Source organism: Clostridium cuniculi (assembly GCF_004353185.1).
In the GTDB taxonomy this organism is placed as follows: domain Bacteria; phylum Bacillota; class Clostridia; order Clostridiales; family Clostridiaceae; genus Clostridium; species Clostridium cuniculi.
The window spans coordinates 1-50,037 of the sequence record NZ_SMUS01000032.1; the positions used below are offsets into that span (position 1 = coordinate 1).

Genomic DNA, 50,037 nt, shown 5'->3' on the forward strand with positions numbered 1-50,037 from the left:
TTTTTACAATAGTAAAAGACTGCATTCAGCTCTTGATTATAATACTCCTAATGAGGTAGAATTTAAGGCTTTGAATGCAGCTTAAGTAAGTTCGAATTTTTGTGTCCAAGATATTGACACAAATCCATTATCCCTCTTTCCGCACCATATAGGGAACGACAGGTGTGATTTGCTAAGTTGAAACCGAAAAAAGTTGAAAAAAATTTTTAACAAAACAAAAACAGCCCGATAATGTGTAATTACACAAACAGACTGTTTTATAAATTCTATTGATATGAATTTTTAATTCTTGTAAAGGGTGTAATGATTGTAATAGTGGACTGAAATATTTATTCAGTTGAGAACGGCAGAACGTTCTTCCGTATGCAATCATGGTATAGCCCCCTTTAACCAGAGCTATGCCTTATTTACTCCTAAGAAAAAAGGACAGTTCTGGTTATATCCAAAACCGTCCCGTTATTTTTCAAGACGCACAAAAGTGTATTATCTAGGAACGGTTTTTTTTATTTACCGCACACGATAACAGCTTTTGAATTATTACTGCATACTATATGCAAGCATTTCAAAAAATACGTTCTCATACATAGATAAAACTTTTTTGTCATAGCCTTTGTGTTCTGTAATGCCGTTTTTAGACCAGGTACTTACTTTATTACTTCGCTTGATAATATTTTGGAAAACCAAGTTATCTTCTTTATGTTGCTTGTACAGTTCTTCCAGGTTTGATTTTATCGTTGTGCTGTCCGTATCAACTAAATAAGGAACAAAACCGATCATATCTAGTCCAGGGTTAAACTGTTCTTGTAAATCAATCAAATAGGAAATATAGTTTTGAATGTTGTTTGTACTTTCTTCTTCTGCTTGTAAAGGGATCATGACGTAATCACTTGCCACGATTGCATTATTTGTATAAACGCTTGGCGTTGGTACAGTATCAATAATAATGAGATCATAGTCACTTTTTAAAGGTGCTAAAAGAGTAGCAAGCAATCTACTTTCATTTTCAAAAGTCCATGAGCGAGTTAATTTTGGCAGTAACATCAAATCAAACGTGCCAGGGATCAAGTCTAAATTATCAGTCAAATGAACAATAGAAGAAGCCAAGTTTCCATTTTTCAGTCCTTCATAAAAATTAACACGTGGCAATTCTACCTTAAATGTTTTTGCTAAGTCTTTTGTCAATGTTGCTTGTAAGTCCTTATCGATCATTAAAACTTTTAAATTAAATTTGTCTGTCAAGTAAGCAAACATAGTCGATAATTTTGACTTTCCAACACCACCTTTAAAATAATTGTTTAAGATAACAATCGCTTCATTTTTACTGTTTAAAATACGTCTTAATTCTTCAAGTATTTTGAGTTCTTCCTTCTCCATAACTACGCCCCATTCTTTTTTTGTATAGTAATATTGTATCATTAGGAATCACAAATCACAAGTGATTTGTGATTAATCACTTGTGATTTGTGATAAGTGATTTGTGATTAATATATAAAAGCCCTCTTTAAAGGGCTTTTATGCTTATTTTGAAAAAGAGATAAAATCAATATATCCCTTTTCTCCGATTTTTACAACGGCATTGTAGGACTTTCTATCTTTCGTTTTGATTCCTTTTACCAGGGTTTCTTTTCCCTCTAGTAATTCTTTTACATTTGTTTTGGTGAGTTTTTTCTTTCTAAAATGTTCAGCTAAAGTGAAGGTACATTCAGGATAATTTGAACAACCATAAAACGATTTTTTTAATACAATATTGTTGCCACACTTAGGACATTTTCCTACAAGGGGTCCCGAGCGCTTAGTGGGAATTTGTACCCCTTATCGATACAAATTCCCCGTAGGCGCTAGGGACCTCTTTAGCTCCTTGGAAGCTGTCAGTAGTATACCTAATAATTTATCTACATTCCCTTTAGTAACGTGTAACTTTCCAAATTTACAAAAGCGACTCATAGAATTATTTCCTCCCGTTAAATAATAGATAACTATTAAAAATAGACAATACTTGCTCATAAGTAACGGTACTTAAATTGTTTACTTTGGCGTGTTTCATTGCTTGATGAAACTGATTTTTAGTAAACAGTTGACGATATTCTCGATTGACCCATTTTGAAACAAAGTACGTATATAGCTTCCAATATTTATCTGGAACATCTGTGGTATGGCGGGTAAGTTTTATTAAGACACTGTTTACTTTTGGTTTAGGATGAAAGCATTCCGCTGGCAGCTTAAGCAATTGCTGAATCGAGACTTGAGTGTGCAAGAGCAACCCTAGTGTTCGGTGAATATCCAAGGTACGCTTGTAGAATCCTTCTTCAACAATCAGATAGATGTCAGACGCATGGCTTTCAAAAACCACTTTTTTAATAATTTGTGTGCTTAAATGGTAAGGAATACTCCCAACAATTTTATACCTCTGTTTGTTAGGGAATTGAAACTGTAGAATATCTTGGTGAATTAAAGTGACACGAGTATTCAGTTTTAATTTTTCTGACGATAAGTTGAATAGATGACTGTCTAATTCAATAGACGTTACCTGTTTACTTATTTTAGCCAGTTTCGTCGTTAAATGCCCTTTACCTGTTCCAATTTCGTAAACGGTATCGGTTTCTTTTAAATTCAATTGTTTTATTATTTGGTTGAGTACTTTTTCACTCGTTAAAAAGTTTTGAGAATATTTTATATTTTTGTTCATGTAATCACTCCTTCTTAATTACAAATTTTTAGCATCTAATTTAACTTCAATTCCTATTATACAAAATTTTAAGATACTGCACTATCAACACACTCTTAAGTTTGCTTCTAAGTCTTATTTCCATACTCGCTCTTAATACAATATAGTGTACCTCGTAATCTTCTTGGGCAAGAGCTTTCCATGGCTCCAAAAACCATGGCCCGACAATCCCATCTACAATTACATCATATCCGCCACGAGCATATCGCTTTGCAGCCTCTAAAAAGGCTTCAATGACAACCAGATTTTGCTTGTTGGATTCTGGCAAATGTGGTGGTATTGCGCCTTTGCTTAAGTAATGAAAAAAGTCATCGGTGTGCATATGCACTGATTTATCCATATCTGATTCCTTTGCGACAATTGACGCAGTTGTTGTTTTTCCTGTCCCCGGTGAGCCTGTAATCACAATAATTCTTCCTTGATTCATCTATATTTTCCCTCACAATTTGAATTTATCACTTTGTTCCTGCCTGCTCAATCATCTTCTTCGCAAACTCGTTTTCCCTGACCCTGGTTGCCCACCAAGTAAAAAAGCGGTTGGCGATTCAACCGCTTTTTTTCCTTGAACCAATTCTTCTAAATTATCATTTAAGCGATTTTCAAATTGTTTGTCAGTAAAATTGACTATATTTGCCATATTAAGCCACTTTCTCTTTATTCAAAACTTGTTTTGAATAGCGATTCATTGACCGCCAATACTCATGAACGGCTTGTAATTCTTCTAAAGAATAATCAAAAAGATTTACACGTTTTGCAAGCTTTAATTGGTTTAATAAATTGACTTCCAATAATTGAGAGTCATTTTTATTTAATTCATGATTCAAAACATAGTTTAATACTCGATTATAAACGCTTGCCGATAATTCGTTAATGATCTCTATTTCAAATGTTTTTTCATAAGTAACTGCCATTTCATTTTCACTCCTTTTAAAGTTTGTCAGGTAAATATTTCCGAATATATTCTTCTAAGGCTTTATCCATAACTTCTTTTACGTTTCCGCCATTCTTTGCTGTTTCGATTTTTATAATATGGTGCAAGTCAGCACGAACACGAACCGTCTTATCCCCCATAATATCTTTTTTTGCACTGATTGGTGTATCATTTCGTTTTGCTTTTTGTGCGCCTAAATTTCCCACAACCACTCACTTCTTTCTATTTCTTCTTACTCTTATTTTATCATCAACAATCACAAATCACAAGTGATTTGTGATTCTATTCTTTTTCGTTTTCTAATTGAATGATTCGCTCAATTTTAACACATTCTAAATATACAGCATGAAGTATAAACTCATGCTAGGTGATTTAAAATGAGAAAAGCAAAAGAAACACAAACTTTTGATTTCAGACCTTTAGGACTGGCAATCAGAGAAGCCCGTGAGAGAGCAGGGCTTTCTCGTAATGATTTAGGCGATAAAGTGTTCTATGGAGAACGCCATATCGCAGATATTGAAAATGTTGGTTCACACCCTAGTTTTCAATTATTCCATGATTTAGTTACCATGTTCAATATATCGGTCGATGAATATTTCTATCCAGCAGAGAACGTCGTAAAAAGTACAGCTCGCCGTCAGATAGAAACCTCTCTTGATTTATTGAGTGATAACGAATTAAAAATCATTCAAGGTACGATTGACGGTATCTTGAACAGCAGGGAGAGCAAGAAGTAATCAGCTTCTTGTTTTCCCTTTTTGCTATTCTGCATTATCTATTTGCTGATCTGCTCCGCAGGTAACAAATAAGAGCCAACAATCTATAAGTCATAATAACCTACAAATTATCGGCTCTGCGTCTTTGCGTCTGGCTCTTTGATAATAGTTACTTTTCCATGCTTTATATTGATTAAAGTTTCCGTTTTGCACTTCGGACAGAACAAAGGAAAATTTATCAGTTCTGTATCTTCTCGCACTTTAGTTCGTGTCTTATTATTGCAAATAGGACATAATACCCATAATTGCTTATCCATAGCCCCCCCTTATTCTTTTAAGAAATTTAATTTTTGCTTTTTCGTAGTGATATAAACATATTTTTTCGGCGTAAAATGTCTATTTCCAAAATACCTTTTGAAATTTGCTTGCATCTCTGGGTATGTACTATTCATAAATTCTTCAATATCCGCTCGGACGTTAGCAAACAATAAACCCTCAGTCTATATGCAGATTTTAATCATTTATTTTATTGATTTAAAATTTTCAATATATAAGGAAACTTCGCCACATTTTGGACAAACTGCAACTTTAGGTTTTTCTACCGTAGTTCCAAAAACGCCTTTAGTAGTTATTCTAATACCATATCCCTGCATATCAACTTTAACATCTAAATTTTCGACCATTTCTTCATGACATCTAAGACATTTTCTCATAACAATACCTCACTAATTGTATTTTCTAGTAAAAAATGCTTTTGATAGAAGATAAGAACTGAAAGCAAGAGCTATAACTATTATAAAAGCTATGCCGATACTCAATTCAAAATTATCGACTACAAACCATAAAATAGAATTGTTAGTCACATTTGTCCAAACTGCCAATACAACAAGAATAATCACTAGAGTAAACATAACCGCAAAACCTGCATTAACTCCAAGTGAATAATTTGAAGGCAATACAAATGACAAAAATACTAAGGTTACGGCAAAAGAAGCACAAGCAATAAACATATAATAACCAAATGCAAATTGAGGGAATATAAAATATGTTATGGTATTAACAAGCAAAGCTACCCCAAAGCCAATACAAGTCATAATCAAAGCAACTATATATCTGCTTTTTACAATCGTAGTTTTTGAAACGGGTAGTGCAACAACATATTTCCCCCATTTCCATTGTTCGTCGCAAGTCGTTAAGGAAATTATCATTGTCATTATTTCAACTGGAATTAACAATAAACTAATGTAAATAGCTCCTGTCCCTTTTAAAAATAACATCAAAGCTACTATAATGAATATATCCATAATAATTCTAGTAATTCCATATTTTTTCTGAATTACTAATAAATCTTTCATCAATAAGCCTTTCATTGTAATTCCCCCTTTACGTAAAACAACATAATATTTTCAATAGTAGCAGGTTCTACAAGTGCTTTTGGAAAATCTTTTGCAATCTTGTTTCTATCACGAACAAGAACCTTATATTGATAATCTTCTTTTTGATAGGAAATAATTTCTGTCTTATCTAGCGTATCAAAGACACTTGCTCCACAACTTACAACACCATAGTTATCAATTAAGTCGTCTTTTAATGAGCAGAAAACTAACCGTCCTTTATGAATAAAAGTAATATAATCTGCTATTTTTTCTAAATCACTTGTAATATGTGATGAAAACAAAATAGAGTAATTTTCATCTTGCACAAAATCAATCAGTATATCAAGAATATCATCTCGAATAATAGGGTCCAATCCACTTGTTGCTTCATCTAATATAAGTAATTCTGCTTTATGTGAAAGAGCAACAGCGAATGCAAGTTTTACTTTCATTCCTTTAGAAAAATCTTTAATTTTCTTCTTTGCTGGTAATTCGAACTGTTTCAAATAATTACGAAATGCTATACTGTCCCAATTGGTATATATTCCCGACATATATTTTTCAATTTCTTTTGGTGTAAAAATATCTGGAAAGTGGTTTTCGTCAAATACAATTCCGATTTTATCTTTTATTTCACATTCATCAATTATGTGGTCTTTTCCAAAAATCAAAATGTTTCCACTGTTTTTCTTAATTTCGTTCAAAATACAATTTACTGTGGTCGATTTTCCAGCTCCATTTTCGCCAATAAGCCCCATAATTACACCTCTAGGAATGGAAAAACTTAAGTCATTTAATACAAAATCGCCATAATCTTTTGTAAGGTTTTTAACTTCTAAAATATTTTCAGCCATTTACTCGTCCTCCTCATATAATAATTTTAATAATCCAATCAATTTATCAAGGTTTATGCCACTTGCACGGGCTATTTCAATAGCTTCTACAAATCTATCTTCGATTTTTTTCTGTTGTTCTTCTATATAAAAATCTTGATTTTGAGCAGATACAAAACACCCTTTGCCTGCTGTTGTTTCGATAAAACCGTCTTTTTGAAGCACATCATAAGATTTTTGAACAGTCAATACACTTATATGCAATGATTTTGCAAGTCCTCTTATTGATGGTAGAGCTTCGCCAGCCTTTAATTCCCCATTTATAATCAATGCTTTTATTTGCGAAGAAATTTGTTCATAAATAGGTATGCTTGCATGATTATTGATAAAGATTTCCATTTAAACACCGCCTTGTTCTATACTGTATAGCTTATACAAGTACAGCATAATACTTAAAAATACAGTTGTCAATATTAAAAGGCTTGCAGAGCATAAAAATATGATACAAGCCTTTTACAATTATCCTACAATCTTCCAGTTACTATCCTTATGTAGCACAAGCTCATACTGCGATACTTGCGTTGCCTTTGTCTGATTATCAAGGAATTTTACAGCAACCTTAACTTTTACATTCTCCCCGTCTTTTGTAAAGATAGGGTTTACCAGTTCAGAATAAAGGTAGTCCCTGCCGATAGGTTCAAGCACATTCCCCGACACATAATAAGCAAGTTCGTTTTCTGTGGCTGTTGGGTACAACTTAAAGAATGTTTCCAGAAATGCGGTAGCGTCATTTGCAGTATCAGCGTCTACACTTGCGTCTGTTTCTGGTGTCTTTGGATCATAGTCTGATTTTTCGATTGCTGGTGCAAGAGTAGGGTTCTGAACGATTACCATATCCCCGTCAGCGTCTACATGAACTTTTACAGTATAGGTTGCTTTCACATTGCTTGTCTGTTCGCCCTCTTTTATCTGCTGATCTACTTCGTAGGTAGCAGAAAAAGTATCCGTTCCCGATTGCTCGATATGCCATACAATCACATCTGTAACTGTGGAGCTGGTCGGTATGTCGGTTCTAATGGTATCTATATTCAAGTCCTGCAATTCCTTTGTCAGATAACCGCTGATTGCCTGCGTCCTTGCTTCAATCGCTTCTTTGCTGTTATTCCATGTGTAATATGACTTCGCAAAGTTCTTCACGAAATTTTCTATCCCGTTGGTGTCCTGCAAGCGAAGCTCAATGATTTCTTTTTCATGGGTGGTGTGCTGGTCGATAGCGGTAAAATTCTTATACACCCCGAAGCTCACGCTTGCGATAAGCACCACCCACAAGGCAATCACAGTTTTCTTATGTGTGCCTACCTTGACAGTACGCACCTTTTTTTCTTTTGGTTCTTTGATAGTTTCTGTCTGTTTCTTATTTTTCTTAAACATATCTTCAAGTCCTTTCTATTGTTTTACTCGTCCTGCACCGATTAAGTGCTGTTGCCAGTAACTACTGCTTAGGTCTGCAAATCCTATCGGGTCGCCTGCATGGTACATCTGGTTATTTCCTACATAAATGCCGACGTGGGTTACATACGAACCAGCGTTATAGGTAGAATGGAAAAATACCAAGTCCCCAGCCTTTGCCTGCGAGAGTGGGAGATGTTGGGTAGCATCATACTGTGCTTGTGCCGTTCTCGGTAAGGAGATACCAGCTTTTCCATAACACCATTGTGTCAGTCCCGAACAGTCAAAGGAAGTGTTGGGATTACTACCACCATAGACGTACTTCCAGCCTTGATACTTCAACGCTTCATTCATTACCTTTTGTGCCAGCTCTCCCGACACCTGCGGAACAGTTAAATACTGATTGACTAATTCCACATAGAACATATTTCCATAGCTATACCGCCAGCCTCCATTCTTCGCAACAGCTATTGGATTGGTGTATGTTACTTTCTTTCCACCCGATTTTTCACGGGCAAAGCTCTCTGCAAGGTTGAAAGTGTGTTTATTTCCTTTTCCTGCCACATATCCCACATAACCACCGCCATAGTTATAAGACTGTATCGCTACATTCAAATCGTCCATACCTTGATTTTTGCAGGACGAAAGCAGGGACGCAAAATATTTACACCCCTGCTTGATTGAACTTTCTGTATCTAATGAATTGGGCGGTAGTCCCAGACTTTCAGAGCTTTGCATAACGTCCTCGGCTGTACCGCCACTTTCCACTTGTATGATTGCCAGCAACACATTGACATACTCGGAAATGCCGTATTCTCTGGCGTACTTTTCCACCATAGGCTGATGTTTCAAGACTTCTGCGGATAAGTTCATACCCGTAATGCCAGAAGAAAAGTTGCTGTTCTCGTCGTCGCTGTCCGCACTAATCAACACCCCAAAGAAAAGCACCAGTGAAAAGAGGATAGGAAACAGACTGCCGATAATAGCAATATGTTTCAGTTTCATTTTTTCTTCTGTCCTTTCTTCATTACAAGGTTACGGGTTTTCTCTGTGGTCTGCTGGTTTTTCTGGACGCTTTGCGTCTGCTGAACTTTTGTCCTGCGGTCTTTGGTGTCATTCTGGCGTGTTTCCTGCGATACCACTTTTTCTACATTCTGCCTATGTACTGGCTGTGTAGGCTGGCTCGTTTTCCTATCAGAAGTACCCGAAGATAAGGGACGCTCTTTGATAACCGTTGTCTTGACTGGCTCATTTGTTTTTGAAGTCGTCGCTGTGGCAGGGCGTTTGACTTCCTGCGTTTTTTCAGCACTCGGCTTTGGAATGGTTGAAGCTGTGGCTGGTCGCTCATGGGGACGGGTAGCTCCCGTTGTCGCTGATCCGTCAGCCTTTCGCTGTGCCTGCCTTGCTTCTTGTGCCTTTTGAAGCTCCATACGCTTATCGGCGATATTCTGCCTATGCTGTTCCCGTTTTTCCATACGTCCCGACTGTCTGGACTGCTGTTCCTGCACCATGCCACGCTTGAAGTCGGACACGCTGGACTTTGCCTTTTCCTTTGCGGAGTGGACGGCATAAGCGGTCTGTGTCGGCATATCCTTGATATTCTCTTTGACAGCACTTGCCTTATCTTTCACTTTATTTTTTGTATCTAAGACAGCACCCACCTTTGAACCTACACGCTGTCCCATGCTGGAAGATGTATTACCCCGACTATCTTTTGTAGCTGTGTTCCTTGTCGCTTTTCTGTTTGAAATCGTGCTACCAGCCACCGCACCAGCAACACCACCAGCAGTAACCGCACCAGCAAGCCGTCTTTCCATACGTCTAGCCCTATGTGCCAAGTATAGATATGGTCTGCGGAAAATTCTTCGTCCCATGCTTTGACTATCATTAGCGTTCAAAGAGAACATACTCATTAAGTCACCCAGCTTCATGTAGATACCAGCGAAACACACTATCTGTAAGAACGCCACCATGAAAAACGGATAGTCCGTGGATATGTTATAAAACATACTGGAAATGCTGAACGCCACCGTTACAATGAGCGTTATTCCTGCTCGTGTCATTATGGTATTAAACACCCTCACGATTGCCTGCTTTGCCATGCTTTCATAGCTCGGTATCATGGAAAGTAAAAAGCTGATAGGCAGAAACATAGCAAAGATAATAAAAAGTATCTGGCTGAATAACATCATGCCCGTAAGCAAGAATACAAATATCGTTATCCCTAAGTTGAAGAACAGTAGGAAGAACACCATACCTAAACGGTTCACGACCTGCGGTATCGTCAGATTGTTGTTGTCGTTGTCCTCGATTTCTGTTTTCACGACTTCCTCTCTGGTCTTTCCGTCCTCGTCCTCTGGGCTTGCCGATACCAGAGCTTCTACACGGTCTGCCCCGATTTCTTCTGCGTTGCTGTTCCCGAATTGTAAGAGTAACCACGGCTGTTCCACTTGAATAGAAAATAGGCTGTCCCTTATCAAGTCCACGCTGTCCTTGCCCTTGCTGTCAGAGTTTGGGAGCATGATTTTTGTTCCCAAGTCCAACGAAGCGGTACTAATATCACTTGAAAATTCATTTATCTTTTTGATGTAGTCGGGAGCGTAGGCAATAAACGAAGCGGACAGCACGAACACCACCACAAAGTTAATAACGGCATGAAGTGCCTTGCTGGTTTCCCGTTTTATCAGTCCCGTATAGGCAACATAAAGTCCCACCACTAAGATAATGAGAAGCAGGAAACCAACATAGAAGCCCGTAGAAGAAAAACCGTTCTGTGTTACGCCTGCAATGGTCTGTATGCTTTTTCCGATACTGTCTGCCATATCGTTAATGAAGTCCAGTTTATAGGCTTCCTGCACCACATAGCCCGTGGCATTGCTTAAATAAAGGCTTATCGTCCAGACAAAGTTGGTAATGCAGTAAAGCCCATACTGCACCGATTTTCCGATACCGTCCAGCCAGTTCCACGGAAGCCACGACCAGCTATTATCCACATAAAAATCAAGCTGGTAATTCGACAGCGGATATTTTGAGTAAAGATTTTCTGCATTTATGGTATCGTCCACAAGCCCCGTCGCATGAGCCACCGTCCCCAGAAGTGAAAGCAGGATAAGGGAGAGTGCCACCACGAACAGAACCATTTTGAGAAAGTGGAAAATCTTCTTTTTTGTGAACGCACCTTTTATCCTTTCTTTCATCACTCCACCTCATTTCTCTGTACGGGCGGTCTGGTATCAAAGGCGTGTAGCAGTTCTTCAAAGACGGGGTGTATCTGCACCACACCGACACGTCCGTATAAGTCCTGCAATAAGCATTGTCCGTTCTCTAAATCACGCAAGCGTTTCTGGTTGTTCTCGTCGTCCTTGTCGATACCAAAAAACTCTAAGGTCTGTTTTATCTCGTTAATGTCAGTAGAACGAAAGGCAAACTTCAAGCCGATATTGTTTTTCAGACTTTCCTTTGAAACATCATAGGCAGACTGGGTAACAAAATAAACGCCTGCCTGCATAGCTCGTCCAGCACGAACCAGCTTGTTAGAGAGCGTTTCTCCTTGTGCCACATTTAAGAACGCCCACGCTTCGTCAAGGTCTACAATCTTAAAAATACTTCTGTCCGAATGGATAAAATCAAGGGCAAAGGTACTAATCACAATCAGCATAGAAACCGATAATAATTCAATGGTCGTGTATTCCTCAAAAGTGGTATCTTTATCTGGCAGTACAAGGTCAGCTACTTGAATGATGTTGAGCTGGTTATCCAGACTGATAGCATTTTCTACCGTCCCGTCTGAAAACAGCAGATGTGCAAAGTCGTAGTCCGTGAAGCTGTCGATATGGTCTGCGATATTTCTTGATATGGGCGTATCTTCACGGCGTAGCTCGTCTATCACATGGAGCAAGCCCCGACTGTTGCTCTGGGTAACGGAGCGTACCGCTTTACGAAGTACGGGGAATTTTTCGCCGTCCCTAGAGGAAATACCCGTAAGGAATGTTAAGATGTCGATTGCCAGACTTTCAGCGTCTTTTACATTCTTCATAATCACGAATGGGTCAAGAAGTCCTGCATTTCCTTTATCGCTGGTTAAGTTTACGATATTGATTTCATGTGCGATTTCTGGAAGTGTTTCCTTCCAGTTGCCACGCTCTGATTTTGGGTCTAAGATAACCGCCTGTCCCCCAAAGAGAACCGAATAATACACCAGAAGATTGTTACAGAACGACTTTCCACCGCCAAGCGAACCGACAAAAGCAGACGCAAGGGCGTTGGTAACTGTACCTTTTATACCTTGACTGGCAAGGGACGGTTGCAGGTACACATTTCTTCCCGTATCAACGGAATAGCCCATATAGATACCCGTAGTTTCTCCTAACTGCTGTGTCGCACCAAAGCCAAGCCCAGCTAAAAAATCTGATTTTACATACTGCACATAATCATTGATATATCGCTTGCTGGCAGGTAAAAATTCAGAATGAAGCCCCAGCATATCCCCAGCAGGACGCACCAGCTTTACATTGAGGTCGTCGTAAAAGTCCTTGACTTCATCACAACGGCGTTTTAATTCGTCCAAATCATCAGCCGATACACGCACTACATAAGAGAGCTTATACATACTTTCTTTTGTCTGGTCTAAGTCCGTTTCCAGCTCATCCACGCTGTCTAATGCGTCCACCACATTTGAACTGGTTTCACTTCCTGCTTGATAGGCGTGATTATCCAAATCTTTCAATTCCTTTTTCTTATTTCTTACTGTGGTAAGAGCCTTTCGATTCTCCACGATTTCTACATTCATAGAAGTATCAACGGGGAATGTGAATTGCTGTTGTTGGAAATAGAAGATTTCACTTGACGGAAAATCAAGCTCCCCGACAATCGCATTGACGGTAAAGTAGGACACATAGCTTTCCTTGTCCTCATGTTCCAATCGTAAATACCGCTGGCTTTCCTCAATCACACACCTTGTCGGACGGATAAGGTCGTAGTATTTTATCAGCGTTTCTTTGTTCAATTTCTTCTTTGGTAACTGATACTCATAATCTTCATAGGCGATACCGTTCCTGCCGTAAAGATGTTCCATGAGATACCCAAAATCATTGATTTCCAAGCGACGCACCTTGAAGCGACGGGAGATTTTATTTTCCAGTAACTTTTCCATTTTCATGTAACGGTTGATTTCATCATTCGGCATGGAAACAAAATCATTCATCAGCGTGTGGTTCACTTCATGGAGAAATTCCGTGAACGTCAGCCACGCCGATTTTTTTATGTTCTTCAGATTGAGCTGTTCTTCCGTAACCATGAGCTTAAAGCCAAGAAAAAAGCGGTAGTCCACTTGATTGTCACCAATCATAGATACTAACGCTTCGGTCTGTTCGTCTATTTTCTGGCAGGCAACTTCCTTTAATTTTCCAGTTACCAGCTTCTTTGACTGCTCCTGCATACTATGGATTGAGCTTTCCGTAGCAATCTGCAACGCATGAATTTTACCCTCACGGGACTGTGCGATAAGCTGTCGGAAACTGTCATGCACGATAAATTTCTGCTCTGCGGATAGAAAAGAATAGTTGTACGGTATCAGCTCATAGTAAGCGAACACCTCATTGTCCTTGTTCCAGACAAGGTTATTGTCAATATATTTTATCGGGAACATAGTTCACACTCCTTACTGCCGTGATTGTTTCATTCAAGGTCTGCTTATGCAGTTTTACGGCTTTTCCCGCATAAGTGATTTTAGGTCGCAGGGCATAGGTTATCTGTGATTTCAAAAAGCTGTACGGCTTCTTTCCGTCAAAGGTTTTCTGCGACATAAACCAAGTGAGAGCAACGGGAATACCGAAGTATTTGAGAAATGCTCCCTCAATCATGGAAAGTGGGGGAATATCCCCAAACAGAATGATGATAAATTCCGTAATCACAAACCATGTAATCTGTGTAAAGGTAACGGGAAAAGGCAGGTTAAAGTCATTGATTGCATACAAGACTTTTTCCACGTTCCAGATACCCGTATAAGATTTAATCTTTTTCAAGTTCTTTCAGCTCCTTTCGTAAGTTCTTCAAAGAGAAAAGGACAGCCATTTTCAGACTGTCCCTTAAAAGAGAAATACGCTGTCAGTAGCAACCATGCCGTTGCTGATCTTCCAGCGTTAATATGGTATCTCGCATATCCCTCGGCTTGTTTCAATAAAGCAACCGCCCATATCCAAATCTCGCCCGTAGGCTTCATAATCAATGTAGTTCTGTAAGCTGGGTGGAATGTCCCCAAGTGCCTGCAATTCGTCTATGTAGTAATAGGCAACATCTGTCATGGTTTCACAGTCGGGATAATAATAAATATCGTCCTTGTGTTCCACGACTTCTTCCAGCGTCCCGTAGTGACTGATAAATTCGTCCAGACACTCTACGATATAGTCGGGAAGTTCCTCTATCATTTCATACATCTCATTGAGTTCTTCAATGGAAACATACTCGCCAATCGCAATGGGGAAGTTGTCGGTATCATGGATAGCGTATTCCTCATACTGTTCATTCAAGCCGATTTTTTCTTTTACATCTTCCTCGTCAATGGGGAACGTGAACCAAGCACCGACTAAATAACCCTCATTGTATTTACCGAGATTAGCAATGTAAACCGCCATATCATCTATCATAAGCACCACCTCATTTCCTACTCTGGTAGTTCAAAGATACCGTGTTCCGTTACTAAGAATTTCCCGTGTTCCTGCAAGTGAGAAGCGTAGGCTTCAAAGTCAAAGTAGTATTCTTGACAGTCCTCGGATAAATGTTTGAACGTCGAGTCATTCATCAGCTTTTGCCTTGCAACATCTATCATGCTTTTGCAGTCGGGATAAACCGTAATCACGTTCCTGCAAATATAAAGTGCTTCTAAATTCTCAAACACCGTAAGTAGTGATACATATTCTTCCTGCATATCGCTTGAAAGCTGGCGGTACATAAACTCTAATTCGTTAAGCTGGTACACGCTTGTATGTTCGTGGACTTCATCAGCATAAGGCAACACCTTTTCGATAATGCGGTACGCCGTGCTTTCTGCACCGACACCTAACTTTTCTTCAAACTCGGCAACATCTATCGGCAGGTCGAACCAGTATGATGTTGTTTCTTCGCCAGTTGTTTCTCTCGTTTCCACCAGCACCCTTGTTTCCTGCATTGTTCTTCACGTCCTTTCTGTTGTTTCATCACATCTTTTAAGGTCTGGTACGGCATACCAAACACAAACTTTGAAAAATCTTCTAATTGTCTTTCTTCATAATCGGCAGGGCTCAGCCGTTTCATTTCACGCCACACCTTACGCTTGTAAGAGGGCAGGTCAGAAATGTATTCACAGCCGACTTTTGCCTGCATATCCTTAAAAATATCGTTCATGTAATCACTCCAATCTGAAATTTTGGTATGAAAAAAGCAGTCAATCATAAGACTAACTGCTTTGTGTGAATATTAAATTATAGCTTATCCTAATCTCTTTTTAATCTTTCTTTTTAGTTTGAAAAAGAAACTCGTTGAATATTGCTCGTTTTTCACTAATAGTTCATAGGTTTCCATAACATTGATTGTATATACAAAACCCAACATTCCAACAGCAAGACCGAAAAATGCAAAGGAATGATATTCTGTCCATGAAATATAGCCTTTCACAGTAAATAGAAAGAAAATTAGTCCTGCTATAAAGAGAACAGTACAAGGAACAGCAACTATTACATATTTTTTCTTTTTTGAAGTGTATTCGCTTTTCAATTCTTTTAGATATTCATAATCAAGTAGTAAAGGTTCTTGCCTTAAAATGTTGTATTCTTGTTTTTCATAAAAAATTGCTACGACAAAAAATATAATTCCTGCCACAAAGCAAAATGCCATACCTAAATAACGCCAAGTCATATTATCTAAAAACAAGGTATATGGTATTCCAGCAAAAATGCAAAGCATAACCCCTAAAGCAAGATAAAGTCCTAATTTTTTCTGATTAGCGATAAACCCTACCGACATTTCCTTGCTTACATAATATCCTCGTTCTTCACTATTCTTTACATTCTTTTCGTCTTTCAAAAGATAATCCGTAGATACTTCAAAAATGTTTGATAATTGTAAAAGCTTTTCTGTTTCTGGAAACCCTTGATTGTTTTCCCATTTACTAATTGCCTGCCTAGTAGTGCCTATTTGTTCAGCTAGTGCTTCTTGCGATATTCCTTTTTCTTTTCTTAACTTGAAGATTTTTTCTCCTAAACTCATTGTGTGATACCTCCTATGATTTGATGAATAAATTTTATCAAGCCATAATGTTATATTCTATATTTTTTGAAATGCACATTAGCAACTTCAAGTTGCAACCTTGTATAATATACAAAATTCATAGATTTTTCTGGTAAGTACAGCGTTTTATGTAATACAACATTCAAATTATAACATTCGCATATCAGTACCACAATAAAATTTTATGCACCGATAATCTTATTGAACAGCTCTAACAATACATCTTTCACACCGCCAGCATTGAATACCAAACCGACAGCAATCAAGGCAACTACCAAGAAGCCGATAAGTTTGGAAAACTCACGCTTGAACCCTAAGTAGATACCGATAACCACAATCGCCATAAGCACTAAGCTCTGTGCGTTACTTAAAAACCATTGATACAAATTTTGTCCGAAATTCATTTAATTGTCCTCGCTTTCTTCTAATTGTTTCATTTTATAGTCAGCTTCTTTGCCGACATTCAAAATACACATCAAGACTATGCCGATACCCATTCCCATAGATACCAGCAGGAAGTCTTTTAATAATACCCACATTTTTCATCACTCCTAAATTTCTACTAAATCTTTTGCAGGGGTCGTCTGCTGTTTGATTATCATTTCATGCTTTTCTGTGAGCTTTGCCTGCTGTTCGATTGTCTCCATGTAATCTGTACCGTTTCCCTTATCAATCTTTTTCAGCATTTTCAAGGTCGGTGCTACCTGCCTTTGTACCCAACGCAATGTACGATCTAAGGTATAAGGTTCTGGCTTTGTCGTCAGTTTCAGACTTTGCCGATTATCGCCGATAAACCAAGCCCAGCGGTCATTGAGTTTCCAGTCATTTTTCCGCTTGTCTGGTTCTTCATCAACAAACCGTACATACTGATTGATGATAGAAAAGGCGGTCTGCTCTGCGTCGTAATACGTCAGCAAATCCCGTACTGCATAATAGGCACGTTCATTTCTAAGCCGTATCTCAAAACGGTTGATAATATCGGCTTCTTCCAGAGGTGTCCCTAACTTGACATACTGCTCATAGTCCTTTTCATAGATACAGAAATATACATCAGATTTCAGCGAACCAAGATAAAGGGTACGTCCCATATATTCTCTGTCGTCCTCGCTGTGCTTGATAAGCTCGCCCGACTGGTAAAACTTATAACTTCTGGACTTTCCGATATATTCCCGTTTTCTGCATTTTTCCGCAAGCTCTGGAATATCCAAAATGCCCGTATGGTCGTTGATAGCAAGGTCGATACGCTTCATCACGCCACCGTCTATGAGTGCGTCCATGAGAAAGTCATACCAGCTTCTTTGCTGTGCCAGCAGGTAACTCTCAAACTGTCGGCAACCACGCCCCTTTAACTCTAAAAGGACACCTTTTTCTTCGTCAGCCGACGTATAGATAAAGATGTCCCCTAAAGAATAATGCTCCGTATAACTGTAATGTCCGTAATCTTCATGGAGCATATAGTTGATATTCAGTTTTAATATATCTTTGATGATGTGCTGTATATCCAGCGTGGGAAAACGAATTTTCACATAATCAAACAGCATGGTAAGCGGTGCTTCTGGATTGAACCTTGCCAGTTCTTTATGCAGAGTTTCCAGAAGTTCCTTTGACGGCTTCATTTTTCCGCTTTCTATCTTGTTGAGATATTCCCTTGTGATACCAGAAGCCACCGCCAGCCTGCCTTGTGAGATACCGTAAGCAATCCGTTTCTCCCGTAATTCTTTTATCCATTGTTCTTCATTCAGAACCATACCCCCAATCTGTCAAGTGTGAAGTTTTTTAAGGCGACTTCACAGCCGATTTTTACTGGGAAATCATGCCAGAAGCCTTATGTTTCCTATGTTTTTCGTCTATTGTCTATTTGCAAACGTACCCCTCTGTTAGATACCGAGGGGTTTTACCTGCTGGCGTGGCTTACGCCACACCAGCAACGGCTAGTCCGTGCCGTCGCCTTTCGCTTCGCACGTCGCCGTCCCGTCCTGCCTTGCTTGTGCAAGAGAGCCGATAGTCTGCAAAAAGTCATGTCCTTTCGGGACTAAAGGCGTGTAAAATTCGCTGATAACGCTTGTTCCCACATCACAATAGCCACGCCCCTTGATACGCTTCTGGAAAAACTGCTTTTTCACATCTGAACCAAACAGCATACCGTAACCTAATTCGCTGATACGCCCAAGTCCCACGCGGAAATTGAAGTTATCTCTGATACCGTCCGAGAAATACTTTGCGTCTGGACGCTGGCAGGCAACGATAAGGAAATATCCTGCTTGCCGTCCTAACATAACGATTTTCTTTAACTGGCTAAGTAAGCCCACGCTTTCTTTTGTCCCCAGCATTTCAAAAAACGCCACATATTCATCAAAGATAAGAAAGCAGGGTGGCAGTCCCAGATAAGCGTAGTTTTCGCCCGTCTTATAGTTCGGGTGTCGCTTCATTTCCTCACTTCGCTGTACCATACCCTCATAAAAGGCATTGACGCAATCAATCATTTTTTCTTTGGTGTGATACACATTTTCCATAACTGTCCCTAAGTCTGCTAAGTCCGCATTTTTCGGGTCTAAGATGTAAAGGACAGCGTTGGTATGCAGTAAGGCTTCAATGAGCGTCAGCAGAAAATAGGTTTTACCGCCACCAGTCCCACCAGCAATCAGAGCGTGAGGGAGTGCGTCATATTCCCAGACAAGATTTTTCATCAATTTAAGACAGCCATTTTCTGCCCGTACTTCATCAATAGTAATGCGGTTCGCTATCATATCATAAAGCAGGGTATATTCGATATAACCGTCATGTAAGGTCTTGTCGGTCAGCTCACAATATAATCCACTTTCCAATTTATCCTCTAACCGTAAAAGCTGGTCTTGATATTTTCCCAGCGTAATTTCACAGCGGATATGAAGCAGTCCCTTTTCCATTTGATAATAAATCTTTGGAAACCAGACGATTTTTTCCCTTGATCTGCTTTGCAGGTCAGTAAAAAAACCGCTGTCTTGTACGGTATCGGCTTCATACCACTTATTTTCCAGTATCATTCTCGCCAGCTTTTGACGGTGCAGGAGCTTCTTGAAACTGTCGTAACAGAAGCGGTAATACAGAAAAGCGACCAATGCACAAACACCAGTCGCTATCAGTATGGTTATGAAGTTGTAAGGGGAAAGCGTCAAGCCGTTCTCTAACAAGCTGAAATGCTCCCAGTCGGTACGCATGAGCTGTTTGATATTCAGTAGCAGGAGAACCGCCACGAATAAAAACAGAAGCGTCCCTATGGAAAAATGGTAGACAAGGTGCTTGTCGCTGGCTCTGATACGGTGTCCTCTATTCCAAATCTTACGCATAAATCATTCACTCCTTTCTGGGTACGAAAAAAGCAGTCAATCATATAGACTAACTGCTTTGTAAATGTTGCAAGATATAATCATAAATCTGCATTTTTAGTTATATTAAGGTCGCACATATAATGCCAATTACACCAATAGCCAAAAATAACAGTCCAATACCTGCTGATTTTTTACGTTTTTCTAATTCTTTTGAGTTGCTTTCACTCATATTTACAATAGGGTATTTTCTTCTTCCGATTAGATACATAAGCAAACCACTTGAATTATTCCCACTCATTGTAAATACTCCCCAAAATTTAGGGTGCTTTAATCCTCTGGCTGTTGCGTCTATAACAGTCATATGATAAATCTGAAACACAACACAAAACGCTCCTACAAGTGCAACTGCTCCACAAATTACCGCTAAAACTATGTTCAAATTCATAACAAAATATCCTCCTTAAAATTTTTTGATTATCTGGTAAAGTAATGCTGATGAAGTGATAACCATAAGACAAAATATTCCAACTAAGAAATAACGGTTATCTGGTATAAACATATTTAATGCTATCAGCAATGCTACGACAATGATATTTACAATAATTGCCCATATCATTTTTTGGTTGCTTTTTACAACATTTGTACTTTCTTCTAAATGTTCAATCATTTTTTCATCACCCTTTAGCAATTCGTCAAGACTTATAGAATATAGGTTGCTCAACTCTATTACATTGATAATGTCTGGGTAAGATTTTTCATTTTCCCAGTTTGAAATTGTCTGCCTTGATACATTGATTTTTTCTGCAACATTTTCTTGTGTCATTCCAGACTGTACTCGTGCATTTTTAAGTTTCTTACCTATTTCCATATTCCGATTGCTCCTTTCGGTGTCATTGTCATATATTAACCCTCAAATGTCTATCCAATATCTTCGACAAATCCTTTTTTTCCTTGTCAAAATTATTTTACATAGCTTAAATACGGCTCTTTTGGCTCATTATACTGTAATTTCAGAGTATAATCTATGACCTAGATTTATTTTTTCGTCTGTCCCTGCGGTACATGGTTCTGTGGATTGCCTGCGTTCTGATTGCCTTTATTCTTCAACACAATATCCTCTGCCTTTACATACCAGTCCACATCTGCACCACCAAACGTCTTTCTTGATACCGTATCGGCTACGGGATTGACAAGCTCTACAACTGCATTGTACGGAAATTCCCTTAACGGCACTTCTGGCGGTACGGACACGGGGATAATTCCACCATGCAGACTACATTTCAAGTCATAGATACGCTTTTTAAGCTGGGTACTCGGTGTCCCGTCCTCATTCTGCATAAACACATCACGCACCGCTGTAAATTTTAATTCGCCAAATGTTTTCTCTTTGTCAATAACAAACCCGTTTGATAATCTCATAAATTCTTCACTCCTTTACTTTTCTTCAACTGCTACAATATCATCAGCAACTAATACATAATCGGTATGTCCCATATCCCCGATTGCGTAACCTCTGCCGTACAACTTCGGATTGACAAGTTTTACTTTCTGTTCATACTTGAACTTCTTTTCGCCAGCCTGCACGGGAATTTCCACTACAACATTTTCGCCTTTCTGTACGTCAGAATAAAGGTTATAGCTTCGTCTGGCTAAGACCCTGCGGTTATTTTTATCTCTTTCAAAGATAGGCTCGCTTTCTCCTGCAAATTCAAGAGTTCCAAAAGACTGTGCCATATCTGGCACGACATATTTCATTTCCATAATGTTTTACCTCGTTTCTTTCTATTTTGATAAATTGATTGTAATTTCTTATTCTGGCGGTTTGGGAAGTACCAGCAATCCCCCAGATAGTAAAGGGTAAAATCAATGCTTCGCACCCTTGACTATCCGTGTTCTTGCAGGTTGGTGGCAGACAAGCCAGAATAAGCAAAAGTCTGCCGTTTGACAGCTTCGGCGGAGAGCGTGATTTTTCTTTCATCATACCGTTACCGCCTTATGATTTCTTCATTTTACGGCGTTTGTAAAGATATGTTCCAGCCAGTCCACCAGCAGACGCAAGCAACATCACAAGAAATGCCATTACATTTGTACTGTCGCCCGTTTTGGGACTGTCGCTCGGTCTGCTCGGCTTTTCTGGTATCTGTGGTGTTTCGGGTTTCTCTGGTTCTTCTGGCTTTTCCTTAAAGGTAATCGTCTGTCCCTTATCCTCAATATCCTTATGCTCGGTAACTTTCTTCGGCTCGTCTGGATTGCTTAAATCGTACAATTCTTCAAAAGTTACAAGCTGTTTACCGTCAAGAGAAGTAGCGTCAAACGTAAAAGCAACTTCCACTTTCATAGTTTCGCTGTCAGCAGTAAACGTATAATCATTTTCCACACATTTTCCATTGATAAGAAGTTCTGCATTTTCTTCTTTCAACATCTGCCAGCCCACAAGTTTGTACTGTGTACCAACTTCTAAGCCCTCTAAGGTTACGGTATCAATGATTGTAACGTTTTTTCCAGCTTCAAGCTCTTTGTTGCCGTCCTTATTCGTAGCAGTCGTATGAATTTTGATGATACGCTCTGTGATTAAAACGGTCTGCCCGTCGTCCTCAATGTCTTTGTGTTCCGCAACTTTCACGGGTTCGTCTGGATTGCTCAAATCATACAATTCTTCAAAGGTAACAAGGTTCTTGCCACCTAAAGCAGACGCATTGAATGTATAGGCAATTTCCACTTTCATTTCTTCCTCATCAGCGACAAAGGTATAATCATTTTCTGCACGTTTCCCGTCAATGATAAGCTCGGCGTTTTCCTCTTTTAACATCTGCCAGCCTTTGAGCTGATATTTTGTGCCTTTTGTAAGTCCGTCTAATTTGACAGTATCAACAATCGTAATCTCTTTTCCTGCAAGGATAGTCTTTTCGCCGTCCTTGCTGGTCGCTGTGGTATGGATAGAGATTTCTTTTTCGTATTCATCAGTCAGCGTTCCTAAATCAATCAAAAGATTATTTCTTGATACCACGATTTCAAAAGGTGGGATAAGTTCAAAGCCTTTGTTGCTTTCAGAGCGTAATTCCTCAATGACGTAAGTATCGTAAGGTAACGCACCTTTGCTGTCGTCTGGTTCAGAAGTTCCAAACCACACACCGTCCTCGCTGGTCTTGCCTGCGTTGGTATTGTGCTTATGAGAAGCCCAGTCAGCAGAAGTGGAGAACTGCCCGTTATTGTCAGTTACCACGATATGACTTTCTCCTGTCGTCTTGCTTGTGATCCTAAAGGGAACATCAGCAAGACGCTTGTGTGTGCCTGCACCGATTTTTACACCCTCAATATCTCCACGCTTAATCTGATTATAGATAGAATGGGCTTTGTCGGTTAAGTCCACGATTTTTCCATTTTCTGTGATTGTAAAATCAATCGGCTTTGCACCGTCAGTTAAGTAACCGTCGGGAGCTTCACTCTCAACAATACGGAATTTTCCATAAGGTAAGAGGTCAGCAGAAGTAGAAGCGACACCCTCAATATCGGTACGAATTGTCTTTACCACTTCATTTTTCTTGTATAGCTTGCCCTCAACCAAAACAGAATTATCATTTAAGGAAATGATGTCAAAAGCAGTATCTTTCAAGGTTGCACTTCCTTGTGGCTTCATATCGCCCGTTTCTAAATCTCGCTTCTGAATTTTCACACCGCCACGGATAACCTTGTCTGATACGGAAAACTGGTTACTTCCAGATAATACGGCAAGGTCGTCGTCCTCGGTAATCTGTGTTACATATAAGCCCTTTATCTGTTCGGACTTATCGCCAGCCTGCATATATGCACCCTCTAACAAGTAGCCGTTTGGAGCTTTTGTTTCTTCTATGGTTAGTGTCCCAAGTGGAAGAACGGCTTTTCCGTCTTGCATATAGAAGCTGTCGCCAGACACCTTGTATGCGTCCGCTAATTTTGTGATGTAATGAGTTGTCCCGTAGCTGTCTGTTTCAGCGATTGTCTTTGTAACCCATGTTCGAGTAGCTTCGGCAGGGAGATTGTCTTTGTTATAGAAGCCAGCATAATACTTCCATGTAAATTCCGCACCTGCTAAAGAAGCGTTCCCTTGCGGATTGTCTTTCTTTGTTTCCATATCTATCTTGAAAAGCTCAATCAAAGTGTCCGTTACTTTTGGCGTATCAGATACGTTCAAAGTCGCCGTCTTTCCAGCTTCAATCTTTAAGGAATATACAGTTTTATCTACTTTATATCCTGCTGGTGCGGATAATTCCTTGATATAGACTGTGCCTGCTTTTACCTCTGCAACATCTGTATTTCCGTTTTCATCAGTCGTAAGGGTGGCAAGCTGTTTCGTGCAGTCCTTATCAGTAAAGACACCATAGGTCGCACCAGCGATTGAGTAATTCCCGTTACCGTCTGTAATGCTGGCATTACTGGAAGTCTTTTTAAGTTTCGCATTTCCAACATTCAGCTTCGCCCAGAATTGCCCCAATTCCTGCCCCTCGCCAGAGTAGATATAACCGCCACATTCATAGCGTCCTTTATTTTCTTTGACAAAGGTTCTTGCACCAGAGAAAACTTCGTCCTGCGTTGCCTTTGGAATTTCATCATAAGAAGCTCGCACGTTATCGCATTGCCAGCCAAGATGTACGCTCAATCTCTGCCAGACTACACATTGTTCCAACAGATAGACTTGCTTGTAGTTCAGTTCCTTGTGAGCTTCGCCATACTGTTTGACATACTCTAAGGATAACGCCACATCTGAAATCTGGTTGGCATTCATGCGTGAGCTTGCGTCAGCTCTGGTCTTGTAGCCATTCCTAAAATCTGTGTTAATGTCGATACAATAGGCTGTTTTGCCCTCAACTTTCATCATGCCCTCATTGAATGTCGAGCCGATAGAACCGTCATTCATTACTTTTTCAATGATACCGACACGCTCTGCACTTTCTGTCCAGTATTGCTTACTTTCTGCATGAACGGGTGTAGTCGGTAAAGCAGTAACGATAGTTGCAAGAGCTAAGAAGCCCGTACACAATCGTTTCAATGTCTTTTTCATAAATTTTAATACTCCTTTCATTTTTGGTATAAAAATAGACGCTCATTTCTGAACGTCTATAACATACGAGTATCTTGATTTCTAGTGATAAATGATTTATAGTTTGTTTGTAATGTTTTCTGATAAATTAAAGCTTTAAATTAGCCTTTGTTGCTAACAACCTGCTAACACTCTACGGTGTATGAGGGTACACCAGAGAGTATCAACAATTAAACATAACAAGCACTTATGCTTTAATTTACGGCATTAAACGCTCCCAAGAGGATAATCGAACTTCTAGCTACCACGGTTCGCAGAGAACTCCTAAGGGATAGATACAGGTTCGATTCCTGTTGGGAGTACCATGTATATAAAAAAACGACTTACCAATTAAGTTAAGTCGTTTTTTTATTTAATAAAATATATTAAAGTGTAAAATATGGTTTTTTACTGCAAAATATTACAAAATATAGTTAAAAATATGAGCTATAACATATAAGAGTAAGTAAATAATAATTATATGACGATAAATTAATCAAATTAAAACCTATAATGAAATTTAAGTTTTTTAAGGCCTTTTAGGGCTTTTTAATTTTTTTCAAAAAATAGTATTATAAGATTGCTTCAGATAAATTTACCAGGAGATGAAAATAATGAGAATAAAAAAAGAGTGGGCAATTTTACTTACAGTATTACCAATGACATTTATGACCACATTAGATAGTAGCATAGTAAATGTAGCTTTACCTACTATGGCCAAAGAGTTAAATACCAGTATGGCAGGAATAGAGTGGGTAGTTACAAGTTATTTAATAGTTATATGTGCAACTATATTATTATTTGGTAAATTAGGGGATATTTTAGGAAAGACTAGAATATTTAAATTTGGGATAGGGGTTTTTACTATAGGATCCTTACTTTGTGGGTTTTCAAATACATTATTTATGCTTATATTATCTAGAATAGTTCAGGCTATAGGAGCGGGAGCTGCTATGGCAACTAATCAAGGAATTATAACTGAGACTTTCCCACCAAATGAAAGAGGTCGTGCTCTTGGGATGACTGGTACAGCAGTAGCACTTGGAACTATGGTAGGACCAACATTAGGAGGGCTTATAGTTTCAATTGCACCTTGGAAATATATTTTTCTTATAAATATTCCAATAGGCATATTAGTTTATATTGGTGTTATTAAAATTTTACCTTTTAAGAAAAAAGCAAGCGATTTTAAAATTGATGTTAAAGGAAGTATATTATTCATGATTTCTATAACATTATTATTTACATCTATAAACTTTGGACAAAGTTTAGGATTTACAAATATGTTTATAGTAATGTCATTTATAATTTCATTAATTTTATTTGCCATATTTATTAGAGTTGAAAAAAATTCTGATAATCCTATGTTAGATATAAAAATATTTAAGAATAGACTTTTTTCATTAAGTATATTCTGTGGATTTACATCATTTATATCAATAGGAGCAGTAAATATAATTTTACCATTCTATTATCAAGATGTATTATCTTTAAGTCCAAGCGCAGCTGGACTTATGATGACTGTATCGCCAATAATATTAGCAGTAGTAGCACCATTAAGTGGATATTTATCAGATAAAATGGGAAGTGAAAAAATATCTGCATTAGGTTTATCTATTCTGTCTATAGGAATAATTTCTTTAGTTCTATTTAATGTTAATACACCTCTTATAGTAGTGGGAATTTTAGTTGGATTACTTTCACTAGGTAGTGGAATATTCCAGTCTCCTAATAATTCATTAATTATGTCTACGGTTGAAAAAAATGAGCTTGGAATAGCTGGAAGTATAAATGGATTAGTAAGAAATTTAGGAACAACTACTGGAATAGCACTTTCTACAAGTATTTTATATAGTAGAATGAGTAGTAAGTTGGGATATAAAGTTTCTGGATATGTAGATGGTAGAGCAGATGTATTTGTATATGCAATGCGATTTGTATTTATAGGAATAGGAGTAATATGTTTAATTGGAGCAATTTTAAGTGTAATTAGAGTTGTTAAAAAATAAAAAAATAAATTTTATAGAATAGGTTTATCTTTAGCTAAAAAGTACCTTAATAGAATAGATTTTTTAGGATTTATTCTATAAGGTACTTTTTTATTATATATTATTATTTAGATTTCTTTTCTAAAAAGTCTTTTGATTTTTCTAATATTATTATTACTACTCCACCTATAATGAAGAATATCCAACTAAAGCTTGAAAGATCCATCGCTGGCTTTGGAATTTCTAATGTTGTAGGGCCCATAAATACTGCATAGATTGAGCCAAGCATTAATCCTAGGATTAAGTAGATCATTGCAGATCTATATTTATTTAATAAAAATTTGATTATTTTTATAGTACTTAATATTCCTACGATAACACCTAATCCAAATATTATAAGTACTGGTAAGTAAGAAAAGTTTAAAGATAAAACTTCTTTTATTGCACTTATAATTCCTGTATAAAGACCAAATATTAATAATAAGGTTGAGCCTGATATACCAGGTAGAACCATAGCTGAAATTGCAATCATTCCAGCAATAAATACAAATATACAAATACTAAAGTTTAAATGCCCTAATGAAAGATTTAATCCACCATTTGACCCTGATGGGTTAAAATACGTAATTAAAACAACAATTAAAGCTCCGATTATAGTAAATATAATATTTTTGTATTTACCAACTAAAGAGTCCTTTTCTTCTCTCATTATTAGTGGAATTGCAACTATTATAAAGCCTGTAAACAATGAACTTATACTATAAATATGTTCATCAAATATAGAAGATAATATTAGTACAGATAATACCATACCTACTATCCAACCAATTCCTAATTTGATTAAGAAGATTAAAGACCTTTTCTTATCATCTGCACTATTTTTTGATATTAAAGAATTTAATGAACCTATGAAATCATCATAAAATCCTAAAATAAAAGCAATAGTACCCCCCGAGACTCCAGGTACACTATCGGCTAGAGCCATAAAAAAACCTCTGATAAAATTAATAATAAACACAATATCACCTCAAAATAAATATGTTAAGTATAAAATAAATATACTAAATATATAGAATACTCAGTATAATTGTATAAAAATTATATTATAAATACGGAAAAAATACTAAACATTTTTTCTGAAAAAAAATGTAAATTTTATGTTTATTTATTGGTAAATTATATCATACGTTATTACTATTATGATATAATAAAATATCAAAATATTATATTAAATTACTAGGAGTGTGATTTTTTTGGAACCCAGTCAAGTGTGGCAGATAATAGTACTTATAATTTTACTAATATTGTCTGGATTTTTTTCAATGTCAGAAACAGCACTTATGGCACTAAGCAAAATAAGAATAAGACATATGGTGGAAGATGGAGTAAAAGGAGCTAAATTAGTTGAAAAGCTAACAGAAGACCCAAATAAGTTGTTAGGAGCCATATTAATAGGTAATAATATAGTTAATATATTAGCTTCATCACTAGCTACAACATTATTTGTTTCATTAGTTGGACCAAGTGGTGTTGGAATAGCAACTGCAGTTATGACTGTATTAGTACTTATTTTTGGAGAAATAACTCCAAAATCAATAGCAAAGCAAAAATCTGAACAAGTATCATTAAAGGTAAGTAAGCCAATAAACATAATAGTAAAACTATTTAAGCCGTTTATAGGGATATTTACTTTTATATCAAGTGGATTTATAAGATTACTAGGAGGAGATCCAAAGGCAAGCGAGCCATTTATAACAGAAGAAGAATTAAGAACGATGGTTGGTGTCAGTGAAGAAGAAGGTGTCCTTGAAGATGTAGAAAAGGAAATGATATTTAACGTATTTGACTTCGCAGATTCACAAGCAAAGGATGTTATGGTACAAAGAGTTGATATTGTAGCAGTTGATTCTGAGGCAACTTATGAAGAAGTATTAGATGTTATAAAGACGGAACAGTTTTCAAGAATTCCAGTATATAATCAAACTATAGATGATATAGTTGGGATACTATATGTTAAAGACCTAATTATAGCAGGACAAAATAAAGATGGATTCAAAGTTACTGACTATATGAGAGAACCTTACTATACATTTGAATTTAAGAAAATCAAAGAATTATTTAATGAAATGAAAAAGACAAGAAACCATATTAGCGTAGTTTTAGATGAATATGGTGGAACTGTTGGAATAGTCACTATAGAAGACCTAATTGAAGAGGTTTTTGGTGATATAGAAGATGAATATGATGATTATAATAATGAAATAGAAGTAATTAAAGAAGATGAATATATTGTAGATGGAAGCGCAAAGTTAGATGATATAAGTGAGTTAATTGGAGTAAATATGGAGTCAGAGGAATTTGATTCTGTTGGAGGATTAATAATAGGTGAATTAGGTCGATTCCCAGAAAATAAAGAAGAGGTAAATCTAAATAATATTAGATTTGTAGTAGAAGAAGTAGATAAAAACAGAATAAAAAAAGTAAGAATTTACACATAAATTAATTTAAAATTATAGGGGTATAAAAAGTGGTGAGTGACAAATATGAGATAGAAAGGAATTTGTCATTTGCCATTTTTAGTTTATATAAAAATTAGAAAGTTAAAAATAGGCAATAGCTAAGGGAGGGCTAAATAATGAATTATATGGAAATTGCTTTGGAGGAAGCAAAAAAAGCCTATTCTAAAGGAGAAGTTCCTATTGGGGCTGTTATAGTAAAGGATGGGCAGATAATAGCTAGGGCACATAATTTAAAGGAAACTCTAAAGTCTGCAATAGCACATGCTGAAATTTTAGCAATTGAAGAGGCAAGTAAAAGAATTGGTGATTGGCGATTAAATGGAGCTGAAATGTATGTCACATTAGAACCTTGTTCTATGTGTGCCTCTGCAATAGCGCAGGCTAGAATATCTAAATTACATATAGGAACATTTAACAAGGATATGGGAGCATGTGGAACAATATTAAATATTTTGGACTATGATATTTTTAATTCCTATGTAACTATAAATTGGTGTTATAATAATGAGTGTAGCGAATTAATAAGTAAATTCTTTCATGAGAGAAGAAAATAAAGTTAAATCAAAAGGGGAGAAGGTAAGAAAATGAATCCAGTAGCGTTTGAAGTTTTTGGAATGCCAATAAGATGGTATGGAATTATTATTGCAAGTGGAGTTTTGATAGCGTTTTTCGTATCATACTTACTTGCAAAGAAAAAAGGATTAGATTTTGATATTATTACAGATGGATTCTTATGGAGTTTTCCATTTGCAATAATTGGTGCTAGACTATATTATGTTGCTTTTGAATATAAGAATTATCATTCATTTATGGATGTAATAAACATAAGAAATGGTGGTATGGCGATACATGGTGGACTTATTGGTGGATTATTAGTTGCATATATATTTACTAGAGTAAAAAAGATAAATTTCTTTGAATATATTGATGTAATAATTCCTGGAGTTATATTAGCTCAGGCAATAGGTAGATGGGGAAACTTTATGAATCAAGAAGCACATGGAGGACCGGTTTCAGAAGCTTTTATAAGTAAATTTCCACATTTTATACAACAAGGGATGCTTATAAATGGAACATATTATCATCCAACGTTTTTATATGAATCTATATGGAATTTAATTGTTTTTGCAATATTAATATTTATTCTTTATAAAAAGAAAAATCAACATGGAATTGTTATAGGTAGTTATATGGTTCTTTATTCTTTAGGAAGGTTTTTCATAGAAGGATTAAGAACAGATAGTTTAATGTTCTTTGGATTAAGAACAGCACAAATAATTAGTTTAATTGGTATAGTTGTTGGAGCTATAATAATATTCATAGCAAATAGAAATAGTAAGAAAAAAATTATATAATTAATTAAAAAAAGTGGAGTAGCCTTAAAAAACGGTATCTCCACTTAATTTATTTATGGAAAATTTATAAAGAAAATCTTTTTATTGAACTACAATAATATTTATGTTAAAATGAGAAAGTATCAATACTAGATATAAAATAAAAATAAATTATTTTTTGAATTTAGTTTTATTTTACGGTATGGAGAGATGTCCGAGTGGTTGAAGGAGCACGCCTGGAACGCGTGTATAGGGGAAACTCTATCGTGGGTTCAAATCCCACTTTCTCCGCCATAGCCGTGCTAGATGGGGAGTTAGCGGTGCCCTGTAACCTGCAATCCGCTACAGCAGGATTTAATTCCTCACCTAGGCTTTAATCTGTTTGGTCTGCCCTATGCAAGTGATGTTGAGGGCCGGGTCCCACGCGACGTAAGACTGTGAACCTCGTCAGGTCCGGAAGGAAGCAGCGATAAGCAGCCCCTGCGTGTGCCGTGGATCAATCTTGCCTGAGTTAACTACATAGGTAACGCTTATAGATTACTGTCGAAGTGAGGTGCACGGTTTTAAATTATCCTTTCTTTTAGAAAGAAAGGCTTTTTTAATGTTTATAATGAATTTTATTTAAATTATACTGATGATTAAAAATAGAGTAAGTCTAGTTATCATCATAGAATTTTATTAATTATGGTTACTCTTCAATAGGATTAACAATATAGGACAAAAAAACAATAGGACAGAAAAATAGGGAAATTTCGCTAGAAATATCCCTATTTTTCTGTCTTTTTTTAAATATAAATAAGACAGAAAAGGGTTTTAAAATCAATGTAATAATATAAATTTACCAGCAATAATTCTAATTTATGCAAGTCAAAAGTATAAAAAATTGCATTTTATATAGAAAAGTATTGTAAAATTATATTAAAATGAAATATAATAGAAATATAAAATGCAAAAAAATTTGAGGGGGCTATTTAAAATGAGAAATTTTCCAACTTCAATGATGACACAACATCCAGATAATGTAGAAAAATACATATCAATACAACAAGAACCTACAGAAGCAATAGAGGGATTAACGCCTCAAGATAAAGGCGGACTTGGAATAGATGAAATAATGATAGATTTTGAAGGTAAATTAACTCCATATCATCAAACATCTCAAGTTGCATTGGGATTAATTGGTAATGATGTTATACCGGGAAAGGATGTTAGAATAACTCCTAGAATACCAAATGCAAATAAGGAGTCTGTATTTAGACAATTAATGAGTATAATGTCTATTGTAGAAACAAATGCACAAGCTTATCAGCTTACAGGTATACAAGCTATTAGAGAAGTTGTAGTTCCAATGGTTGAAACAGGACAAGAAATTTCAGAATTCCAGGATAGAGTTAATTCTGTTATAGAACTAGGAAATAAGAACTATCCAGTAAAATTTGAAGAAAATAGTGTAAGAATAATTCCTTTAGTAGAGGATGTTCCGGCATTAGTTAACGTTGATAAAATATTAGATGAATTTTATCATATATCAGAAGAGAAAGGTCATAATATAGATTACTTAAGATTTATGATAGCACGTTCTGATACGGCTATGTCATATGGATTAATATCAGGAGTTCTTTCTGTTGTTATGGCTATAGATAAGGCATATAAATGGGGTAAAGAGCATGGGGTAGAGGTAGCTCCTATATTAGGATGTGGATCCCTTCCATTTAGAGGTCATTTTACAGGAAGAAATATAGATAAAATATTACAGACTTATGCTGGGGTAAAAACTTTTACTTTCCAATCAGCATTAAGATATGACCACGGTGAAGAAGAAACTAAACAAGCTGCTAGAGAGCTTAAAGAGAAAGTTGATATGTATGAGCCTAGAAACTTCTCAGAAGAGGATATAGCGTTAATGAAGGAGTTTATAGGAATATTATCTAAACACTATTTAACGACGTTCTTAAAGGTAATAAATACTGTTTCATTTGTATCTGACTTTATTCCAAAGAATAGAGATAGATTAACTAAAGCTAAAACGGGATTAGAATATAATAGGGAAGTTGCTAATCTTGACAATATAGCAAACTTAGTAAGTAATGAAGAGTTAAAGAAAGAAATATTAAGCATAGATAATTCTGTTGAATATGCTGTACCAAGAGCAATATCATTTACTGGAGCTATGTATACATTAGGTATGCCACCAGAGCTTTTAGGTATGGGTAGAGGTCTTAAGGAAATAAAGGATAAATTCGGACAAGAAGGAATAGATAAATTATTAGAATTCTATCCTATGTTAAGAGAAGACTTAGGGTTTGCAGCTAGATTTGCAAATGCTGGAGTTAGTAAGAGAATAATTGATGAAACTGCAAGACAAGAATATAAGGAAGATATGAAGTATGTTAATGAAATATTAGATTTAGGATTAGACTATGAGTTTATGAATGATAATGAGTTCTATCATACTTTATTAAATACTACAAGACCAATAATAATGCATTTAATAGGCTTAGAGTCTGATATAATTGAAAGTAAGACAGAAGAGTTAAAGATTCTAAATGAATGGATTATTAGAATGGGTAAAGTTAGAGGAAGTATTGGATAAAATTAATGATTAAATAAAGAAAAGTCGGCTAAGCCGACTTTTTTGTTTTTCATTAAATATATTATTTTCTTACTAAATCAACGAATTGATATTTTAATCCGTTCTTTTCACAAGTAAATATTTCTGATTCAAAATCCACAGAAAACTCTTCAGAATCTATCTGTGGAAAACTTGTATCTCCATCAAAAGATTTAAAAACTTTTGTTAAAAACAACTTATCCACATTGTGGATAAGTTGTGCGTAAATTTCGCCTCCACCTATAATAAATGCGGTTTCAGATGAGTTTTTATATTTGTTGATAACTTTAGACAAACTGTGGATAACTTCTACATTCTCATTATCCACAGTATAACTTTTATCTCTTGTGATTATAACATGTTTTCTATTAGGTAAGACACCTGGTAAAGATTCAAATGTTTTTCTACCCATTACTATTGTGTTTCCTGAAGTAATTGCTTTGAATCTTTTTAAGTCTTCAGGTATATGCCATAAAAGCGTATTATCTCCACCTATAACATTGTTTTCTGCTACAGCCACTATAATAGAAAGCATTAAACGGATACCTCCATTTTTATTGCTGGATGATATTTATAATCTATAAGTTTAATATCATCTGCTGTAAAGTCATAGAAGTTAGTTATTTCAGGATTAATCCAAAGCTTAGGAGCTTCATACTCATCATTAGCTCTAGTTAATTGAAGTTTCATCCCTTCTACTTGGTTTTCATATATATGTGCATTATTAATTACATGAGTAAATAAACCAGGTTTAAGTCCTGTTACTTGTGCAATTAAGTGAACTAGCACTGCGTACTGTGATGTATTAAATGGTACACCTAGTGGTATGTCTCCACTGCGCTGTACAAGCATACAATTTAATCTACCATCAGTAACATCCCACATAGTCATGAAACAACATGGTTGAAGAGTCATATGGGGTAGATCTTCTATATTCCACATAGTCATAAGCATTCTTCTATCTTGAGGATTTGTTTTTAATGTCTCAATAAGCTTATCAATTTGATGGAACTTAGATATTTGATAGCCATATCCCCTACCAATAGTATTATTTTCATCAACCCATTGATCCCAGATATGAACATTTTGCTCTTGTAATTTAGTTACGTCATTAGATTGATCCTTGTAAATCCATAACATTTCCTTTACAGCGGTTTTAAATGCTACAAATTTAGTAGTTAGAATTGGAAATTCCTTCTCTAAGTTAAATTGCATTACTTGATGAGGTAATTTATAGGTTGGCATACCAGTTCTATTGTTGTCATAGTAACCATTATTTAAAATGTCTTCTACTATGCTTAAGTATTTTTTGTCATATAGACTCATTTTAACACCTCCTAAAATGTATATTATCTATTTTACTACAAAATTCTTATATAAAAAATGAAGAAATTTATATAAAAAAAATCATATTAAACCTAAAAGAATAGAAAAATAGCGAAAATAGTTAAAAAGTTAACAATTAAATGTAAAATAAATACAATAAAATGTTAAAAAAATAACAAACAAAAAGAGGTGAATATTTTCATAGGTAAATAGCGCAGAAAATAATTTAAGAAAGATGTATAAAAAATGAATAAATATACGAGTGGAAGATTTGGGTTCATTCATATTAGTATATGCAGTTTTTTTTATAAATAATATTATGTAGGGTTTAAATTAATAAAAGGGGAAAAATCTTTAACTATTAATAGAATTTGGGTATAATAAAAAATAAGCAACTACGCAAAAGAGAGGTGAGTATAGTGGCATATACGGCTTTATATAGAGAATGGAGACCAAGGACATTTTATGATGTTGTAGGTCAAGAACATATTACAACAACACTAAAGAATCAAATTTTAAATAATAGAATTGCTCATGCGTATCTTTTTTGTGGAACTAGAGGAACAGGAAAGACCTCTACAGCAAAAGTATTTGCAAAAGCACTTAATTGTCTTAATTTAAAAGATGGAGAACCTTGTAATGAGTGTGAAATGTGTAGAAAAATAAATGAAGGTTTGGCTATAGATGTTACAGAACTGGATGCAGCTTCAAATAATGGTGTTGATAAAATTAGAGATATAATTGATGATGTTAAATATCCACCACAAGAAGCAAGATATAAAGTTTACATAATGGATGAGGTTCACATGTTATCGGCAGGTGCAGTTAATGCCTTTCTAAAAACTTTAGAAGAACCACCTAATAATGTAATATTTATTTTGGCTACAACAGATCCACAAAAGTTACCTATTACTATTCTTTCAAGATGTCAAAGATTTGATTTCAAGAGAATAAATAATAGTGATATAACAGCAAGGCTTAGAAAAATAGTAAACGATCAAAATGTTTTAGCAGATGAAAGAAGTTTAAATTTAATTGCTAGAGTTTCAGATGGTGCAATGAGAGATTCATTAAGTATATTAGATCAGGCTATTTCTATGGGAAATGGAAATGTTGATTATAATACTGTAGTAAGTATGTTAGGCTTAGTTACTAATGAGCATCTATTTAATTTAGTTAATGCAGTAATTCAAAGAAGTGTAGAAAAAAGTATTGAAATTATAGAAGATGTAATATATTCAGGAAAAGACATATATTTATTTATAAAGGATTTAATTGCTCATTATAGAAATTTACTTATGGTTAAGGTAACTAATAATCCTGAAGAAGTATTAGATATGTCAGAAGAAAATATTGCTTTAATTAAGGAACAAGGGGCACGTTTAAGAGCAGAAGAAATAATGAGATGTATAAGAATACTTCAAGAGGCAGAAAATAATGCTAAGTTAAGTAAACAAGCAAGGTTATATTGTGAGTTAGCCGTTATTAAAATGTGTAAGATAGAGTATGATACATCAAATGAAGTAATGTTAACTAGGTTAAATAGGCTAGAGGAAAGTTTAAGAAATGGTAGTATTAAAGTTGCTACTGCATCAAAAGAAGTTACACAGATAAGTAATAGTAAACAAGTTAACACTATGCCTAATAACAAGGTAGTTAAGGAACCATATAGTAATGCAGGAAATGTTGGTGAAAATCCAGACTCTAAAATTACTATAAATGATGTTAAGAAGTCTTGGAAAGATATAATAGAAAGATTTAAAGCTAGAAGAGAAATGATAATAAGTTCTTTAATTATGATAGGAAAGCCAGTAGATTGTTCTAATGGATTAATTACTGTGGAATTTGATAGTCAAAATGAATTTGCTAAGAATAGATTAAGTGAAGCTAAAAATAGAGATGTTATAAATGATGTTTTCTTTGAAATATTTAGAGAAAAGGTTAAAGTTAATTTTGTAGTTCAATCTGACGATAATAATGGAAAAAGTACAGAGGATATTTTAAGAGAGACATTAGGTGATGAGCTAATTGATTTTATAGATGAATAAAAGTATATAGCTACTTTATTCTAGTAAATATTAAAGAAATGCTATATAATAAAAAATAGATTTAGTTATTTAAAGGAGGATATTTTATGGCAAGAGGTGGATTCCCAGGAGGTTTCGGGGGAGGAAATATAAATAACTTAATGAAGCAAGCTCAAAAGCTTCAAAGAGATATGGAGCAAGCACAAAAAGAACTTGAAACTAAAGAGTTTGAAGCATCAGTTGGTGGTGGTGCTGTTCTAGTTAAAGTTAACGGAAAGAAAGAAGTTTTAGCTATAAATATAAAAGAAGAAGTAGTAGATCCAGATGACGTTGAAATGTTAGAAGATTTAGTGCTAAGCGCAGTTAATGAAGCACTAAAGAAAGCGGATGAAGAAACTTCAAATAAGATGGGTAAATTAACTGGTGGTTTAAACATACCAGGGATGTTCTAGGACATAGGGGCTGTTTTTTTAAACAGTCCTTCATTTTTGAAAAAATACTGTAAAGTAATACTTTTTTAGTAAGAAAATAATAGAAAGTGGTGTAATTATGGATTTTTATCCAGTGGCTATAGAAAAATTAATTGAAGAATTTGCAAAATTGCCAAGCATTGGTCAAAAGACGGCACAAAGACTTACATTGCATGTTTTGAATTTACCTGAAGAAGAAGTTAAGGAGTTTGCTAATGCATTAGTAAAAGCTAGAGGAACTATAAAGTATTGTTCTGTATGTGGAAACTTTACTGATAAAGACCCTTGTGCAATATGCGGAAATCCTAATAGAGATAAGAATGTTATTTGTGTTGTAGAACAGCCTAAAGATATTATGACAATGGAAAAAGTTAAAGAATTTAATGGTGTATATCATGTTCTACATGGAAATCTTTCTCCAATGCAAGGTAGAGGACCTCAAGATATTAAAATAAGAGAACTTGTTGCAAGAATGAGTGCAGATGTTAAGGAAGTTATAATTGCAACTAACCCAAATGTTGAAGGGGAAGCAACAGCTATGTATATATCAAGAATACTTAAGCCATTAGAAGTTAAAGTTACAAGAATAGCATCTGGTTTACCAGTTGGTGGAGACTTAGAATATGCTGATGAAGTAACACTTTCAAAGGCTCTTGAAGGTAGAAAAGAAATTTAAAAAACGTCTTTATAAATTAGAATTAAGAGTTGCCTTTGGCAACTCTTAACCATTTTACACAAAAGAAGTGTAGTTCAAAATTTAATTTCTTAATTTAAATATTATTTTAATAATGATATGCAACACCAATACTTCCAGGACCTACATGTAATCCTATAATAGGGCCTATTGATTGAGTTTTTACATTGTCTAATCCTAAGCTACTTTTAAGTCTATCAGCAAGTTCTTGACCTTCAGATTCACAGTTTATATGGTGAACAATAATACCTTTTATTGGTGACTTTGAATTTTGTTCTAAAATAGTATTAACTATTTTATCAATAGCTTTTTTCTTTGTTCTTACCTTAGTAAATACAGTAGTCTTTCCATCTTCAACTGTAAGTATAGGTTTTATTTGAAGCAGTGAGCCAAATAAAGCTGCAGCACCACCAATTCTACCACCTTTTTTTAAGTAGTCTAAAGTTTCAGGTACGAATATAAATTTACTATTTTCTATAACATTTTTGGCAATACTTACTACTTCATCTAAAGATTTATTTTCATTTGCTGCTTTAGCTGCCTCTAATACAGCAAAACCAGCTTGCATGCAATTACTTCTAGAATCTATCATTACTATTTTAGCAGTTGGATAATTTTCAAGAATCATATTTTTTACTAAGTTTGATGTTGAAAATGTACCACTCATATCTGAAGATAAAAATATTCCTACAACATCATGACCATCTTTTACTAGAGATTCTACCGTACTATATAATTCTTCAACACTAGGTTGGGATGAAGTTGGAATAGTCGGAGATTTAGCCATTTCATTATAAAACCAATCATTTGATAAGTCTGTTTCTCTATAACTGTTACCGTTAAGTAAAACGTTTAAAGAAGCTATAGAAACTTTATATTTATCAGTGTATTCTTTGGGTAAGTAACAAGTACTATCTGCTATTATTTTTACGCTCAAAAATAAACACCTCCTGTTAAATTTAACATTATTTAAGGTATTATATCAAACAAATAAAGTTAAGTACAGAAAATATATGTTAATAATTTGAAACTATGAATATATATATAAATATATTTTGAATAAGATTCTATTAATGTGGAAAGTATCTAAATAAGTACTTTTAGGAGGTAGAATATGAACATAAAAAATGTATTAAGTCTAATTTTAGTAAAATATAATAATGATGATAGAATTAGTGAGAAGGTACTAGAAGAAATACAGGAATCTATTAGGGAAATGGAAGCTGCAGAATCTATGTTCAATAGTGTTAATGATCCAAAACTAATAGAAGCTGCAATTTATAGAGAAGAGGCTGCAAAGAAGAAATTTGACTATTTACTATCTATAGCTAAAGAACAATATTCAAGACAAAAAATAGAATCAAATGAAGAAATGGAAATATAATGAATATTGTTATATAATATAAAATAATATAGTATTGTATTATTTTATATTATATAGGGGGTTATAAAAATGAGTGTTGAAATGATCATTTATGCTCTAGTTGGATTAGCACTTTTATTTTTGATTATAAAGTTGTTAAAATGGCCTATTAAAATATTGATTAATGGAATAATAGGAATTGTATTATTATATGTGGCAAATTACATAGGAGAATATTTTAACTTTTATATAACTATTAATCCTATAACTGCACTTATTGCAGGATTTTTAGGTATTCCGGGAGTTATATTTTTAGTAATTTTTCAATTATTTTTTTAAATTAAAAGCTTGGATGTTATTTAAAGAGATAGGGAATCTTCATTTGTATGAAGATTCCCTAAACTTATATAGACGGGAGTTAGAAGATTTTCTTAATTGCCGTAAGCGAAAAGCTTCTGCATACTATATATTATTTAAAATGATAAAAGTTGTTACAAAATTAAAAAATAAATTAGGGTGTAAACACTACATCCGTTTACACCCTTTATATATAAATGATACACTAATATAATTAATGTATCGTCTATACTATTAATATAACCATTTGAAATATAAATATGTATTCAAATTTAATACTAAATTAAGTTTATAATTTTACTTATAGGAGGAATAGATTATGCCAGCAGGAAATGGGGTTAATTGTAAGTACTGTCCAGAGTTTGAAAAGAAAAGATGTAATGGAGATGATAAGGGATGTTTATGTTATAAATGTCCAAGACATTTAGGACAATGTAAGTGTGTTAAATATTGTAGAGAAACAGAATCAATTTTAATTTTTGATGAAGATTATAACGAGGGCTATTAAATTAGTCCTCTATTTTTTTGTAGAATATTATAATTATTATCACATTATCTCATTTAAATAAATAAAATATAAAGTATAAATTTTTTTAATATTAAGTTAATCACATTAGTTAAAAATTACAAAAATATATTAATTTATAAAAAATTACAAAATATATCTATGCAATAGTTGTATAAATTGTTAAATAGTAGTAAAATATCAAAAAGCAATAAATAAAAATTATAATAATTTTAATTGGGGGTTAGAAAATGATAAGAGTATTGACTAATGACGGTTTACAAAAAGGGGCTATTAATAAGTTAACATCATTAGGGTTTGAAGTAGTTAATAATCATTATGATAAAGATGAATTAGGTACTGCTTTAAAAGAGTTTGATATTTTAGTTATTAGATCTGCAACAAAGGTTACTGCAGATATTTTAGACCAAGCACAAGGAGGAAAGCTGAAACTTATAATAAGGGCTGGAGTAGGAATTGATAATATAGATGTTCATTATGCGACACAAAAAGGTGTAGTTGTGAAAAATACTCCTAATGCAAGTTCTGAATCAGTTGCAGAATTAGTAATTGGACATATGTTTGCATTAGCAAGGTTTATAGCTATTTCAAATTGTACTATGAGAGATGGTCAATGGAATAAGAAAAAATATGAGGGGATAGAGCTTGGAGGAAAAACATTAGGGATCGTAGGCATGGGAAGAATAGGTAAGGCTTTGGCTAAAAAGGCAGAAGCGTTAGGTATGAAAGTTGTATATAATGATATATTCGGTAAGCAAGATGAATTATCATATGAATTCTTAGAATTAGACGATCTTTTAAAGAGTTCAGATTTTATATCTTTACATGTTCCTTATGATAAAGAGAAGGGATCTTTAATAGGAAAAGCTCAGTTTGATATTATGAAGGATGGAGTCTATTTAATTAATTGTGCTAGAGGTAAGGTTGTTGAGGAAGCAGCATTATTAGAAGCTTTAGACAATGGAAAAGTGGCTGGTGCAGGAATAGATGTTTTTGAAGAAGAACCTACTAAAAATGAAGCATTAGTAAATCATCCTAAAGTTAGCGTAACTCCTCATATTGGAGCTGCTACAAAAGAGGCTCAGGAGAGAATAGGAGAAGAAGTAGTTACTACTATATCTAATTTTGTAACTAATAATTTAGTAACTATATAGTTTTACAGTTAGAGGAGGAAGAGCGATGGCAATAATAAGAGCATTTAAGGCATTTAGACCTACAGCAGATTTGGCATCAAAAATAGCGGCATTACCCTATGATGTAATGAATAGTGAAGAAGCTCGTGAAATGGTCAAAGATAATGAGTATTCATTTTTACATGTAGATAGGGCAGAAGTTAACTTGCCTAATGATACTAATATATATGATAAAGTCGTATATGAAAAGGCAAGAGATGTATTAGATAAAATGATACAGGATGGTTTATACGTTCAAGAGGATAAACCTTGTATGTATATATATAGACAAACTATGAATGGAAAAAGTCAAACTGGGTTAGTTATTTGTGCAGCAATAGATGATTATATTAATGATAAAATTAAAAAGCATGAACATACTAGAAAAGATAAAGAGGTTGATAGAATAAATCATGTTGACTATTGCGATGCAAATACGGGTCCAATCTTTTTAACTTATAGAAATCAGGCTGAAATATCTAAAATAATGGATAAGTGGATACAAAATGAGCCATTATATGATTTTATATCTGAAGATGGGAATGGACATACTGTATGGATAATTAATAATGATAGTGATATAGAAAGATTAACTACACTTTTTAAAAATGTGGATAGCTTATATATAGCTGATGGACATCATAGAGCAAAATCAGCTGTAGAAGTTGGATTAAAGCGTAGAAAAGAAAATCCAGGTTATACAGGAGAAGAAGAGTTTAATTATTTCTTATCTATAGTGTACCCTGATAATCAATTAGAGGTTTTGGATTATAATAGAACAGTTAAAGATTTAAATGGATTAAATGAAAATGAGTTTTTAAGTGCTATAGAAAAGAATTTTAAAATTAAGATTTCTAAAGAAGCTGTCAAGCCAAAGAGAAGACATACATTTGGTATGTATATGAATAATACTTGGTATGAACTTGAAGCAAAAGAAGGGACTTTTAATGAAGAAGATCCAATGGAGAGATTAGATGTATCAATTCTTCAAAATAATTTACTTTCTCCAATACTAGGGGTTGATGATCCTACTAAGTCTGATAGAATTGAATTTATTGGTGGGATAAGGGGAATCAATGAGTTAGAAAAAAGGGCTAATAAAGATATGAAAGTAAGTTTTTCAATGTTTGCTACAACAACTGATGATATTATGAGTATTGCAGATGGTGGAATGATAATGCCACCTAAATCTACATGGTTTGAACCAAAGCCTAGAAGTGGATTATTTATTCATAAGCTTAGTTAGTTATAGCGAGTGATAGGCAATAAGCAAATTTACTAAATTTAATAAAAATTGGGGGGACATTTATATGTCAAGAGTATATAATTTCGCAGCTGGTCCAGCTGTCTTACCAGAAGAGGTTTTAAAAGAAGCCGCAGCAGAGATGTTAGACTATAAGGGTACAGGAATGTCAGTAATGGAAATGAGTCATCGTTCTAAGGCTTTTGAAGAAATAATTCAAGAGGCTGAACAAGATTTAAGGGATTTGATGAATATTCCTGATAATTATAAGGTATTATTTCTTCAAGGGGGCGGATCAACACAATTTGCAATGGTTCCAATGAATCTAATGAAGAATAGAGTTGCAGACTATATTATAACAGGACAATGGGCTAAAAAAGCAGCAGCTGAAGCAAAAAGATATGGAAAAGTAAATGAATTAGCGTCATCAGCAGATAAGACTTTCTCTTATATTCCTGATGTAAGTAATATTAAAGTAAGTGATGATGCAGATTATGTATATATATGTCATAACAATACAATTTACGGAACTACTTATCATAAGTTACCTGATACAAAAGGAAAAGTTTTAGTTGCAGATATGTCATCAGATATATTATCTCAACCTATAGATGTTACTAAGTATGGATTAATATTTGCAGGAGTTCAGAAAAATATTGGGCCGGCTGGTACAGTAGTTGTAATAATTCGTGAAGATTTAATTACTGATGATGTACTTGAAGGTACTCCAACAATGCTTCAATATAAGATACACGCAGATAATAAGTCTTTATATAATACACCACCAGCATATGGTATCTATATTTGTGGAAAGGTGTTTAAACATCTTAAAAAGCTTGGCGGATTAGAAGCTATGAAAAAGAAAAATGAAGAAAAAGCTAAGATACTTTATGATTATCTTGATTCAAGTGAGTTATTTAAGGGTACAGTTGTAAAGGAAGATCGTTCTTTAATGAATGTGCCATTTATAACAGGTGATAAAGACTTAGATGCTAAGTTTGTTAAAGAGGCTAAAGAAGCTGGAATTGAGAATATAAAAGGTCATAGAACTGTTGGCGGAATGAGAGCTAGTATTTATAATGCTATGCCAATAGAAGGAGTAAAATATTTGGTTGAATTTATGAAAAAATTTGAAGCTGAGAATAAATGATAAGTTTAAGGAAGTAGAAAATTAAAAAATAATAGTTAATAAAAATGGTACTGGAAATAAAAAAATCTAGTACCATTTTTATTTATTAAAGTTTTTCTAACATTGTTTTTAGTATAAATGTTGAGTTTTTAACTCCAATAGGAGTGAATTTTTCAAAATCCATATGAGCTCCGTTGTTAGCATTATCAGATATAGATCTAACAACAACAAAAGGAATATTGTTTAAGTAGCAAACATGAGCTATACTAGCTCCTTCCATTTCACAAGCTAATGCACCAAATTCCTTTTCAAGCCATTGAATTTTATCAAGTGATGCTACGAACATATCTCCGGATACTATTCTTCCAGAAAAAGTTTTAAAGTCAGAAGCTTCATCGCAAGCAGCTTTAGCGATTTCAACTAACTTTGCATCACATTTAAAATCAAAAGTATCCATTCTTGGAATTTGACCCATTGGATCACCAAAAGCAGTTGTATCCATATCATATTGAACTAAGTTTTCTGCTATTACTACATCACCAGGATAAATATCTTTACCTATACCACCAGCAACTCCAACGTTTATTACTGATGATACGTTATATTCAGAAGCAAGTATTTGAGTACATACAGCAGCGTTAACCTTACCTATACCACATACAACGGCAACAACATCATGTCCCCATAGTTTTCCCTTGTGGAATTTCATTTTTGCTTTTTCTTCAACTGTTTCTAATTCCATGTCTTTTAAAAGAATTTCTAATTCTTCAGACATAGCACCTATTATTCCTAAAATCATTTTGAATCCTCCATATAAGTATATAATTTATATAAATTTACTTAAAATATATTATATACTGACATTCAATTAATTAATAGCAGATTTATTAGTAAATTTTAAAACAAAGAAAACCGATAGAATTACTTGTGTTAATTTAAACTGAAATATATAATAGTCTCAGCGGGAAAATAAACTTGAACGAAGGAGAGTAAACATATGGCATTAAATGAATTTTGCAGAACTGAATTACTTATAGGTGAAGAGGGAATAGAAAAGTTACATAATTCTAAAGTTATAGTTTTTGGAATTGGTGGAGTAGGAAGCTTTGTAGTTGAAGCTTTAACAAGAGCTGGAGTTGGAAATTTAATATTAGTGGATAATGATACTATTTGTATATCTAACTTAAATAGACAAATACATGCTACACAAACTACAGTAGGCAATGTTAAAGTTGAGGCTATGAAGGCAAGAGTATTATCTATAAATCCTAATTGTAATGTTGAGGCAAAGCAAGAGTTTATTACAGCAGATAATATACAAGAAATAATTCCAGAAGATATAGATTATGTTGTAGATGCTATAGACACAGTAACGTCAAAATTAGCATTAGCAGAGTATTGCTATAAAAATGATATTAAGTTAATTGCATCTATGGGAACTGGAAATAAAATGGATCCTACTCAATTTAGAGTAACAGATGTATTTAAGACTAAAGTTTGTCCTCTAGCTAAGGTTATGAGAACTGAGTTAAGAAAAAGAGGAGTTAAAAAGTTAAAGGTTGTATATTCAGAAGAGATACCAATGGTACCTAATAAGGGAAGAGCTGTTCCGTCTCAAAAAAGACAAACTCCTGGAAGTATATCATTTGTTCCACCAGTAGCAGGAATGATAATAGGTGGAGAAGTAATTAAAGATTTAACAGGATTAAATTAATATAATTGAAAAAAAGATTTAAGGGTAAGAGTTTACTATTCTAATAATATTAAAATAGTAGAGTTCTTACCCTTAAAAATTATATTAATCAACTTTAAGTGTTACATTATAATCTTCTCCTGTTAAATTAAGTAGAAGTGATTTTAATGAGTTTTCTGTATTTAAAATAGCTTGTTCATAAAAATCAGGATTATTCATTTTTTCTGTAAATAAATTATTTAGATTTTTATATATGGAACTTAACTCCTCTGATGATAGTTTTAAATCTCCAAATCTTAAGAATCCAACTTCTGTATCATAATATATAGTTTTACTTTCATCTATATCTATACTGAATATATTTATTTGAGGGATTGTTATAGATACTTCTTTAGTTGCAGTATTTATTTCAAAATTAGAGTTAGATAAAGTAGAAAAATCTATAGCATAAGAACAGTTTGCAAAAAAAGTTATCTTTTTAGATTTTTTAAATATATCTAAGTTAAAGTAAGTGTTATCTATTGTTAAAGTTTCTGATAGTTCAATTTCTAAGGGAATTAATTTATTTACATTTTTTATTTCGTTTATTAAAGTATCATCAGATAAAATTGAAGAGGATTCAATTTTATATGTGTGAAAGTAAGGAAATAACTTTTGAAATTTACTAGGATATTTAAAAAATAAGATTAATATGAATAAAGCAAATAAAATAAATAAATAAAATAATATTTTATGAAGTTTAAATCTATGTTTTTTCTTATATAAAAAAATAGTCATCCCCACCTTGAAACATTTATATATTAAATTCACATAAATTAAATATATTAAAATATAAATAGGTATATTCCTTTAAGTAATATTTTTACTTTTAAAGTAAAGTTGGTTGAGTTTTATATTAGTTTATTTGTATAATAAAAATAAGTGAAATTGTTTTTAGGAGAGTTAGTATGGATAATCAAAGGGAAGTAAATATAGAACTTATTAAGGGTACTTTAGATGATTATATAGTGAAGGATAAAGATAAGATTGTAATAGGAAGGTTTACTATAACAGAACTAGATAAGGAAAATAAAAAATGTAATTTAAAATTAAAGTTTTATAGAGAAGATAACTATGATTTGTTAAAGATTACATTAGAAGCTATTCTTAAGGCTGTATTTAAAGATAAAAATATATTTAAGGCTAATGTAGTAGTTAGTGAGAATATAAATTTAAAGCCATTTTTAGATATTGGTTTTACATTAGAAGCTATTTTTACTGATAATATATTTACAAAGGGTAGTTTCTATGATGAATTAAGTTTTGGAATAAATAGAAATGAATATTTGAATTCAGGAAGAAATAATATTGTTGAGATTAAAGGGAAAAATATCTTAATTAGAAATTTTACACCTGATGATGCACAAGAACTTTTAGATTATTATGTGAGAAATAAGGAACATTTAAGAGAGTTTGAACCAGTAAGAGATGCTAGTTTTTTCACCTATGAAATGCAAAAGGAAATTTTATTAGAAAGCTATAGACACCTTATGACTGGGGTAGGAAGTGACTTGGGAATATATAAAGATGATAAACTTATAGGAAAAGCTAAAATTTCTAGTATAGTTTATGGAGTATTTAAAAGTGGAATATTAGGATATTCTATAGATAAAGAATATGAAGGAAAGGGATATATGAAAGAAGCTATAAACTTAGTGTTAGAATATGCTAAAGAATATTTAGATTTACATAGAATAGAAGCTTCAGTTTTACCAACTAATGAAAGATCTAAGGGTGTTTTATTATCCTGCGGATTTGAGGAAATTGGAATTAATAAAAAGTATTTATATATAAATGGTAAATGGAGTGATCATATTACTTTCTATAAAATACTTTAAATATAAAAAATAGCTAAGGAATAAATCCTTAGCTATTTTTTATATTTATTAAACTTCATAGTTAACAACTATATCTTTACCAGCTACAACAGATCCTGTTTCTACTGCAGTTATTGATTTAGCAGCATCAACATTTGTTACTAAAACTGGAGTTGCAAGAGATAATCCTTTTCCTAAGATGAAATCTCTATCAATCTTAATTATAGGAGTACCAGCTTTAACTTTTGTACCAGCTTCAACTAGTTGTTCAAATCCTTCTCCATTTAAGCTTACTGTATCAACACCAATATGAACTAATAATTCTAGTCCATTTTCTAATGTCATAGCAAATGCATGTTTAGTTTTGAATACTAATGATAATTCACCGTCAGCAGGTGCAACTACAGTATCACCTTTAACCATTATAGCAGCACCATCTCCAGCCATTTTTCCAGCGAAAACTGGATCTGGAACTTCTGATAAAGGTATTAAATCACCTGTAGCAACTGCAACTAGTGCATTTTTTGGGCTTTCTACAGTATTTGATTCTACAGTGTTTGATTCTGATTTACCAAATAATTTTTTGGAAAAATTAGCCATGATATTTCCTGATAATTCAGGATTCACATCCTTTCTAAAATAAGTTTACACAATTTTTATATTATAATATAGGTAATAAAATAAAAAGGCATAAGTATATCTTTAATAAAGAATAACTTATGCCTGATTTAACAGTAACACGTTTCACATAAAATTATATATATTAGCAATTAGTATGTCAATAAAAATAATAAATAAAAATTCGATGAAAACGTTGACTTTTGTAGCAATTTTATACTATAATATGATTGTAAAGTAAATAACGTTCAAATTATGAGGCGTGCAACCATAAGAAATGGGCATTAGCTGAAAAGGGTATTTTATATTCTTTTCAGCTTTTTTTATTACCGAAATTATTTTTAATTTTATATTGCTAGCCTTATATGGAACAAAAAAATAAGGGGGACTTTATTATTATGATGAAGTATTTACAAAGACTCGGGAAATCTTTAATGCTTCCAGTTGCTTGCTTACCTGTAGCAGCTATTTTAATGGGAATAGGTTACTGGATTGACCCAACAGGTTGGGGAGCAAACAATGTTGCTGCAGCTTTTTTAATTAAAGCAGGTGGCGCATTAATTGATAACATGGCAATTTTATTTGCTATAGGTGTTGGTGTTGGTATGTCTGATGATAATGATGGTACTGCAGGTTTAGCAGGACTTGTATCATGGTTAATGATTACAACATTATTATCAAGTGGTGTTGTAGCCATGTTAAAAGGTGTTGATGTTTCAGAAGTTCCAGCAGCATTTGGAAAGATAGAAACACAATTTATAGGTATATTATCAGGGTTAATTGGTGCAGCTTGCTACAATAAGTTCAAGAACACAAAACTACCACCAGCTTTAAGCTTCTTTAGTGGGAAGAGATGTGTTGCTATAGTAACAGCAGGAGCTTCACTTGTTGCAACGTTAATATTATTCTTTGTATGGCCTGTTGTATATGGAGCATTAGTATCATTTGGTGAAGCTATTATTTCTACTGGATCAATTGGAGCTGGTATATATGCATTCTTTAATAGATTATTAATTCCATTTGGTCTTCACCATGCATTAAACTCAGTATTCTGGTTTGATGTTGCAGGAATTAATGATATTGGTAAGTTCTGGGGAACTATGGAAGGTGGAGTTCTAGGTCAAACAGGTATGTACATGACTGGATTCTTCCCAGTAATGATGTTTGGTTTACCAGCAGCTGCTTTAGCTATGTATCACACTGCTAAAGATAATAGAAAGAAAGTTGTAGCTGGTTTATTATTAGCATCTGGTTTAGCCTCATTCTTCACAGGAGTTACAGAACCATTAGAATTCGCATTTATGTTCTTAGCACCAGGATTATATGTAGTTCATGCTGTATTAACAGGTATATCTGCTGCTATTTGTGCAATGTTACCAGTAAGAGCTGGATTTAACTTCAGTGCTGGTTTTGTTGATTGGTTCTTAAGCTTTAAAGCGCCATTTGCAGAAAATCCACTTTGGTTATTAGCAATTGGCTTAGTATTCGCAGTAGTTTATTATGTAGTATTTAGATTTGCTATTACTAAGTTTAATCTAAAGACTCCAGGTAGAGAAGATGATGACGATACTACTGGAGAAATGGATGCTAAACTTTCAAATAATAACTTTACAGCTGTAGCTGAAACTATATTAAGAGGTCTTGGTGGAAAAGAAAATATAGTTACTGTTGATAACTGCATAACAAGATTACGTTTAGAAATTAAAGATCATACATTAGTTAATGAAAAAGTAATTAAATCTGCGGGAGTAGCAGGGATAATTAGACCAAGTAAGACAAATGTTCAAGTAATTGTAGGAACACAAGTACAATTCGTTGCTGATGAGTTTAAAAAATTATGTAAGAGCGAAATAGTAAAATAATTTAATAAAAAAGAGCTGTGCGCGAAATAAGTGCTACAGCTCTTTTTTTATTAAATTTTATTTTCATATGAATGAAGTTAATTGTGAATGTATAAAATACACAGTGTTATTATTGGATTGTTTAATAAATTAGTTAACTTATCCAGGTGTATCAATGTAAGAAAAAATGAGAATAACAATGAAAAATGGAGTAATTAAGCAATATTTGTTTAATATAATAGAAAATACTTAAGTTATGTAAATGGAATATGATATCATAAATCTTGTCCAAACGGACATCAGATAAGTCGAAAAACAGTAAGTTAACAAAAACAACAAAAATGTTGAAAAAAGATGTTGACACAAAAGTTATTCGGTGATAAGATAAGGAAGTCGCTTGGATGCGACAGAGTAAATGGTCTTTGAAAATTGAACAGAATATAGTTAAAGTAAACCAGCAATTCTTTTGAGAGTCTTAAAACAAAGACTCAAAGTAATTTGAGCAAATGATTAAACTTTTTAGTGAGAGTTTGATCCTGGCTCAGGACGAACGCTGGCGGCGTGCCTAACACATGCAAGTCGAGCGAGTGGAGTTCTTCGGAACAAAGCTAGCG

At 34.2% G+C, this 50,037-nt stretch carries 52 protein-coding genes, 1 tRNA gene, 1 rRNA gene, 1 other RNA gene and 2 pseudogenes; 21 read left to right on the forward strand and 36 right to left on the reverse strand.

What is annotated here, in order from left to right; genetic code table 11:
- Positions 1–537: 537 nt before the first annotated feature.
- The 6 genes and pseudogenes from EJJ37_RS14590 to EJJ37_RS14625 form a co-directional block, all read right to left on the reverse strand.
- Positions 538–1,374 carry a ParA family protein gene (locus EJJ37_RS14590; RefSeq protein WP_021377930.1) on the reverse strand — a complete coding sequence of 279 codons (837 nt, stop codon included), beginning with the start codon at positions 1,372–1,374 and terminating at the stop codon, positions 538–540.
- A 144-nt stretch (positions 1,375–1,518) separates the two neighbouring features.
- Positions 1,519–1,803, reverse strand: coding sequence for a topoisomerase C-terminal repeat-containing protein (locus EJJ37_RS14595; protein ID WP_073459356.1), 285 nt, complete (start codon positions 1,801–1,803; stop codon positions 1,519–1,521).
- A 145-nt stretch (positions 1,804–1,948) separates the two neighbouring features.
- The gene (gene erm(B) / locus EJJ37_RS14605; protein ID WP_002292226.1) at positions 1,949–2,686 is read right to left on the reverse strand and encodes a 23S rRNA (adenine(2058)-N(6))-methyltransferase Erm(B); all 738 of its coding nucleotides are present in this window, start codon (positions 2,684–2,686) and stop codon (positions 1,949–1,951) included.
- Positions 2,687–2,732: 46 nt separating this feature from the next.
- Positions 2,733–3,362 (reverse strand): annotated as a pseudogene (locus EJJ37_RS21230) (P-loop nucleotide/nucleoside kinase family protein).
- Position 3,363: 1 nt separating this feature from the next.
- A complete protein-coding gene (locus EJJ37_RS14620) occupies positions 3,364–3,636 on the reverse strand; it encodes an antitoxin (RefSeq protein ID WP_000301765.1) in 273 nt (90 codons plus the stop codon).
- A gap of 16 nt (positions 3,637–3,652) precedes the next feature.
- Entirely contained in the window at positions 3,653–3,862 is a 210-nt protein-coding gene (locus tag EJJ37_RS14625; protein ID WP_000527317.1) for a peptide-binding protein, read from the reverse strand.
- 171 nt (positions 3,863–4,033) lie between these two features.
- Here EJJ37_RS14625 and EJJ37_RS14630 point away from each other — a divergent pair, with 171 nt between their 5' ends.
- Complete coding sequence (locus EJJ37_RS14630; protein ID WP_003423065.1) at positions 4,034–4,393, forward strand: helix-turn-helix transcriptional regulator; 360 nt, start codon at positions 4,034–4,036, stop codon at positions 4,391–4,393.
- Positions 4,394–4,500: 107 nt separating this feature from the next.
- On the opposite strand, the gene EJJ37_RS14635 is transcribed toward EJJ37_RS14630, so the two are convergent.
- From EJJ37_RS14635 to EJJ37_RS14755, 23 genes and pseudogenes are all read right to left on the reverse strand, one after another.
- A complete protein-coding gene (locus tag EJJ37_RS14635; RefSeq protein ID WP_009269672.1) occupies positions 4,501–4,689 on the reverse strand; it encodes a cysteine-rich KTR domain-containing protein in 189 nt (62 codons plus the stop codon).
- A gap of 204 nt (positions 4,690–4,893) precedes the next feature.
- Positions 4,894–5,085 (reverse strand): hypothetical protein, encoded by a 192-nt coding sequence (locus EJJ37_RS14640; RefSeq protein WP_003423063.1) that lies wholly within the window; start codon positions 5,083–5,085, stop codon positions 4,894–4,896.
- A 12-nt stretch (positions 5,086–5,097) separates the two neighbouring features.
- The gene (locus tag EJJ37_RS14645) at positions 5,098–5,742 is read right to left on the reverse strand and encodes an ABC-2 transporter permease (protein WP_003423062.1); all 645 of its coding nucleotides are present in this window, start codon (positions 5,740–5,742) and stop codon (positions 5,098–5,100) included.
- A complete protein-coding gene (locus EJJ37_RS14650) occupies positions 5,739–6,602 on the reverse strand; it encodes an ABC transporter ATP-binding protein (RefSeq protein ID WP_003423060.1) in 864 nt (287 codons plus the stop codon). The genes EJJ37_RS14645 and EJJ37_RS14650 overlap by 4 nt, the downstream gene beginning before the upstream one ends.
- Positions 6,603–6,980, reverse strand: coding sequence for a GntR family transcriptional regulator (locus EJJ37_RS14655; RefSeq protein WP_003423058.1), 378 nt, complete (start codon positions 6,978–6,980; stop codon positions 6,603–6,605).
- Positions 6,981–7,100: 120 nt separating this feature from the next.
- Positions 7,101–8,012 carry a conjugal transfer protein gene (locus EJJ37_RS14660; RefSeq protein WP_003423057.1) on the reverse strand — a complete coding sequence of 304 codons (912 nt, stop codon included), beginning with the start codon at positions 8,010–8,012 and terminating at the stop codon, positions 7,101–7,103.
- Positions 8,013–8,027: 15 nt separating this feature from the next.
- On the reverse strand, positions 8,028–9,035 hold the full coding sequence (locus tag EJJ37_RS14665) for a C40 family peptidase (protein WP_003423055.1): 1,008 nt from the start codon (positions 9,033–9,035) through the stop codon (positions 8,028–8,030).
- Positions 9,032–11,227 (reverse strand): CD3337/EF1877 family mobilome membrane protein, encoded by a 2,196-nt coding sequence (locus EJJ37_RS14670; RefSeq protein ID WP_003423053.1) that lies wholly within the window; start codon positions 11,225–11,227, stop codon positions 9,032–9,034. The genes EJJ37_RS14665 and EJJ37_RS14670 overlap by 4 nt, the downstream gene beginning before the upstream one ends.
- Positions 11,227–13,677 (reverse strand): conjugal transfer ATPase TcpF, encoded by a 2,451-nt coding sequence (gene tcpF / locus EJJ37_RS14675; protein WP_003423051.1) that lies wholly within the window; start codon positions 13,675–13,677, stop codon positions 11,227–11,229. The genes EJJ37_RS14670 and tcpF overlap by 1 nt, the downstream gene beginning before the upstream one ends.
- Positions 13,655–14,053, reverse strand: a complete 399-nt coding sequence (locus EJJ37_RS14680; protein WP_004843362.1) for a conjugal transfer protein — start codon at positions 14,051–14,053, stop codon at positions 13,655–13,657. Before EJJ37_RS14680 ends, tcpF begins: the two co-directional genes overlap by 23 nt.
- Positions 14,054–14,170: 117 nt before the next feature.
- The gene (locus EJJ37_RS14685; protein WP_003423048.1) at positions 14,171–14,674 is read right to left on the reverse strand and encodes an antirestriction protein ArdA; all 504 of its coding nucleotides are present in this window, start codon (positions 14,672–14,674) and stop codon (positions 14,171–14,173) included.
- A gap of 17 nt (positions 14,675–14,691) precedes the next feature.
- A complete protein-coding gene (locus EJJ37_RS14690) occupies positions 14,692–15,195 on the reverse strand; it encodes an antirestriction protein ArdA (RefSeq protein WP_003423046.1) in 504 nt (167 codons plus the stop codon).
- Positions 15,114–15,410 carry a hypothetical protein gene (locus EJJ37_RS14695; protein WP_003423044.1) on the reverse strand — a complete coding sequence of 99 codons (297 nt, stop codon included), beginning with the start codon at positions 15,408–15,410 and terminating at the stop codon, positions 15,114–15,116. The genes EJJ37_RS14690 and EJJ37_RS14695 overlap by 82 nt, the downstream gene beginning before the upstream one ends.
- An 84-nt stretch (positions 15,411–15,494) precedes the next feature.
- On the reverse strand, positions 15,495–16,271 hold the full coding sequence (locus tag EJJ37_RS14700) for a helix-turn-helix domain-containing protein (RefSeq protein WP_003423043.1): 777 nt from the start codon (positions 16,269–16,271) through the stop codon (positions 15,495–15,497).
- 203 nt (positions 16,272–16,474) lie between these two features.
- On the reverse strand, positions 16,475–16,696 hold the full coding sequence (locus EJJ37_RS14705; protein ID WP_002323342.1) for a hypothetical protein: 222 nt from the start codon (positions 16,694–16,696) through the stop codon (positions 16,475–16,477).
- A pseudogene (locus tag EJJ37_RS14710) lies at positions 16,697–16,810 on the reverse strand (DUF3789 domain-containing protein); the annotation flags it as partial.
- 33 nt (positions 16,811–16,843) lie between these two features.
- Complete coding sequence (mobT, locus tag EJJ37_RS14720) at positions 16,844–18,040, reverse strand: MobT family relaxase (protein WP_003423038.1); 1,197 nt, start codon at positions 18,038–18,040, stop codon at positions 16,844–16,846.
- 183 nt (positions 18,041–18,223) lie between these two features.
- Positions 18,224–19,618, reverse strand: a complete 1,395-nt coding sequence (locus EJJ37_RS14725) for an FtsK/SpoIIIE domain-containing protein (RefSeq protein WP_003423037.1) — start codon at positions 19,616–19,618, stop codon at positions 18,224–18,226.
- 100 nt (positions 19,619–19,718) lie between these two features.
- Entirely contained in the window at positions 19,719–20,045 is a 327-nt protein-coding gene (locus EJJ37_RS14730) for a hypothetical protein (protein WP_003423033.1), read from the reverse strand.
- A 15-nt stretch (positions 20,046–20,060) separates the two neighbouring features.
- The gene (locus EJJ37_RS14735) at positions 20,061–20,468 is read right to left on the reverse strand and encodes a helix-turn-helix domain-containing protein (protein WP_003423032.1); all 408 of its coding nucleotides are present in this window, start codon (positions 20,466–20,468) and stop codon (positions 20,061–20,063) included.
- A 167-nt stretch (positions 20,469–20,635) separates the two neighbouring features.
- Entirely contained in the window at positions 20,636–21,019 is a 384-nt protein-coding gene (locus EJJ37_RS14740) for a YdcP family protein (protein ID WP_003423022.1), read from the reverse strand.
- 15 nt (positions 21,020–21,034) lie between these two features.
- Positions 21,035–21,361, reverse strand: coding sequence for a YdcP family protein (locus EJJ37_RS14745; protein WP_003417601.1), 327 nt, complete (start codon positions 21,359–21,361; stop codon positions 21,035–21,037).
- Between the two features lie 232 nt (positions 21,362–21,593).
- Positions 21,594–24,638, reverse strand: coding sequence for an SrtB-anchored collagen-binding adhesin (locus EJJ37_RS14755; RefSeq protein ID WP_021401955.1), 3,045 nt, complete (start codon positions 24,636–24,638; stop codon positions 21,594–21,596).
- Positions 24,639–25,270: 632 nt separating this feature from the next.
- Between EJJ37_RS14755 and EJJ37_RS14760 the strand changes: the two genes are divergently transcribed.
- On the forward strand, positions 25,271–26,665 hold the full coding sequence (locus tag EJJ37_RS14760) for an MFS transporter (protein ID WP_133016294.1): 1,395 nt from the start codon (positions 25,271–25,273) through the stop codon (positions 26,663–26,665).
- Positions 26,666–26,768: 103 nt separating this feature from the next.
- Here EJJ37_RS14760 and EJJ37_RS14765 read toward each other — a convergent pair whose 3' ends face one another.
- Positions 26,769–27,662, reverse strand: coding sequence for a DUF368 domain-containing protein (locus EJJ37_RS14765; protein ID WP_133016295.1), 894 nt, complete (start codon positions 27,660–27,662; stop codon positions 26,769–26,771).
- A 235-nt stretch (positions 27,663–27,897) separates the two neighbouring features.
- Between EJJ37_RS14765 and EJJ37_RS14770 the strand changes: the two genes are divergently transcribed.
- The 6 genes from EJJ37_RS14770 (at position 27,898) to ppcA (ending at position 33,090) form a co-directional block, all read left to right on the forward strand.
- Positions 27,898–29,142: an HlyC/CorC family transporter gene (locus EJJ37_RS14770; protein WP_133016296.1), complete on the forward strand. Its 1,245-nt coding sequence runs from the start codon at positions 27,898–27,900 to the stop codon at positions 29,140–29,142.
- 137 nt (positions 29,143–29,279) lie between these two features.
- A complete protein-coding gene (locus EJJ37_RS14775; RefSeq protein WP_133016297.1) occupies positions 29,280–29,717 on the forward strand; it encodes a nucleoside deaminase in 438 nt (145 codons plus the stop codon).
- Between the two features lie 30 nt (positions 29,718–29,747).
- Entirely contained in the window at positions 29,748–30,518 is a 771-nt protein-coding gene (gene lgt, locus EJJ37_RS14780) for a prolipoprotein diacylglyceryl transferase (protein ID WP_133016298.1), read from the forward strand.
- 183 nt (positions 30,519–30,701) lie between these two features.
- Positions 30,702–30,791 (forward strand) — tRNA-Ser (locus tag EJJ37_RS14785).
- Positions 30,792–30,794: 3 nt separating this feature from the next.
- Positions 30,795–31,058: signal recognition particle sRNA large type (gene ffs, locus EJJ37_RS14790), an RNA gene on the forward strand.
- Between the two features lie 415 nt (positions 31,059–31,473).
- On the forward strand, positions 31,474–33,090 hold the full coding sequence (gene ppcA / locus EJJ37_RS14795; protein WP_133016299.1) for a phosphoenolpyruvate carboxylase: 1,617 nt from the start codon (positions 31,474–31,476) through the stop codon (positions 33,088–33,090).
- Between the two features lie 61 nt (positions 33,091–33,151).
- Here ppcA and EJJ37_RS14800 read toward each other — a convergent pair whose 3' ends face one another.
- Complete coding sequence (locus EJJ37_RS14800) at positions 33,152–33,643, reverse strand: dihydrofolate reductase (protein WP_133016300.1); 492 nt, start codon at positions 33,641–33,643, stop codon at positions 33,152–33,154.
- Positions 33,643–34,434: a thymidylate synthase gene (locus EJJ37_RS14805; RefSeq protein ID WP_133016301.1), complete on the reverse strand. Its 792-nt coding sequence runs from the start codon at positions 34,432–34,434 to the stop codon at positions 33,643–33,645. The genes EJJ37_RS14800 and EJJ37_RS14805 overlap by 1 nt, the downstream gene beginning before the upstream one ends.
- Before the next feature lie 419 nt (positions 34,435–34,853).
- Here EJJ37_RS14805 and dnaX point away from each other — a divergent pair, with 419 nt between their 5' ends.
- The 3 genes from dnaX to recR all read left to right on the forward strand — a co-directional run bounded on the left by dnaX (position 34,854) and on the right by recR (position 37,607).
- Positions 34,854–36,482: a DNA polymerase III subunit gamma/tau gene (dnaX, locus tag EJJ37_RS14810; protein WP_133016302.1), complete on the forward strand. Its 1,629-nt coding sequence runs from the start codon at positions 34,854–34,856 to the stop codon at positions 36,480–36,482.
- An 86-nt stretch (positions 36,483–36,568) separates the two neighbouring features.
- The gene (locus tag EJJ37_RS14815) at positions 36,569–36,913 is read left to right on the forward strand and encodes a YbaB/EbfC family nucleoid-associated protein (protein ID WP_133016303.1); all 345 of its coding nucleotides are present in this window, start codon (positions 36,569–36,571) and stop codon (positions 36,911–36,913) included.
- Positions 36,914–37,010: 97 nt separating this feature from the next.
- The gene (gene recR / locus EJJ37_RS14820; protein WP_133016304.1) at positions 37,011–37,607 is read left to right on the forward strand and encodes a recombination mediator RecR; all 597 of its coding nucleotides are present in this window, start codon (positions 37,011–37,013) and stop codon (positions 37,605–37,607) included.
- Positions 37,608–37,713: 106 nt separating this feature from the next.
- On the opposite strand, the gene EJJ37_RS14825 is transcribed toward recR, so the two are convergent.
- Positions 37,714–38,562 carry a DegV family protein gene (locus EJJ37_RS14825; protein WP_133016305.1) on the reverse strand — a complete coding sequence of 283 codons (849 nt, stop codon included), beginning with the start codon at positions 38,560–38,562 and terminating at the stop codon, positions 37,714–37,716.
- A 177-nt stretch (positions 38,563–38,739) separates the two neighbouring features.
- On the opposite strand from EJJ37_RS14825, the gene EJJ37_RS14830 reads away from it, so the two are divergent.
- The 6 genes from EJJ37_RS14830 (at position 38,740) to serC (ending at position 43,436) form a co-directional block, all read left to right on the forward strand.
- On the forward strand, positions 38,740–39,009 hold the full coding sequence (locus EJJ37_RS14830) for a DUF2508 family protein (protein WP_133016306.1): 270 nt from the start codon (positions 38,740–38,742) through the stop codon (positions 39,007–39,009).
- Positions 39,010–39,078: 69 nt separating this feature from the next.
- Positions 39,079–39,327 (forward strand): pro-sigmaK processing inhibitor BofA family protein, encoded by a 249-nt coding sequence (locus tag EJJ37_RS14835; protein WP_133016307.1) that lies wholly within the window; start codon positions 39,079–39,081, stop codon positions 39,325–39,327.
- A 337-nt stretch (positions 39,328–39,664) separates the two neighbouring features.
- Complete coding sequence (locus tag EJJ37_RS14840; protein WP_133016308.1) at positions 39,665–39,853, forward strand: hypothetical protein; 189 nt, start codon at positions 39,665–39,667, stop codon at positions 39,851–39,853.
- Between the two features lie 248 nt (positions 39,854–40,101).
- On the forward strand, positions 40,102–41,025 hold the full coding sequence (locus EJJ37_RS14845) for a D-2-hydroxyacid dehydrogenase (protein ID WP_133016309.1): 924 nt from the start codon (positions 40,102–40,104) through the stop codon (positions 41,023–41,025).
- A 25-nt stretch (positions 41,026–41,050) separates the two neighbouring features.
- Positions 41,051–42,289, forward strand: a complete 1,239-nt coding sequence (locus EJJ37_RS14850; protein ID WP_133016310.1) for a DUF1015 domain-containing protein — start codon at positions 41,051–41,053, stop codon at positions 42,287–42,289.
- A gap of 64 nt (positions 42,290–42,353) precedes the next feature.
- Complete coding sequence (gene serC / locus EJJ37_RS14855) at positions 42,354–43,436, forward strand: 3-phosphoserine/phosphohydroxythreonine transaminase (protein WP_133016311.1); 1,083 nt, start codon at positions 42,354–42,356, stop codon at positions 43,434–43,436.
- Between the two features lie 85 nt (positions 43,437–43,521).
- On the opposite strand, the gene EJJ37_RS14860 is transcribed toward serC, so the two are convergent.
- Positions 43,522–44,214 carry a 5'-methylthioadenosine/adenosylhomocysteine nucleosidase gene (locus EJJ37_RS14860; RefSeq protein WP_133016312.1) on the reverse strand — a complete coding sequence of 231 codons (693 nt, stop codon included), beginning with the start codon at positions 44,212–44,214 and terminating at the stop codon, positions 43,522–43,524.
- 198 nt (positions 44,215–44,412) lie between these two features.
- Between EJJ37_RS14860 and EJJ37_RS14865 the strand changes: the two genes are divergently transcribed.
- Positions 44,413–45,129 (forward strand): tRNA threonylcarbamoyladenosine dehydratase, encoded by a 717-nt coding sequence (locus tag EJJ37_RS14865; RefSeq protein ID WP_133016313.1) that lies wholly within the window; start codon positions 44,413–44,415, stop codon positions 45,127–45,129.
- A gap of 84 nt (positions 45,130–45,213) precedes the next feature.
- Here the strand turns inward: EJJ37_RS14865 and EJJ37_RS14870 are convergent, their stop codons facing one another.
- A complete protein-coding gene (locus EJJ37_RS14870; protein WP_133016314.1) occupies positions 45,214–45,885 on the reverse strand; it encodes a DUF4230 domain-containing protein in 672 nt (223 codons plus the stop codon).
- A 170-nt stretch (positions 45,886–46,055) separates the two neighbouring features.
- Here EJJ37_RS14870 and EJJ37_RS14875 point away from each other — a divergent pair, with 170 nt between their 5' ends.
- On the forward strand, positions 46,056–46,985 hold the full coding sequence (locus EJJ37_RS14875) for a GNAT family N-acetyltransferase (RefSeq protein ID WP_133016315.1): 930 nt from the start codon (positions 46,056–46,058) through the stop codon (positions 46,983–46,985).
- A 48-nt stretch (positions 46,986–47,033) separates the two neighbouring features.
- On the opposite strand, the gene EJJ37_RS14880 is transcribed toward EJJ37_RS14875, so the two are convergent.
- Positions 47,034–47,564: a PTS sugar transporter subunit IIA gene (locus tag EJJ37_RS14880; RefSeq protein ID WP_133016316.1), complete on the reverse strand. Its 531-nt coding sequence runs from the start codon at positions 47,562–47,564 to the stop codon at positions 47,034–47,036.
- A gap of 416 nt (positions 47,565–47,980) precedes the next feature.
- Here EJJ37_RS14880 and nagE point away from each other — a divergent pair, with 416 nt between their 5' ends.
- Positions 47,981–49,444, forward strand: a complete 1,464-nt coding sequence (gene nagE, locus EJJ37_RS14885) for an N-acetylglucosamine-specific PTS transporter subunit IIBC (protein ID WP_133016317.1) — start codon at positions 47,981–47,983, stop codon at positions 49,442–49,444.
- Between the two features lie 497 nt (positions 49,445–49,941).
- Positions 49,942–50,037: ribosomal RNA gene (locus EJJ37_RS14890) — 16S ribosomal RNA — on the forward strand; the annotation flags it as partial.

Bases quoted from the DNA above. Each gene is read 5' to 3' on its own strand.
- EJJ37_RS14590 (WP_021377930.1), bottom strand. From the start codon at position 1,374: ATGGAGAAGGAAGAACTCAAAATACTTGAAGAATTAAGACGTATTTTA.
- EJJ37_RS14620 (WP_000301765.1), bottom strand. From the start codon at position 3,636: ATGGCAGTTACTTATGAAAAAACATTTGAAATAGAGATCATTAACGAA.
- EJJ37_RS14630 (WP_003423065.1), top strand. From the start codon at position 4,034: ATGAGAAAAGCAAAAGAAACACAAACTTTTGATTTCAGACCTTTAGGA.
- EJJ37_RS14635 (WP_009269672.1), bottom strand. From the start codon at position 4,689: ATGGATAAGCAATTATGGGTATTATGTCCTATTTGCAATAATAAGACA.
- EJJ37_RS14640 (WP_003423063.1), bottom strand. From the start codon at position 5,085: ATGAGAAAATGTCTTAGATGTCATGAAGAAATGGTCGAAAATTTAGAT.
- EJJ37_RS14645 (WP_003423062.1), bottom strand. From the start codon at position 5,742: ATGAAAGGCTTATTGATGAAAGATTTATTAGTAATTCAGAAAAAATAT.
- EJJ37_RS14650 (WP_003423060.1), bottom strand. From the start codon at position 6,602: ATGGCTGAAAATATTTTAGAAGTTAAAAACCTTACAAAAGATTATGGC.
- EJJ37_RS14655 (WP_003423058.1), bottom strand. From the start codon at position 6,980: ATGGAAATCTTTATCAATAATCATGCAAGCATACCTATTTATGAACAA.
- EJJ37_RS14660 (WP_003423057.1), bottom strand. From the start codon at position 8,012: ATGTTTAAGAAAAATAAGAAACAGACAGAAACTATCAAAGAACCAAAA.
- EJJ37_RS14665 (WP_003423055.1), bottom strand. From the start codon at position 9,035: ATGAAACTGAAACATATTGCTATTATCGGCAGTCTGTTTCCTATCCTC.
- EJJ37_RS14670 (WP_003423053.1), bottom strand. From the start codon at position 11,227: ATGAAAGAAAGGATAAAAGGTGCGTTCACAAAAAAGAAGATTTTCCAC.
- tcpF (WP_003423051.1), bottom strand. From the start codon at position 13,677: ATGTTCCCGATAAAATATATTGACAATAACCTTGTCTGGAACAAGGAC.
- EJJ37_RS14685 (WP_003423048.1), bottom strand. From the start codon at position 14,674: ATGATAGATGATATGGCGGTTTACATTGCTAATCTCGGTAAATACAAT.
- EJJ37_RS14690 (WP_003423046.1), bottom strand. From the start codon at position 15,195: ATGCAGGAAACAAGGGTGCTGGTGGAAACGAGAGAAACAACTGGCGAA.
- EJJ37_RS14695 (WP_003423044.1), bottom strand. From the start codon at position 15,410: ATGAACGATATTTTTAAGGATATGCAGGCAAAAGTCGGCTGTGAATAC.
- EJJ37_RS14700 (WP_003423043.1), bottom strand. From the start codon at position 16,271: ATGAGTTTAGGAGAAAAAATCTTCAAGTTAAGAAAAGAAAAAGGAATA.
- EJJ37_RS14705 (WP_002323342.1), bottom strand. From the start codon at position 16,696: ATGAATTTCGGACAAAATTTGTATCAATGGTTTTTAAGTAACGCACAG.
- mobT (WP_003423038.1), bottom strand. From the start codon at position 18,040: ATGGTTCTGAATGAAGAACAATGGATAAAAGAATTACGGGAGAAACGG.
- EJJ37_RS14725 (WP_003423037.1), bottom strand. From the start codon at position 19,618: ATGCGTAAGATTTGGAATAGAGGACACCGTATCAGAGCCAGCGACAAG.
- EJJ37_RS14730 (WP_003423033.1), bottom strand. From the start codon at position 20,045: ATGAATTTGAACATAGTTTTAGCGGTAATTTGTGGAGCAGTTGCACTT.
- EJJ37_RS14735 (WP_003423032.1), bottom strand. From the start codon at position 20,468: ATGGAAATAGGTAAGAAACTTAAAAATGCACGAGTACAGTCTGGAATG.
- EJJ37_RS14740 (WP_003423022.1), bottom strand. From the start codon at position 21,019: ATGAGATTATCAAACGGGTTTGTTATTGACAAAGAGAAAACATTTGGC.
- EJJ37_RS14745 (WP_003417601.1), bottom strand. From the start codon at position 21,361: ATGGAAATGAAATATGTCGTGCCAGATATGGCACAGTCTTTTGGAACT.
- EJJ37_RS14755 (WP_021401955.1), bottom strand. From the start codon at position 24,638: ATGAAAAAGACATTGAAACGATTGTGTACGGGCTTCTTAGCTCTTGCA.
- EJJ37_RS14760 (WP_133016294.1), top strand. From the start codon at position 25,271: ATGAGAATAAAAAAAGAGTGGGCAATTTTACTTACAGTATTACCAATG.
- EJJ37_RS14775 (WP_133016297.1), top strand. From the start codon at position 29,280: ATGAATTATATGGAAATTGCTTTGGAGGAAGCAAAAAAAGCCTATTCT.
- lgt (WP_133016298.1), top strand. From the start codon at position 29,748: ATGAATCCAGTAGCGTTTGAAGTTTTTGGAATGCCAATAAGATGGTAT.
- ppcA (WP_133016299.1), top strand. From the start codon at position 31,474: ATGAGAAATTTTCCAACTTCAATGATGACACAACATCCAGATAATGTA.
- EJJ37_RS14800 (WP_133016300.1), bottom strand. From the start codon at position 33,643: ATGCTTTCTATTATAGTGGCTGTAGCAGAAAACAATGTTATAGGTGGA.
- EJJ37_RS14805 (WP_133016301.1), bottom strand. From the start codon at position 34,434: ATGAGTCTATATGACAAAAAATACTTAAGCATAGTAGAAGACATTTTA.
- EJJ37_RS14815 (WP_133016303.1), top strand. From the start codon at position 36,569: ATGGCAAGAGGTGGATTCCCAGGAGGTTTCGGGGGAGGAAATATAAAT.
- recR (WP_133016304.1), top strand. From the start codon at position 37,011: ATGGATTTTTATCCAGTGGCTATAGAAAAATTAATTGAAGAATTTGCA.
- EJJ37_RS14830 (WP_133016306.1), top strand. From the start codon at position 38,740: ATGAACATAAAAAATGTATTAAGTCTAATTTTAGTAAAATATAATAAT.
- EJJ37_RS14835 (WP_133016307.1), top strand. From the start codon at position 39,079: ATGAGTGTTGAAATGATCATTTATGCTCTAGTTGGATTAGCACTTTTA.
- EJJ37_RS14840 (WP_133016308.1), top strand. From the start codon at position 39,665: ATGCCAGCAGGAAATGGGGTTAATTGTAAGTACTGTCCAGAGTTTGAA.
- EJJ37_RS14845 (WP_133016309.1), top strand. From the start codon at position 40,102: ATGATAAGAGTATTGACTAATGACGGTTTACAAAAAGGGGCTATTAAT.
- EJJ37_RS14850 (WP_133016310.1), top strand. From the start codon at position 41,051: ATGGCAATAATAAGAGCATTTAAGGCATTTAGACCTACAGCAGATTTG.
- serC (WP_133016311.1), top strand. From the start codon at position 42,354: ATGTCAAGAGTATATAATTTCGCAGCTGGTCCAGCTGTCTTACCAGAA.
- EJJ37_RS14860 (WP_133016312.1), bottom strand. From the start codon at position 44,214: ATGATTTTAGGAATAATAGGTGCTATGTCTGAAGAATTAGAAATTCTT.
- EJJ37_RS14865 (WP_133016313.1), top strand. From the start codon at position 44,413: ATGGCATTAAATGAATTTTGCAGAACTGAATTACTTATAGGTGAAGAG.
- EJJ37_RS14870 (WP_133016314.1), bottom strand. From the start codon at position 45,885: ATGACTATTTTTTTATATAAGAAAAAACATAGATTTAAACTTCATAAA.
- EJJ37_RS14875 (WP_133016315.1), top strand. From the start codon at position 46,056: ATGGATAATCAAAGGGAAGTAAATATAGAACTTATTAAGGGTACTTTA.
- EJJ37_RS14880 (WP_133016316.1), bottom strand. From the start codon at position 47,564: ATGGCTAATTTTTCCAAAAAATTATTTGGTAAATCAGAATCAAACACT.
- nagE (WP_133016317.1), top strand. From the start codon at position 47,981: ATGATGAAGTATTTACAAAGACTCGGGAAATCTTTAATGCTTCCAGTT.